We start from the raw sequence: 57,671 nt of genomic DNA, 5'->3' as shown, positions 1-57,671 counted from the left end.
GACAATACATTCCTGGCAAGAACAAAAGGATTCTGGGTTGAGGTTGTGAAGTAAATTTATGGCCCACGGATTTTACGGATGAAACGGATTGACACAGATGTTTTTTAAATTACGCTGCGAAAACCCGTTTCATCTGTAAAATCCGTGGGCAAAAAAGCTTTGCGAACTTTGCAGTAAAAGAAAGTTTCCCGCAGATTTAGCAGATCCAGCTGATAAAATAAAATCTGCGAATCTCCTAAATCTGCGAATCTCCTAAATCTGCGAGAAAAAAAATTTGCGAACTTTGCGATAACCTAGCGTCTTTGCGGTTAAATAAATTAGTCTTGAAAAATAAACTTATAGCGTTTTTCCAACGCATCATAAACTGGATTAAAAGAAATAAAATAAAATCAGCAATTGCATTTGTGCTTTTGCTGATTTACTATTTTTCCCTTCCCCGAACTTTATTCAAAGAACCGTATTCAACCGTTATTGAAAGTAAAGAAGGAGAATTACTTGGAGCTAAAATTGCCCGCGACGGACAATGGCGTTTTCCGGCGCAGGACAGCGTTCCTGATAAATTCAAAAAGTGTATTGTTTATTTTGAAGACGAGTATTTCTACAAACATCCGGGATTTAATCCGGGAGCAATGGTTAATGCTTTTAAACAAAACCGAAAAGCGGGTAAAGTAGTTAGAGGTGGAAGTACTTTAACACAGCAAGTTATCCGATTATCCCGAAAAGGAAAAAACAGAACCTATTTTGAAAAATTTGTTGAAATTATTCTCGCAACCCGATTAGAATTGGGATATTCTAAAAATGAAATCCTTGAAATGTATGCCGCTCATGCGCCATTTGGAGGAAATGTAGTAGGGCTAGAAATGGCTTCTTGGCGTTATTTTGGCGTACAATCCAATCAATTATCATGGGCAGAAAATGCGGTTTTAGCCGTTTTACCAAATGCGCCAAGTTTAATTTATCCGGGAAAAAACCAGATAAAATTACTAAACAAACGAAACCGACTTTTACTGAAACTGCATCAGGAAGGAATAATTGACAAGCAGACGTACGAACTTTCGATAGAAGAACCTTTGCCTCAAAAACCTTATGATCTGCCTCAAATTGCGCCGCATTTATTGCAAAGAGTGGCAAAAAGTGAAGAAGGAACACGAGTAAAAACTACGATCGATCATGCCTTGCAAAATCGTGTAAATCAAATTGCAAGATATTATTACAACCAGTATAAACAGAATGAAGTTCATAATCTGGCAATTTTAGTAATTGATGTTCAAAACAGAAATGTAATGAGTTATGTTGGAAATTCTCCAACGGATAAAGATCATCAAAAAGATGTTGATATAATCGATGCCCCAAGAAGTACGGGAAGTATTTTAAAACCGCTTTTATACGGCGCAATGCTTGACGACGGAGAATTATTGCCAAATACTTTAGTGGCTGATATTCCAACGCAGATTTCAGGTTATACACCGCAAAATTTCAATCTTACTTTTGACGGCGCTGTTCCGGCGCATCGTGCTTTGTCACGTTCGTTGAATATTCCGGCAGTTTTAATGCTTCAGGAATTTACAGTAAACAAGTTTTATGAAGAATTGCAAAAATTCAAACTAAAAGACATCAATAAAACTCCTGATCATTATGGTTTGTCGCTTATTTTAGGCGGTGCCGAAAGTAATTTGTGGGATTTATGCCGAACGTATGCAAATCTTTCTTCCACGGTTAATTATTACACTAAAAACAACGGAAAATACCGAACAAACGAATTCACAGAGCTAAATTATAAAAATGAATTTAAGCCCGATTTTGGTTCAGAAACGAATCAAAAGAATATTTTGGGTGCGGGATCAATTTGGTTAACGTATAACGCGATGGAAGAAGTGAACAGGCCGGAAGGAGATGAAGCCTGGAAGTTTTATGACAGCTCGTTAAAAATTGCCTGGAAAACAGGAACAAGTTTCGGAAATCGTGATGCGTGGGCTATTGGAACAAATTCAAGATATGTAGTGGGAATTTGGATTGGAAATGCAACCGGAGAAGGAAGGCCGACTTTAACCGGAGTTACAAGTGCTGCCCCAATTTTATTCGACGTTTTTAATTTACTGCCAAGACAAAGATGGTTTGATATTCCGTATAAAGATTTAGAAGAAGTTGAGGTTTGTCGTTTAAGCGGATATCTGGCAAAAGAAAACTGTCCGAAAATTAAACAATGGGTTTCTAAAAAAGGAAAATCTACAGCAGTTTGTCCGTATCATAAAACCATTCATTTAGATAAAACAGAACAATTTCAGGTAAACAGCAGCTGCGAAAGCATTGAAAATATTGTAACTAAAAACTGGTTTGTACTGCCTCCGGTAATGGCTTGGTATTACAAAAGTCAGCATATAGAATATTTACCTTTACCGCCATTTAAAGAAGGATGTGAGGGAACACAAACCAAAACAATGGATTTTATTTATCCAAAAGCAAACAGCAAAATTTACCTAACTAAAGACTTTAACAGTAAAGTACAGCCTGTAATTTTAAAAGTAGCTTATTCTGAAAGGGATAAGGAATTATTTTGGTATGTAGATGATGTTTATAAAGCCACCACAAAAACATTTCATGAACTGCCAATTATGCCAACAACAGGAATACATTATATTACGGTTGTAGATGCATCTGGAAATGAAATTAGAAGGAAAATCGAGATTGTGAGGGAATAAAATTTTAAAGGAAATTCAAATTTTTAAATTCCAAATTCCAAAATTTGCTTCTTTATAAAAGATGAAAGGCATTGTATGTCAGGCTGAGCGAAGTCGAAGCCCACGTGCCAATTGGAGCGCCCTTCGACTTCGCTCAGGGTGACACTTTTGTATTCAAAATAACTTTTTAAATATACTTTTTGAACCTAAATTTCCGCCACGAATTACACGAATTGACACAAATTAATTCGTGCAAATTCGTGTAATTCGTGGCAAAAAAAGACACAAAAAAACCGCCCCGATGCATCGGGGCGGTTTTGATTTTTATTCTGAAATAACATTTCCTTTTTTATCATAGAAATGGTATTCTAAGTACGTGTAAGCGTCACGAGGTATGATTTTCACCCATTTCTTATGTTCAAAAAACCATTTTGAACGTAATGATGGAAAACCTTTGCTGAGGTATGCAGCCACAAACGGATGTGTATTAAGCACAACTTTATTGTGGGTTTTTAAAAGTCTTTCTAAGTCAGAGGTGATCTTGTCAATTATTAATATTGGCGCTTCAATTTCACCATTAACTTTATTTGGATCTTCTTCTCTAGTTTTTATATTAACTTCTGGTCTTACTCGCTGTCTTGTAATTTGGACTAAACCAAATTTACTCGGCGGTAATATTTTATGCTTTGCTTTATCGTCGCTCATTTCTTCTCGCAAGAAGTCGAACAAAACTTTCCTGTTTTCTGGATTAGACATATCGATAAAATCAACTACGATAATTCCGCCCATATCTCTCAGACGAAGTTGTCTGGCGATTTCTGCTGCGGCAATCATATTTACTTCCATGGCGGTGTCTTCCTGGTTGGTTGCTTTATTCGAACGGTTTCCGCTGTTTACGTCTATAACGTGAAGAGCTTCAGTGTGTTCGATGATAAGGTAAGCCCCTTTACTCATAGAAACGGTTCTGCCAAAAGAAGTTTTGATTTGTCTCTCTATATTGTATTTCTCAAAAATTGGAGTGTCATTTGATTGATAAAACTTAACAATCGATTGTTTCGAAGGTGCAATTTCTTGCAGATATTCCTTCGTTTGGTGGAACAACTCTTCATCATCTATTTGAATACCGCTGAAGGTATCATTAAATACATCTCTTAATATTGAAGAAGCTCTGTTAAGCTCTCCTAATACTTTTGATGGATGATGAGCAGTTGGTAATTTTTTACACATTGCAGACCATCTGCCAAGCAGGTTCTGCAAATCTTTTTCTAATTCGGCTACGTTTTTGCCTTCGGCTACTGTACGAACAATAACACCAAATCCTTTTGGTTTGATCGATAGAACAAGTTTTTTTAGACGATCCTTTTCTTTTTTGTCTTCTATTTTTTGAGAAATAGAAACACGATCAGAAAAAGGAACTAGAACAATAAATCTTCCGGCAAGAGAAAGCTCAGCACTTATTCTTGGGCCTTTGGTCGATATAGGTTCTTTAACTACTTGAACTAAAACAGATTGATTGGCACTTAAAATATCAGTAATGATGCCATCTTTGTCAATCTCTTTTTCAAACTGAAAGGTTTTTAGGGAGAAATCTTTTATTTTACCTGCGCTTACAAGTTTTATGAATTTCAGCTGAGAAGCTAAGTTTGGACCTAAATCGTGATAATGTAAAAAGGCATCTTTTTCGAAGCCTACATTTACAAAAGCAGCATTAAGTCCGGCAACTGGTTTTCTGATTTTGGCAATAAAAATATCACCAACCTGAAAGTTGCTTTTCTCTTCTTCTTTGTGTAATTCAATTAGTTTTCCATCTTTTAATAAGGCAAAATCTACGGCTTCAGAACTAGATCTAATGATTAATTCTTTATTCACACTGTAAATTTTTATCTGTTTTTTCAGAAAATAGAGTATAGAGAGAAGAGCATAGATTTAAAAAAATCTAAAATCTAAAATCTAAGATCTAAAATCTTATCTACAGATGGATTAAACAATATTTTAACAGGTATTGAACCCGGGAGGGAAAGTTAAATTTCAATTTTTAAATTCCAAACTCCAATTAAATCAATATTGATTTCTTAATTTTTGGATTTTGGATTTTCTTTTTTGGAATTTTTGAAATTTCCCAAATTTCAATGAACGTTTAAAAAGAAAAAAGTAGTTTAAAACTACTTTTTCTTTTTGTGACGGTTAGCTCTCGCTCTTTTCTTACGTTTGTGAGTAGCTACCTTATGTCTCTTTCTTTTTTTACCACTTGGCATATCGTGTCAGATTTATGTTAATTAATATTATTTTGCTTCGTTGTTAGTTTTAACTCCTTCTACAAATACTTTTGCAGGTTTAAACGCAGGGATGTTGTGTGCTGGAATTTTGATTGTAGTGTTTTTTGAGATGTTTCTACCAGTTTTTTCAGCTCTGGTTTTTACAATAAAACTACCAAAACCTCTTAGGTAAACATTGTCTCCTGTTTCTAAAGAAGTTTTTACTTCTTCCATAAAAGTTTCTACTGTTGCTTGAACATCTCCTTTTTCAAGACCTAATTTCTCTGAAATTTTCGCTACGATATCTGCTTTCGTCATTTTCTTTCCTATTTTATTTATAAATGGTGTACTATTTTTTTGAGTTTGCAAATATAGGAATTAAAAAAATAATTAATCAAGCTAATTCGTTAAATTTTAATTACATAAACATTTACTTTTGTATTTTAAGGATTTAACGATGAATTTTCATAACACGCTGATAAAATGGTATTTACAAAACAAACGTGATCTTCCATGGCGAAAAACGGCCGATCCGTACCAAATTTGGCTCTCAGAAATTATGCTGCAGCAAACAAGAGTCGCGCAAGGAATGCCTTACTTTTTTGCATTTACAGCGGAATTTCCTACAGTTTTTGATCTCGCAAATGCATCCGAAGAACAAGTTTTAAAACTTTGGCAGGGACTTGGATATTATTCACGAGCAAGAAATCTTCATAAAACAGCAAAATACGTCGCAGAGGATCTAAACGGAAGTTTTCCTCCTTCATATAAAGAACTTTTAAATTTAAAAGGAGTAGGCGAATATACTGCCGCAGCTATTGCATCTTTCTCCTATAATGAAGCTGTTCCGGTTGTAGACGGAAATGTATTTCGTGTACTTTCCCGTTATTTTGATATTGAAACAGATATTGCACAGCCTGCAGCAAAAAAAGAATTTACAAAACTGGCTTATGAATTAATGCCAAAAGATAACCCGGCAATCTTCAATCAGGCGATAATGGAATTTGGTGCATTGCAATGTGTTCCGAAAAGTCCGAATTGTTCTGTTTGTGTTTTTAACGACAGCTGTTTAGCGCTGCAAAAAAAGAAAGTTGATTCTCTACCTGTAAAATCTAAAAAAGTAAAAGTGACAAACCGTTTCTTTAATTATCTTGTTTTAGAAGATATATTAGGAAACACTATCATTCAAAAAAGAACGGCAAAAGGAATCTGGCATAACTTATATGAGTTTCCTCTTTTTGAAACAAGTGAAATTGCAGGTTTTAATACTGTTTCAGAAATAGCACAAAATGACCTGTTTTCTTCCTATACTATATTAAGTATAGAAGAATGTGCTGAAGCGACCGTAATACATAAGCTTTCGCACCAGCATCTTCATATCCAATTTTGGAAAATAAAAATTAATGAAGTCCTCCAAAACGGAATTGATTTGAAAACTTTAAAAAGTTTTCCTTTTCCAATTGTTATATATAATTTTATAGAAAAGCAAGAAATAAATTGCTAAAAAAATGTATCTTTGGTAGAAATACCACTATTAATTATGAATGGAACATTAAATAAGGTTATGCTTATTGGTCATTTAGGCGATGATGTAAAAATGCATTATTTTGATGGAGGGAACTGTATTGGACGCTTTCAGCTTGCTACTAATGAAGTTTATATTAACAAAACGACCAATGAAAAAATAACATCTACAGAATGGCATAATTTGGTTGTTCGTAATAAAGCCGCCGAAATTTGCGAAAAATACCTATCTAAAGGGGATAAAATATATGTTGAAGGCCGTATCAAATCCAGACAGTGGCAGGCTGAAGATGGTACGACAAAATATACAACAGAAATTCAGGTTACAGAATTTACTTTTCTGACTACCAAAAAAGAAACGGGAAATCATAGGCCAAACCACGATCAGGAATCCGCAAAAAACACTAACTTTGATGCGCCAAACGAAGGCTTGCCCATTAATGATCTGCCTTTTTGATTGTTTAACTAATCTTATGTAATTTGGACCCGGAGCCCAGTTTATTATTTACTACAATTTTAGACACCAATTTAATAATTGGTTTTGTCGGAATATTTATTTTGCTGTTTCTTTCAGCAATTGTTTCAGGTGCCGAAGTTGCACTTTTTTCTTTGTCCCAAAAAGATATTGACGACACACTTCAGGAAAACCTATCAAAGGGAAAAATTATTTCTGATCTTTTAGATAAACCCAAAAAACTTTTAGCGACCTTATTAGTAGCCAATAACTTTTTAAATATTGGAGTCGTTATCCTGTTCTCTTTCATTGGCAGGAATATTTTTGCAGGTGTTGAATCACCTGTTTTAAAGTTTATTTTAGAAGTAGTTCTCGTTACTTTCCTTATCTTATTATTTGCAGAAGTTTTGCCCAAGGTTTACGCCAGCCGAAACAATATAAAATTTGCCAAACGTTTTGCTTATTCCATTTCAATTTTAGATAAATTACTATCGCCAATAAGCTTACCTATGCGCAGTGTTACTTTATATTTGCACAATAAATTAGGAAAACAAAAAAACAGCTTTTCAATAAATCAGCTTTCTCAGGCTTTAGAATTGACAGATTCTGAAGGAACATCAACAGAAGAGCAAAAAATATTAGAAGGAATTGTTTCTTTTGGGAATACAGATACAAAGCAGGTTATGAGTCCGAGGATTGATATATTTGCATTGGAAATTACAGAACCATTTTCGGCTATTTATCCTAAAATAATCGAGAAAGGATTTTCGAGAATTCCCATTTATCGAGATAATATTGACCAGATAGAAGGCGTTTTGTTTGTTAAGGATTTATTGCCGCATATTGACAAAAAAAGTTTTGACTGGGCATCCTTAATAAGAGAAGCATTTTTTGTTCCCGAAAATAAAAAACTGGATAATCTGTTAAAGGATTTTCAAAGCCTTAAAAGTCACTTGGCAATTGTGGTTGATGAATATGGCGGAACTTCCGGATTAGTTTCTTTAGAAGATATAATCGAAGAAATAGTAGGGGATATAAGCGATGAATTTGATGATGAAAATTTAAATTTCTCTCAAATCGATGAAAAGAATTTTCTTTTTGAAGGAAAAATAAATCTTAAAGATTTTTATAGAATTGTCGATGTCGACGAAGATCTATTTGAATCTCATAAAGGCGAAGCCGAAACGCTGGCCGGATTTATTTTAGAAATCCTGGGGAATTTCCCTAAAAAAGATCAAAAAATAGCTTTTGAAAACTGTGTTTTTACAATAGAAACCGTTGATAAAAAGCGTGTAAAACAAATAAAAGTAACAATAGAATAAATGTTTAAAAGAATAATTTCGGTCGCGGTAATTTTGCTCACATTAACAGTTGTAAGCTGTAAAGACGACGTTTTGCCAAAACCTGCAAGTTTCCTTAGATTAGATTATCCAGAAGCCAAATATGTCAATTTTGAAAATAATTGTCCGTTTGCTTTCCAGATGAATGAAGATGCGATTATTAAAGGTGAAAAAGACTGCGGATTTGCAATAACATATCCAAAAATGAAAGCGACGATTTATTTAACTTATAAACCTGTTCACGGCGATATTGAAAAGCTTTTAAAAGATGCCCAAAAATTGACTTACGAACACGTTATTAAAGCCGATGATATTTTAGAACAACCGTATTTAAACACAGAAAAGAAAGTTTACGGAATGTTTTATCAAGTGGATGGAAACGCGGCTACAAACTCCCAATTTTACGTTACAGACAGTACAAAACATTTTATAACAGGATCTGTATATTTTTATGCAAAACCAAATTTTGATTCTGTAATGCCGGCCGCGAGTTATATCAAAAATGATATGCAGCGATTGATGGAAACATTAAAATGGAAATAAAGAAATAATAAAAACGGCGTTCATTTGAACGCCGTTTTTGTATTTATAAACTTTAAACTTACGATTTAAAATTCGAAACTTTATATGTTTTTCCGTCTCCGGTTTCCTGAACAACTTTCGTCAGTGATTCAGAATTTTGAACCGTTTTATCGAAAGTAACAGTCGCTAATTTTTTATCAAAATCAACAGTTGCTTTTTCTACACCTTCTAAATTAGATAATTCCGTTTCGATAGTTTTGGCGCATCCAACCGCACAAGTCATTCCTTCAATATTAAAACTTGCTGTTTGTACGTTTCCGGCAGCAATTGGTTTATGTTCTTTTGGAGTAGATTTTTCAGCATTTATTACTGCTAAACTTTTATCTTCTTCTTTTTTACAGCTTACGAATACTAAACCAGCAATTGCTAATGAAGCTATGATTTTTGTGAATCTCATATTATAAGAATTTAATTTACTAATAATGTTCTTTGCAAAATTACTAAAAATGAAGAGGCTAATTCGTAAAAATAGTACAAATTTGCAGTAAAATACTTTTTATGGATGCAAAACAGTTAAAGTGGGCTTACTTGTTAGTATTGTCCTTAATTTGGGGAAGTTCTTTTATTTTAATCAAAAGAGGATTAGTTGGTTTAACCGCAATTCAGGTTGGATCTTTCCGAATTATTTTTGCAGCTCTTTTTTTATTGATTGTCGGTTTTAAAAGTTTAAAGAAGATATCGCGCTCTCAGTGGAAATTTGTTGCTTTAACTTCTTTTTTTGGCACTTTTACTCCAGCTTTTCTTTTTGCAATTGCAGAGACCGAAGTTGACAGCTCAATTGTAGCCATTTTAAATTCGCTTACGCCTTTAAATACTTTAGTTTTAGGAATACTTATTTTCGGAATTCAATTTCAAAAACGACAAGTTTTAGGAGTTTTTATTGGTTTAATTGGATGTTTGCTTTTGGTTTTAAGCGGAGCATCGGCACATCCTGGACAAAACTACTATTATGTGGGACTGGTTGTAATTGCAACTCTTTGTTATGCAATAAATGTTAATTTGATTAAAAGATATCTTCCTGATTTAAATTCGGTAAGCATTACAACAGGAAATTTTGCCGTTTTATTAATTCCGGCTTTGATTATTTTGAGCACAACAGATATTTCTCAAAAACTTACTTTTGAAGCAACACAGCATTCTATTTTCTTTGTAATGATTTTGGGTATTTTAGGAACCGGAATTGCCAATGTTTTGTTCTTTAAATTGATTCAGATTTCGTCTCCGGTTTTTGCAACTTCGGTTACTTATTTAATTCCTATTGTTGCTTTTTTCTGGGGATTATTAGATAATGAAATGCTTACTCCAATTCAGTTTTTCGGTGCTTTTATTATTTTGATTGGGGTTTATTTATCGGCTAAAAAGTAATTTTACTTTTTCATATTCGTAAAGTTTGTCATTTCGACCGAAGGGAGAAATCTTCGTAAGAAACTCGACAAAGATTATCGATTCAGTTTGCGGAGCTACTTGTGGAGATTTCTCCCTTCGGTCGAAATGACAAAGTTTGAGTAAATACATAATTTGTAGTAATTTTCTTTTATTTTTTAATATATTTGAAGTTCCTATAAATGTCAAATATATGAACTCAAAGAAATTTTTGCCCGTGTGGTATGGTGGCGGTATTGGAAACAACCGTAACGCTTTTGACGGCGTAGGACACCTTAGCTATGCGGGTTTTTACTTCCTAATCGTCAAAATTATGAACACAAACGCCCTTTCAAAAGAAACAGAATTGAGATTAAATCATTTTTTCAACAATTCAATCGATCCTAAACTTATGGCAAAAACCATTCGAAAAGTAAATTATATACTTGCCTTAAGTATAATGCGGGATTGCGAAACAATGGAAACCGAAAAAATGAATCTTCAGGATGGTTTTTATTGGCTGAATGAATTAGCCGAAATTCTGAACCCTTATCTGGATGTTGAATGATCAAAACAAGAAAGGCTGTCGTAATTGACGGCCTTTCTTGTTTTTAAAGTGCTGCACCTTGAGCGAAGTCAAAGGGTGTGCCAATTGGAACGGGGCTTCGACTTCGCTCAGCCTGACAAAGCTATGCCAATGTCTGGTAAATTATTTATATGTCACCCTGAGCGAAGTCGAAGGGCGAAAAGAACGTCGACTTCGATTGGCCTGACAAACTTTGTGGTTATTGCTAAAAAAAGCTTTGTCAAAGTTATAAACTTTGACAAAGCTCTCAAAAAACTTATTTTAAAGACTCAGAAAGAACCTTAGTCCCTCTGAATGCAACTTTGAACCTTCCTAAAGAAAATCTGCATCAGAAACTCCCTCATTAATCTTGATATCTGTCATTTTGATATCTAATTCAAAACCTACATTTTGAACCAAATTAAAAGGAACTTTTACACCTTTTACTTCTCTGTAATCGTTGAAGTTTGTGATTTGTGTAACCGATTTTCCGTCTTGTTCACGAATTTTCGATTTTGCTACTTTCAATCCCGATTTTACATCATAATAATGAGTCGTGTTGCCGTCTTTTATAGCATAAGCGTCGCTTCCGTTAATTGGTTCAATGCTGTCTACTTTAAGATCTGTTCTTTTTACTAATTGTAATTCTTCAAAAGGAGCGGCGTTTGCTTTCATTTCTTTAAGATCATCGCCTTCAAGGTTTTTACGTTTTCCTTGCTGCTCGATGTAAGCACCTTTATCATTTACAACCTGTTTCATCAAATTCATAGTTCCCATAGAAAGTGAAATCATCATTTTTCCTTTAGAATCCAGTTTTGAAGTAAAAGTCAGCGGAGCCGGAGCTTGCGGAACTTTTGTTGTTCCGTCCATATAAAGAGTTTTTACAGCAGATACGGCTTTTTCTCCGCCAATAGCTTTTATGTAATTTTCGAAAACTGTTTTTGCTGTAATTCCTGTTGGAGCTTCTTTTTTAACAGCTGGTTTTTCAATTGGATTTCCGTATTTATCAAAATAATAAATCGGAATTTGAAGTTTTTCTAAACCAGGAATCACATCAGAACCTTTCCCAACAACAACAATTCGCATGTTGTCAAGTAAAAAGTATTTGTTTGCTACACGATAAATATCATCAGCAGTTACGTTTGTAATCGTCTGAATGTATTTTTCGTAGAAATCAGCCGGAAGTTTTTCTGTTTCAATGTTTAAAGCATAACGCGCCACAGCCTGAGGTTTTTCTACCTGCATTACAAAGCGGCCAATATATCCTGCTTTTACATTTCTTAAAACTTCTGGATCAACTCTCTCAGTACGAACTCTTTTAATTTCTTTTATAAACTGAACCACAGCACTGTCTGTAACGGCATTACGAACCGCAGACGAAGCTTTGAATTTAGTTACATATTTTCCGCTTCCAATGCTTGAATTTGCGCCATAAGTCCACGCGTGTTGTTCACGTAAATTCATGTTTAAATAACTGTTGAAATCGCCTCCTAAAATTTGATTTGCAATTACAGCAGGGAAAAAATCAGGATCGCTCATTTTTAAATTTATAGTATTTACCAGCGAAATCTCTGACTGAACTGCATTTGGAACATCTACAAAATCAATTTGAAGTTTAGAGGCATTTTCAGGATTTGGATACGTATTTTTTGGAGCAGCTTGTTTTTTCCATCCGCCAAAAAGTTTTTCTACAGCAGTTTTAGTTTCTTTAAACTTAACATCTCCAATAATAACTAAATAAGCATTTTCAGGTACAAAATAAGTAGCGTAATTTTTTTGAACGTCTTCAAGCGTTACATTCTTTACAGTTTCTTCAGAAAGGTATTCACCGTTAGGATGATTTTTTCCAAAAGCTAAAACATCTACAACACGATTTGCAATTGCCGGAACGCTTTTTTCATCGGCTTTAAGCCCTTCCAGTAATTTTGCTTTTTCCTTGTCAAATTCAGTCTGTGTGAAATTTGGCTGTAAAGCACCTTCGGCTAAAAGTTCTAAAACACGTCCTGAATATTTAGATAATGAACTTGCAAAAGCACCTTGTGATGTAAAATTGATGTTTGCACCGTAGAAATCAATTTCTTCATTAAAAGCTTCTTTCGCAGTTTTTTTGGTTCCATTACCAATTAAACTGCTGGTTAATTCGTCAACACCTTTTTTATTTCCTTCAGTAAAAGGAGCGTTGTCCAGCGTAAGGTTAAAACTTACTCTTGGTAATTTATGGTTTTCGACAACCAGAACTTTCATACCGTTTGCCAAAACAAAGGTTTGAGGTTTTTTAATATTAACTACAGGCGGGTTTCCTGGTTTTGGTTGTGGACGATCTTGTGCTTGCATAATTCCAGTTAGGAATAAAATGATTAAAAATGTATGTAGATTTTTCATGATTCGATATTCTTAGTTCTGAGATTTTGGGGTAGGAATGTAATCTAAAATTAATCTCTGATTAGGGTTTAGATACTTCTTGGCTACTTCTCTAATTTCTTCTCTCGTAATAGAATGGTAAATATCAATTTCGGTATTAATTAAATTTACGTCTCCGTAAAGTAAATAATATGAAGCCAGATTTTCTGCAATTCCTTCTACGCTTGCATTTGCATTCACGAAATTGTTATCGAATTTGTTTTGTAATTTTTCGTAATCTTTCTCAGAAATCAAATCGGTTTGAAGTTTTACGATTTCTTCATCCATTTCTTTTAAAATATCGGCTGTAGTATTTGGCGCCATTGGCAATCCATACAATATATAGGTTCCGTAATCTTCCTGACTAAAACCAACAGCACCAATTTGAAGTGCCATTTTTTTATCGTCGACAATTTTTTTGTACAATTTAGAGCTTTTTCCGTCGCTTAAATACGATGAAATTAAATCTAAAACTCTGGCGTCTCTGGTTTTCATAGACGGCGTTCTGTACGAAGCCACAACCATCGGAATCTGAATATTCGGATCTTCGTAAGTTGCTTTAATGGTTTGCGTAATTGGTTCTTCAGTATAAGTTTGTTTTTTAACATCTTCACCTTTTGGGATTGGTCCAAAATATTTCTGAACCCATTCTTTGGCTTTTGTTTTATCAAAATCTCCTGCAATTACTAAAACCGCATTATTTGGCGTATAGAATTTTTTATTGAAGGCCTGAAATTCTTCCAAAGTTGCAGCATCCAAATCTTTCATAGAACCAATTGTAGTCCAGCGATACGGATGATTTTTGAACATATTCTTTTTAACCTCCGGAAGAATATTTCCGTAAGGCTGATTGTCGTAACGCATTCTTTTTTCTTCTTTTACAACCTCATTTTGCGTGTCAACTCCAATTTTATTGATAATTGGGTGCATCAATCTTTCAGATTCCATCCATAAACCTAATTCTAAATTGTTTGATGGAAAAACTTCATAATAATACGTCCTGTCGTCAGACGTGTTGGCGTTGTTGACTCCGCCATTTGCGGTAACGATTTTCATCCATTCGCCGCGTTTTATATTTTGAGTTCCTTCAAATAATAAATGTTCAAAGAAATGTGCAAAACCTGTACGATCCGGACGTTCGTCTTTTGAACCCACATGATACATTACAGAAGTAATAACTACAGGTGCCGAAGGATCGTTATGCAGAATAACATGCATGCCGTTATCTAAATTGTATTCTTCAAAAGCCACCTTTTGAGCATGAGCTACTCCGCCAAGCATTAGTGCTGCACTTAACATCATTATTGAATTTTTCATAAAGATTAATAAAATTTATATTACCTGTAAAATGGCAGGCAGCCAAGAATTGATCATAGTTGCATCAAAAATAACTTTTTTTAATTATCATTTACGGGTTTATCTTTGTTTTGATTGCAATTTAACAATCTTTTACCTCTAATTGAGAATTAAATTCTTTTAAAAAGCCTTGAAAAACAACGATTAAACGGCTTAAAATATTTTTAGTATAAGAGATTGCACAGTAAATTATTAGTTGTATATTTGCAACCTTAAAAATCAATAAATCAATTTGGTATGTATGCAATCGTAGAGATAGCAGGGCAACAATTTAAAGTAAGCAAAGACTTAAAGGTTTATGTTCACCGTTTAGCTAATGAAGAAGGTTCAAAAGTTTCTTTTGACAAAGTTCTTTTATTAGATGATAACGGAAATGTAACTTTAGGCGCCCCAGCTATAGAAGGTGCTTCAGTAGAAGCTAAAGTGTTACAACACTTAAAAGGTGATAAAGTTATCGTTTTCAAAAAGAAAAGAAGAAAAGGATACAAAAAAAGAAATGGTCACAGACAATATCTTACACAAATTGTAATTGAAGGTATTACTGCAGCAGGAGGAACTAAAAAAGCAGCAGCTAAAAAAGCGGTTGTAGCAGAAGAAGCAGCTACTGAAGAAGTAGAAGCTCCTAAAGTGAAAAAAGCAGCAGCTCCTAAAGCGAAAAAAGAAGCTACTAAAGAATAATAACAATATTTAAACTCATACGTCATGGCTCACAAGAAAGGTGTCGGTAGTTCGAAGAATGGTAGAGAATCAGAATCAAAACGTTTAGGCGTTAAGATTTATGGTGGACAAGCTGCTATTGCTGGGAACATCATCGTTAGACAAAGAGGTTCAAAACACAATCCAGGTGAAAATGTTTACATTAGTAAAGATCACACACTACACGCAAGAGTAGCTGGAGTTGTTAAGTTCCAAAAGAAAAGAGATAACAAATCTTATGTTTCTATTATTCCTTTCGAGGCATAATTAATAAAGATTTACTTTTTATAAAAAACCCGTTCTGAAAAGATCGGGTTTTTTATTTTTGTTATTTTTTAAGATAAAGTAACCACAATCTTGTCATTTCGACGTATGGAGAAATCGCACTAGTATTTCGACAAAGATTGGTCCTTGCGAGGAACGAAGCAATCTCACGTGCTAAATCAATTGTGGGGTCATTGTTAGTGCGGTTGCTTCGTTCCTTGCAATGACCAAAGATTGCGAGAACAAAATCGTAAAAAAAACCTTTGTCAAAGTTTTAAACTTTGACAAAGGTCTATAAGATTTATTCTAAGCAATAAGCCAGTAACAATTGGAATTTGGAATTTAAAAAATTGGAATTTATTTTATTCAGTATCCTTAGTTTCCTCCAAATCCTCAGTTTTACGTCCCACTTTTACTTTAGGATTATCCTGAGTTCCGGTAACAGTTAACGGAATTCCGAATATTCCCAATGGAGGTAATCCTAAACGCATTTTTAAATTCAGTTTTCCGTCTAAGCTTGTTGTTCCTTCAATTCTTGGTCTAAAGCCTGCAAACTTAAATTTAAAGCGTTCTACGGTCATGATATTATTCTTGATCGTACTTTTGATGTCTACTTTTGAAACATCTGGATTTTTCATCGATTCAGAACTGGTTTGTTTGCTTACGGCATTAAACATTTTCAATCCTCGTACTTTTACATCTTTTACAGAAAGTACTCCACCGCCAACAAGCGAAGGATAAACCGGTTCCATATTTCCGTTTAATCGTCCTTTTAATTGATAATCTAACGAAACAATTCCCTGCGCTTTTTCGGCAGCGCTTGCCATTTTTCTAAAAACCTCAATTTCGTTATATGCTCTTTTAATATCAAAATCTGATGCTTTTATGGCGTAATCAAAGTTTGCTTTTTGTGGCGTTACCGCTTGATAATTCGCATTCATGGCAACCTTACAGCCAATTAAATCAAATCCGGTATTCTGCATCGTCAATTTACCTTTGTTCATGGTTAAATGACCCGTTGCATTTTGAAGGTTTAATTTGTCGAAATTTACTTTTTGGGCATTGGCTAATAATTGTAAATTCAGGTTTGTTGGAATAATAATAACACCAGTTTGTGCAGCTTGGGTTTTTGTTTCCGGTTTTGGAGCTGAGTTTTTGGTTACAGAAGCATTTGCAGATGTATTCGACATAAATTCATCAACATTAATATATCGTGCCGAAACATTAAAAGAACCTTTTAAAACGCCTGTATTTGTTGTAGCATAATTAAATACATTCTGCAGATAACCGTTCATTTTAAAATCAGATTGTCCGTATGCTGCCGTGAAATTATTAAACGACATTTTATCCTGATTGATTTTGAAAATTCCTTCTTTTATAATGAACTTTTTAGGCAGATATTCAGATGCAATGCCAATGTTTCTCAACTCAAGCGTTCCTTTGTTGTATAATTTGCTGTAATTCCCTTTTTCGGCATCGCTTTGTTTTCCTTTCAAAACCAAATCGGCTTTTACGAAACCATCCAAATCCAGTCCTTTTTGAGAAAATACTTTATAGATTCTGTTTACATCCAGTTCTCCTTTTGCTTTAATATCGTAAGTCAAATCATTAAAATCAGTTAAGTCAGCTTCTACAAAAACAGGTTTTCCTTCAAAAGTAAATTGAGCCGGTTTTAGCTTTATTTTTAAATCGTCAAAAGTTCCTTTTTGATTGTCGATTTTAGATTTTATCGTAATATTAGTGATCGGGTTTGGATAATATTTTGTTTTCACATATCCATTTTCTAAATCAAAAACACCTTTTGTAACAGGGAAAAGTTTATTTTTTTGATCAAATTTTCCATTCGCCTGAATATCTCCTGCTAAAGAACCTTTTAATTCAACATCTGGAATTCCCAGTGCTTTTGTTAGTTTGCTAAGGTCGATTTTAGCTTTAAAATCGGCATTGATTTCTGGCGTGTTGGCACCTTTTACAAAGAATTTCGATTTTATATAATCCTTGTTAATGTTTAAGGATAAGTTTTTAGCATCAACAGTTAAAAGATCCGGATTTAAAGACGGAACTTTTGTTTTAACTTCAAGATTTAAATTAGAAACCGGAAATGCGCTTTTGTCATAATTCACAAATCCGTTGTCGATTTTAACATCAAGGTTTAAATCCGGAGCAATATTTTGCGAAGTAATATAATCACCTTTTAAAGTAAAAAGTAAAGTCGTATTTCCTTTTAATTCTGTTTTAGAAAGCCATGTAATGTACTTTGGCGGAAAAGCTGTAAATACATCGTACAAATCGCTATTGTCAGATTTAATTACAAAATCCATATTGTACCCATCTTTTAAAATGTCAAATTTCCCTTTAAAATCGACCAAAAGCTGATTGATTTTTAAGTTATTCTGCTGGAAGAAAAAAGATAAAGAGTTGATGTTTACTTTGGTAATTAAATCGGCATCAATTTTTTTATTCATTAAATATGGTTCATCTTCATAAATGATATTTAACTTTTCAATTTTTGCTTTTGAAGACAAATCGAAAACGGCTTTGTTTAAATCGCCTTTTCCTAAATAATTAAATCCTAAGGCATCAAAATGAACTTTTGTTGATTTGTCATCATAGATAATTTTACTGTTTAAAATCTCAATTCTTTCCAGTTTTAAGGCAGTATCTGTGCTGTCTTTTGTTTCTGTGGCTTTGGCTTGCGACTTATAAATGTTGTAATTCGCTTCTCCGTTTGGATTAACTTTTACATTGATAAACGAATCCTGTAAATATATCTGATCAATTTTTACCGATTTACTAAAAATCAAACTGGCTACATTTATTCCAAAAGAAACCTCTTTTGCTGTAATGAATTTTTCGTTTTTATATGGCGCTGAACCATTAAGACTTAAATTGTCTAAGGTTAAGGTCAGCGACGGAAAATGACGAAAAAACGAAACCGAAACATCAGAATAATTCAATTCTGCGCTTAGTCTTTCGTTAGCTGTTTTTTTGATCTGTTCTTTTATCTGATCCTCAAAAACGATTGGCGTTAAAAATAATAGTGCTAAAATAACAGCGAAAGTTATCCCTAAATACTTCGCAATTTTGAATACGATTGATCTGGATTTACTTTTTTGCATAGCAATTTGTGGTGTTTAAATAATAGAGTGAAAAAAGAGCGTAGTTTATCCGTGAACAGTTTCTGATTTACCATAATTGGTAATAATAGAACCTTCATATTCAATCCATTCTTTCCATCGTTTGTCGATGTCGATATTGTCTTGGTATTTTCTGGCAAATCCTAAAAAAGTAGTATAATGTCCGGCTTCAGAAATCATTAAATCGCGATAGAATTTAGCTAATTCTTCATCTTTTATATTTTCAGAAAGTACTTTAAAACGCTCACAGCTGCGGGCTTCGATCATGGCCGAAAATAATAAACGGTCGCAGAGCGCATCACGTCGGCTGCCGTCTTTTTTCATGAATTTAAAAAGCTCATTTACATAATGGTCTTTTCGTTCGCGTCCTAAAGTAAGACCGCGTTTTTTTATAACATCATGAACCATTTGTAAATGCTCCAGTTCTTCACGGGCAATTACAAGCATTTCGGTAACTAATTCTTCTAATTCAGAGTTGTAAGTCACAATACTGATTGCGTTTGAGGCTGCTTTTTGTTCGCACCATGCATGATCAGTTAAAATTTCTTCAATATTTGACTCAACGATATTGACCCAGCGAGGGTCTGTAGCTAATTTTAATCCCAACATAATTTCCCAGCATTTAATTCTTGCAAAATTAGTGATTTTTATTACTAAAAGTCACGAAATGTCGTGCGATTGCGCTCAAAAAAGCATTATTTTGTATGTTAAAATAAATAACGATGAATCAGATAAAAAAACTTCTCATAATTGGGTTTGTCTGGCCTGAGCCAAATTCTTCAGCAGCAGGCGGAAGGATGATGCAGTTAATTTCTATTTTCAAGGAAAATGGATTTGAAATTACATTTGTAAGTGCGGCTCTTGACAGCGATTTTATGGTTAATTTATCTGAATTTGGAGTTACAAAAAAAAGTATCGAACTCAATTCTGCCAGTTTTGATGATTTTATAATCGAATTAAATCCAAATGTCGTTTTGTTTGATCGTTTTATGATTGAGGAGCAATTTGGATGGCGTGTGACAGAAAACTGTCCAAATGCGATCAGAATTTTAGATACCGAAGATTTGCATTGTCTGCGAACTGCAAGGCAGAAAGCTTTTAAAGAAAATCGGAATTTTGAAATAGCAGATTTATTTTCTGAAGAAGTTGCAAAACGAGAAATCGCCAGTATTTTAAGATGCGATTTATCCCTGATTATTTCTGAATTTGAAATGAATATTCTGCAAGATGTTTTTAGAATAAATAAAGATTTACTTTTCTATCTTCCTTTTTTGGTTGATAAAATGTCTGAGAATGATCTTTCGAAATTACCTTTATTTGAAGATCGCAAGAATTTTGTTTTTATTGGAAATTTTCTTCACGAACCCAATTGGAACACAGTTCAGTATTTAAGAGGAGCGATTTGGCCTTCGATAAAAAAAGATTTTCCCGAAGCTGTTTTAGAAGTTTATGGCGCTTATCCGTCGCAAAAAGTATTGCAATTGCATCAGCCCAAAAATGGATTTTTTATTATGGGAAGGGCAGAAGATGCAAATGAAGTGGTAAAAAATGCCAGAGTTGTTTTGGCGCCAATTCGTTTTGGAGCGGGCTTAAAAGGAAAATTATTAGAAGCGATGCAATGCGGAACGCCAAGTTTAACTACATCAATTGGTTCAGAAGCCATGCATGCCAATTTATCCTGGAATGGATTTATTGAAGATGATGCCTCCGAATTTGCCAAAAAAGCAATTGAACTTTATCAGGATGAAAATCTTTGGAAAGAAGCTCAAAAAAACGGAATTATCATTATTAATGAATGCTATCAGAAGGATAAATATTCAGATGAATTAGTGTCTTTTGTAAATTCATTATTGGCGGATTCCAAAAGTCATCGTCTTCATAATTTTATGGGGAATTTATTGCAGCACCATGCTTATAAAAGCACGATGTATATGTCAAAATGGATTGAAGCGAAAAATAAGTAATCAGTAACAGTTTGCAGTAATCAGCAGACTGAGACTGAAAACTGCGACTCTGAACTAAGCTTCCATTTTTCCAAAACCTACCGTTTCACGATAAATTTGCGGCGAAACATCGGCGTTTGTTTTAAAGAATCGACTGAAATAATGTTCATCGTCATAACCCAATTCATAAGCGATTTCTTTTACCGTTTTATTGGTCATGTATAACTCTCTTTTGGCTTCAATAATGATTCTCTCAGCAATTAAATCGGTTAAGGTTTTGTTGAAATAATTCTTGGATAATTTTGCTAATGCTTTAGGCGAAATATTCAATAAATCGGCATAATTTCCCGCCGAATGTTTGGTTTTGAAATTGAGTTCAATAGCATCTTTTAAATTTTGAAGAATAACGGGTTCTTTTGAATCCGGAACTGATTTTATTTCTTCTAATTGTTCCGTTTTTAATCGGGAAGCTGTTATCAAAAAGATTTTTAAATACGAAATGAGTAATTCGTATTGTGCTAATTCTGCATTTTGAATTTCAGTTTTCATTTGGTCTAAAACCATTGCAAAAGTCTGCGCTGCTTGTTCTGAAATTTTCGTGTAAGGCGGCTGGTAAACATTGTTGAATAAAACGCCGTTGCAGGAAACTTCTTTTTGATGCATATGTATGCAGAAAAAATCAGGGTGAAAATGAATCGCAATTCCTTCAATTGGTTCGTTTACGCAAAGCATAAAAGGCTGATAAGGCGAAAAGGCGAGGAGTGAGTTTTCTTCAAATTGATGTTCGGCAAAATCGGCTTTTACTTTGCCTTTTCCTTTGGTAACCCAAATTAATGAGAAAAAATTATTTCGCTGTAAATGATCAAAATGGCTGTTGTCATCAAATGGCAGTAGTTTAAAAGCTAAATTTCCATTTTGCGGATTAATTAAAGTGAAAACATTCTGACTCATGATTTGCTGTGGTTTTTTGAAATATAAAGATAGTCATGAATTGAATTCACAACTATCTTTATAAATTGTTTTTTGTTTGAATTCTTTTGAAATTATAGGCTTGAAACTTCTGGGAAATCGATTTGTGTATTGGCAGTATTGTTGAAATAGTTTGTTAAAACGTTCAAAGCTACGTGTGCTACAGTTTCTGCAATTTCAGCATCAGAAACTCCTGCGGTTTTAGCTTTATTTACATCTTCATCACTTACTAATCCGTTTTTGCTGATTAAGGTTTTGGCCAATTGTAAAATAGCTTCTGTTTTAGCATCTGCTGAATTTCCTTTTCTTGCGTCTTGTAAAACTTGTGCGTCTGTTTTTAATAGTTTTCCACCAATAAAAGTGTGAGCTGCTACACAGTAATCACATGAATTGCTTTCTGAAACTGCTAAGGCGATTAATTCACCTGTTTTTGCACTTAATTTTCCGAGGCTTAATGCGCCGCTAAAATTTAAATATCCTTCCAAAACTGCCGGAGAATTTCCCATTGTTCTCATCATGTTTGGAACTACGCCTAATTTTGATTGTACTGCGTTGAATAAATCTTTAGTTTTTCCTGTTACTTCGTCTGGGTTTAATGCTATTAATCGTGTCATTTTATTTAATTTTTTATGTTATTTATTAGTTGTTGTTTTTTGACATTACAAAGGTGCGACGATTACAGATTTTAGAACATGGAGAATTTACGCTATGTGGTGGACAATTTTCCCTAGGTAGTTTTTTGAATAAAAAAATCCCCAATTACATCCGTAATTGGGGATTTAAATAATTATGATTTATCCCGAAGGGATTACATATCGGTAGAAAAAGAATATTATGCATTAGGGTCATTTGTCCCGTGAGGGACTAAACCAATCCGTTATAATGTGTAGTCCCTTACGGGACAATAGAAACGATGGCATTTTTTTCTACCGATATATAATCCCTACGGGATATTTTATTTCAAAATACCTTCAACAGCCTGAATAGTTGTTGCATGATAACTAGATTTTGCTTTTTCAAAAATTTGATTTGCCCAAACTTTTCCTTCTGGCGTTTTAACCATTTCTTTATAAAGCATCATTACAGAACCTGTTCTGCTGATTCCAATTAAAAATTGTTCAATTGCAGGATAAGCAGGTTTGTATTGGTGAATTAGTGCCTGAACAAACCATTGGCGTTTGATGATGAAATTTCCGCCTTTTGTAAAGTTGAATTCATTGTCAATTGCTTCCATTTCTTTAGCTGTAATATCAGCCGGAAGATGATCTATAAAATGCTGTTTTTCTGCTGTAGTTGTAATTTTTTTGCTTAAACCTGCAACACCAGTTTCTCTCCAGCTTTTTTGAATTTTATCAATAGCATCAAAATCCACAGAACTTACCGGAAGAATATTTGATGGAATTCCCGGTTTGTAAATCCAGTCGTCTAATTTGATTTTATCAGCTAATGCTTTGTCACCTTTGATAAGGTTTTCGTTTAAATATTTTACGAAATCTTCTGTAGTAATTGATTTGAAAGCATGTGAATCGAAATAATTCTTAATGAACGGATCGAATTTGTCGCGTCCAACAGCATTTTCGATAACTCTTAAAAATGCATATCCTTTTACATAGGGAATTTGGCTGATTCCGTCGTCAGGATTTCTTCCTGTCAGCGAAACTTTAAGTCTTGTGTCTGGACTTGTTTCTCCATATTCCGCTACATTATCAACTAATTCTTTGTTTGTGATAACATTTTGCATTTCAAATTCTTTCTTTCCGAAAATAGCTTCTCCAATGCGGTGCTCTACATAAGTTGTAAAACCTTCGTTTAACCAAATATCATCCCAGGTTGCGTTTGTAACTAAATTTCCGCTCCAGCTGTGACCTAATTCGTGTGCTAATAAACTAGTTAATGAACGATCTCCGGCGATAACGCCCGGAGTTAAGAAAGTTAGGTTTGGATTTTCCATTCCTCCGTAAGGGAAACTTGGAGGTAAAACCAAAACATCGTAACGTCCCCAACGGTATGGGCCGTAAAGTTTTTCGGCTGCGACAACCATTTTACCAAGTTCAGCAAATTCCCAAGCCGATTTTTTCAGCATTGATGGCTCTGCGTAAACTCCGGTTCTGTTGTCGATTGCCTGAAATTCAATATCTCCAACGGCAATTGCCATTAAATAAGATGGAATTGCTTTGTCTTGTTTAAAAGTATAGACTCCCGTATCATTTTTCTTCTGCGGATTTACAGCGCTCATTACGGCTAATAAATCTTTAGGAACCGTAACTTTTGCATTATAGGTAAAACGAATTCCCGGTGAATCCTGACATGGAATCCAGGTTCTTGACCAAACGCTTTCTCCCTGAGAGAAAAGGAAAGGTTTCTTTTTATCTGCAGTTTGTGCCGGTAAAAGCCATTGTAATGCAACAGCATCTTTAGTTGTGCTGTAATAGATGTTTACTTTGGTTGTATTTGGTTCAATCGTAATGTGAAGAGGTTTTCCGTGAAATTCGACATCTTTTCCAAGTTCAAATTTGGTTTCTTTTTCGTCGTCACCTAAAGTTACTTTGGTAATGTTTAGTGTGTTTTCGTCGAAAATAATCTCGTTTCCTTTGCTGATGTTGTCAATTGTCCACGAAGCCTTTCCTGAAATTGTCTGTGTATCAAAATCAACTTTGATGTCAAGATCAAGGTGTTTAACTACAGCAAGTTCTGGTTTAGAATAACTGTGTTCATCAACAACGCTGGTTGGTTTTTCTGTTTGATCTTTTTTCTGGCAGGCTATTGCTGTAAGAAACAAGATTAGAAAGGTTAGTTTTTTCATATTATGAAGTATTGAATTTTGAGGATGAAAATTAAACAAAAAATCCCGTTTTGAATAAACAAAACGGGATTTAATTATAAAATTAACAGCTAATTACGCCAGCATTGTAACTGGGCTTTCGATGTATTGTTTTAATGTTTGTAAGAACTGAGCGCCAGTTGCACCGTCAATTGTTCTATGGTCGCAAGCTAATGATAACATCATTGTGTTTCCAACTACGATTTGACCGTTTTTAACTACTGGTTTCTCAACAATTGCACCTACAGAAAGGATTGCAGAGTTTGGCTGGTTGATAATTGAATTGAATTCAGTAATACCAAACATTCCAAGGTTAGATACTGTAAAAGTACTTCCTTCCATTTCTTGTGGTCCAAGTTTTTTGTTTTTAGCTCTTCCTGCAAGATCCCTTACAGCAGCGCCAATTTGAGATAAACTCATAGCATCTGTAAATTTCAATACAGGAACTACTAATCCGTCTTCAACTGCTACAGCAACACCAATATTTACGTGGTGGTTGATGATGATTGCATCTTCTTTCCACTGAGAGTTGATTTTTGGATGTTTTTTCAATGCTAAAGCACAAGCTTTAATTACCATATCGTTGAAAGATACTTTTGTATCCGGAACAGTATTGATTGTTGCTCTTGCACCCATTGCTTCGTCCATGCTTACTTCGATCACTAAGTTGTAGTGAGGTGCAGTAAATAATGATTCAGCAAGACGTTTTGCGATGATTTTACGCATTTGAGAATTTTTGATCTCTTCTGTATAAACTTCTCCGGCAGGAACAAATATTTTCGCAGCAGCAGGAGCAGAAGCTTCTTCTTTAGCAGCTGGTGCTGAAGCAGTAGTTTGTGCTTGTGCAGATGGAGTAAAGTTCTCGATATCGCTTTTTACGATACGTCCGTTTTCTCCAGAACCTTTAACTTGGTTCAATTGAATTCCTTTATCAGAAGCAATTTTCTTGGCTAAAGGTGAAGCTAAAATTCTTCCTCCGTTAGAGTTGTCAGCCACAGCAGCTTCTTGTGCTTTTTCAGCAGCAGGAGCTGCTTTTGTTTCTTCTGCAGCAGGAGCACTTGCAGCGCCTCCGGCAGTATAGTTGTCAGCAATTCCAGAAATATCAGTTCCAGCTGGCCCAATGATAGCTAATAAGCTGTCAACTGGAGCAGTGTTTCCTTCTTGAATTCCGATGTATAATAATGTTCCAGCATTGAAAGACTCAAACTCCATTGTAGCTTTGTCTGTTTCAATTTCTGCTAAAATATCACCTTCAGCTACAGTATCACCCACTTTTTTCAACCAAGTTGCTACTGTACCTTCCGTCATAGTATCACTCAAACGTGGCATAGTTACTACTACAACACCTTTAGGTAATTCAGCTGCAGCTTTTGCAGGAGCAGCAGTTTCTGTTTTTGCTTCTGCAGCAGGAGCGTCCGCTTTTGGGGCTTCAGCAGCAGGAGCATCACCACCAGCTAAAAGAGCAGAAATATCTTCTCCTTCTTTACCAATGATTGCTAATAATGAATCAACCGGAGCAGTTTCTCCAGCTTGAATTCCAATATGTAAAAGAGTTCCTTCGTTAAAAGATTCGAACTCCATTGTTGCTTTGTCTGTTTCAATTTCAGCTAAGATATCTCCTTCGCTAATTTTGTCGCCTACTTTTTTTAACCAAGTCGCTACCGTTCCTTCCGTCATAGTATCGCTCAAACGAGGCATTGTTACTTTAATCGCCATGATGTTATAGTTTATGAGGTGTAAATGGATAGTCTTCTTGTGCGTATACTACATCGTATAATTGTTGTAAGTCTGGGTATGGAGATTCTTCAGCAAATTTCTGACATTCCTCAACTAAGTCTTTAACTCTTTGGTCAATTACTTCAATTTCTTCTTCTGTAGCATATTTTTGATCCAAAATTACATCAAGAACCTGCGTAATTGGGTCAATTTTTTTGTACTCTTCTACCTCTTCTTTAGAACGGTATAATTGTGCATCAGACATAGAGTGTCCTCTGTAACGGTACGTTTTCATTTCAAGAAAAGTTGGTCCGTCTCCGCGACGTGCTCTTTCGATAGCTTCGTGCATTGCTTCAGCAACTTTTACTGGGTTCATTCCGTCAACAGGTCCGCAAGGCATTTCATAACCTAAACCTAATTTCCAGATATCAGTGTGGTTTGCAGTTCTTTCTACAGAAGTTCCCATTGCATAACCGTTGTTTTCAACGATAAATACAACTGGTAATTTCCATAACATAGCCATGTTGAAAGCTTCGTGTAAAGAACCTTGTCTCGCAGCTCCGTCACCAAAGTAAGTCATAGTAACTCCGCCAGTATTGAAATACTTATCAGCGAAAGCTAAACCTGCACCAACAGGAATTTGACCACCAACGATTCCGTGACCTCCGTAAAAACGGTGTTCTTTAGAAAAGATGTGCATTGAACCTCCCATACCTTTAGAAGTTCCGGTAACTTTTCCTAAAAGTTCTGCCATTACGTTTCTAGGATCAACCCCCATACCAATAGGCTGAACGTGATTTCTGTATGCAGTAATCATTTTGTCTTTAGTCAGGTCCATAGCGTGCAGAGCGCCCGCTAATACAGCTTCCTGACCATTATATAGGTGTAAAAAACCTCTAACTTTTTGTTGAATGTATAATGCTGCAAGTTTGTCTTCAAACTTTCTCCAAAGCAGCATGTCTTCGTACCACTTTAAATATACCTCTTTTGTAACTTCTTTCATCTGAATTCTTTCTTTTGCTAAAGTTGTTTGTGTTATCAATTGTTGCCTGTAACGCAAAATAGTTTCCTCCCACAAATTTGCGCCCGAAAGGTCGGGATGCAAAAATAAGACATTCCGTTTAAGAACTAAAATTTAAAAGGTCTTTTTTGGCTTTTTTTTACAAGAACTTTTTATCAAACATAAAAGGGAGCAGATTTTTTAGGGATGCCGATTTGTAAACTTCGCCAATTTCGCCCATAAAATAAATTTCAATAGGGGTGTCCTGCTTGATTTCATATTCTGCAATCGACTGACGGCAAGAACCGCACGGTGGAATTGGAGCCTGAGTTTGATTTGTATCTGAAGCGGCAGTAATTGCCATTTTTAAAATTTTGGCTTCGGGATATGCGCTTCCGGCATAAAAAATTGCTGTTCTTTCTGCACATAATCCTGACGGATATGCGGCGTTTTCCTGATTAGATCCCAAAATTATTTTACCATTATCAAGAAGTAAGGCCGCTCCAACTCTAAATTGCGAGTAAGGAGCGTAGGCTTTTTTACGAATTTTGATGGCCTGATTCATTAAATCTTGTACATCTTGAGAAAGCTCATTGATGTTATCGTAAATAGTGAACGACGATGTAATGCTAATTTCTTTCATTGTTTTTATGGGAAAAAAAATCCAAATTCCTAAAAAGTTAGAAATTTGGATTGTAATTGTTTTTTATATCGTTTGTTTAATAAACTTCGTATTTGTCGCCAAAGTTAAAAGTTAAAGAGAAACGAAGTGTGTTTTCTAAAGGATTTTTAACTTTTGATGCCGAAAATAAGTACGAAACATCAACTTTTATAATATTGTATTTAAAACCTGCTCCTAAAGAGAAGAATTGTCTTGCACCTTTTTCAGGGCTTTCGTGATAATACCCTAATCGCATTGCAAACGAATCCTGATACATATATTCTGCTGCTGCGCTATATGTTATTTCTTTAACTTCTTCGCTAAAACCTCCCGGAGCATCTCCAAATGATTTGAAAATTCCTTCTACCCAGCCAGTATCTTTGTATTTGTTATAACTAATTGCGTTTGCTTCTGTTTGAGAAATATCATCCGGATCTGTAAAATCACCGTCTCCGTTTGCATCAAAAGGTGTTCCTGGTCCCGGAGGAGTTGGAACTAATAGTTTAGTAAATTCAGCACTAACACTAACTTTATTATAATCATCTAAAATAAAATCAAAACCTCCTCCTAATCTTAAATTAGCTGGTAAAAAGTTTGAACTTAAGTCATCATTATCATAACTGATTTTTGGACCTAAGTTTTGAACGTTGAAACCTGCTCTCCATCTTCCGTTAAAATCGCTGTATGCAATTTCTTCTGATTGATAAAAACCAGCTACATCTACAGCAAATGAACTTGCTGCCGAAGCGTCAACTTCACCGGAAGGGATTTTTAAATTTGATCTGATATATCTACCCGCAACTGCCATCGAGAAAGTCTCGCTCAATTTTAGAGAGTAGGATCCGTCTAATGCAAATTCATTAGGGCTTACTTCTCGGGTAGCTTCATTTGGGTCTCCGGTTTCTCTTAGTTCAATTCCTCCAAAACCAAAATAACGAAAACTTGCTCCAAAAGCACTTTTATCGTTGATTTTGTTGTAATAGGTTAATTGACCAAGCGAAATATCGTTGGCAAGATCTGTTAAATACGGGGTGTAACTAATTGAAAGTCCTTGTGCATCTTCTGCGAAAGCATATTTTGCAGGATTCCATTGTTGTGAAAAAACATCTGAAGAAGTGGCAACTCCCTGATCTGCTAAACCGGCCGCTCTTGCATCGGCTGCGACTAATAAAAAGGGAACTCCGGTTGTAATAGGTTCAATGTTTTGGGCTTTGGCGAAGGAAATTACTAATAAACAAATTAATAAAAGTGATATTTTTCTCATTTTTGGGAATAATGGTATTTATGTTACAAATATATATAATATTATAGAATGACAAGTTTTTCGTATTTTTCTGCTTTTTTATTTGTTAAGTTCGATTTTACAGTCAGTTTGTAAATGTAAACTCCTTTTCCAATTCGGTCGCCAAAATCATCTTTCCCATCCCATGTTATTTCCCTTGATAAAAAGCCTTCAGTCGTAATGATCTGGTTTTTTGTCCAAACCACTTTGCCTGTAATTGTCATAACCTGAACCTGAACATCTAAAGGTTCATATGGCCTGTTATGTGAAAACCAAAATTGTGTGTATGTTGAAAAAGGATTAGGATAATTGAGCACGTGTGTCAATTTTAATTCTTCGTCACCAACCACAACAAATTGTATTTCGCTTGTTACGGGATTGTTATAAACATCCCATGCCGTAAAACTAATGGTATGCAATCCGGCAGATAAATTTCGTAACGGAAAACGTAAATTTCCATTCGTGTAATCATCTAATTTTGTCTGATAATAATCATTCAAAATATACGGGTTGCTTACGTCTCCATCCAGAACTGCTATGATGTCATGACCAATTCCGCTAGCTGTATTTATACCATTTTCATCTTCTAAAAACGCTAAAAGAAAGGGCGATGCATTTGTAATTCCGCCAGATACAAAAGTTTCATCGTTCATATATAACTTAACTTTTGGACTTATATTGTCCTGAGGTGCATTTTCATTTATTCCTCCAATTTTTATGACATTATTATAGCCTGATTGATTCTCAAGTGCTTGGCTTTTTTTAGCATAAAAACTAATTCGGCCATTGTCTACAGGAATTCGAATATCTCTTGGTACAACAAAGCTAAATTCAAACTGGCCGTTGGTTATAGAGGCATTCCCTCTAAATATAGTTTCTCCAAGGGTTTTAAATGACATTGCAGGGCTATATCCATCATTATTTAAGGTCGAAGACGTAATCATTTTATCGAATATAGCTGTAGCAAGTTCTCCGTTATAATTGCTTAAAAGAACATTGTTTTCATCTGTAATTTCGCCTGTAATTTTGATTTTTGATAAGGATTTAAAGTCAGGAATTGGCTGAGAAATCACAATATCGTTTACTTTCGTTAAATTAATTCGCGGTTTTGGAATCGCTAACATCAAAGCCGGATCTCCTATATATACTACAACATTACTTGAAGAACTTGGGTTTTCATTTTTTGAAATTCGAAGCGACTCTGCAATACTATTATATTGATTTGAGCCGTATGAAAGCAGATTTTTGCTTAAACTGTCATTGAAATTTTCAGCATTAAACTGTCCGATAGTCCGAATTGTTGTCAGCATCGAAATTGCACCGCCCTTTGGATTCCAAAAAGTATATTCGCCGGCAGTTGGTCGGGTAGGATCGTCAAATCGTGAAAATTCGCAGGTAATGGTTATAAATAAAGGATATTTATATTGATTGTTCAGGTTTTGCCCGTCTGATTTTTCCCAGATTCTTTCCCCTGCTAATCCGTCTTCACCTCCATGGCCTAAATAATTAAAGACTAATGCACCTTTTTCAAAAGCATTAAAAATATCAGTTCTTGCTTTTGGATATCTTGATCCGCCGGCAGAAGCTTCTTGAGTATAAGCATCTAAAAATATTTTGTCGATATTTAAAAATGGTTTTTCAACAGCAATTAAATCAGCTAAGGTATTTTGACGTGATTGTAGTGAAGCGTCAGAACTTTGATCAGCATCATCACTGATTAAAACAAAATTATTTCTCCAGTTTCCGTATGATTTTGTATCGTAATATTCTAAAACTTTATTAACCATTTCCTGTGCTTGCGCATTGTCTGATACTAACATTCGGCCAACAGCAATGTCAATTCCTCCAAAAGGATAAGCAACAATTCCTTCATTAGAATCCATAAGTCCGAAAAAATCATCAGATGCAAAAGACGCTTCACCAGTTGTGTTACTGCTTAAGGATTGATATATAGGTACAATATTAGTGTTGTTAGAAATGCGGTCTTTATAATCATAAGAAGCATCACCAAATAAGTTTACATATTTTATTCTTTTATCTGTAGAAGATGCATTGTCATATATATAACGTATACAATTTCTAATGGCTGCAATGTCTTGTTTTCCCGATGAAAATTCCTGATAGATATCTTCTAATGAAATAACTTTTACAATTAGATTGGAATTAGTTCGATGAAAATTAGCCAGTCTCTCGGCTTGTGATGCTAAAGATCTTGGGGTTATAATGGCATAATCAATATCCTGAAAACTGTTTTGATTGTTTTTTAAGAGTGTTCCTTTTAAATTTTGATTGGCAATTTTTGACTGGCTTTCTTTTACAGGAGTGTAATAATCAGCAGGATCAATGGCGATGTAATTTCTAATTTCACCCAGATTGGCTTTAAAACTAAAAGAGGCTTGATTTGCATTTTCAACTTTTGATACATTATATAGGTCTGTAATGTCCCAAATTTGAGAAATTCCTGAAGCACTTCCAATCGTATAATTTACAATTCCTGCGGTTGAACCGGCTAAATTGTACTGAAATTTAAATTGTTTACCTGTTCCTAAAAGCTTTCTTTTTGCAATTAGATTAATGTAATCTAAATATCCCTTTGAGCCCGGTACACCATTATTATTATAGGTAAGTTTAATTTTTATGCTTTCTGCGCCAGTAAATGTTGTATTTGCAGGAGTTTTGTTGGTTACATATTTAATTTCTGAACTTGCTGTTAAACTTGCAAAATTTAGCGTTGCGATATTTTGTCTGTTTGCAGCAACAACAAATGAAGTTGGCGTAAAAGCGGCCGAAGCGGCATTTAATTCAATTTTTACTGGTACAGTCGCATCCAGATTAGGGAAATTAAAAGTAAATTCCTGTTCCTGATTAATATCGAATGATTCTCCCAGCCATTGACGTCCCAAATGGACAATATTGGTTTGGTCAACTTCGTGATATTGATAGTCATCAAACGTGTTCAGTTCCAGAGTGCTGTTTGCTGTTGGCTGAGTCAGATTTGCAATTCTTTTTCCATCATTTCCTGATGTGGTAACATAATAATAAGACCTATTACTGTATAAGTTTAAATTAGTCTGGCTTTCATCGTTCCATTTATCCACACCTTCGGCATAAAATAAGATATAATCTTCGTTGTTAAAAGTACCGTCGCCTTCGCCGATAATTTGAATGGCATTTTCGGTTAAATCTTCCGGATAATAAGAGTTGTTGGCTAATGGAACCATTCTTCCGCCATTTCCGTAAATTTTAATCCTTCTGGGATCAGTTTTTCCTGGATCAAAACCTAAACTTTGTAAAAATGCCCGTGTAATTTTATAAACGCCAGATTTTTCTACATAAAATCGATACCAGTCTCCAGAAGCTAAAACAGAATTTGAAATAATCGCAGTTTTTTGAAAGACCGATGAGTTGCTGCTTTTTGCAGAAGAATTATTTATATTGTAAGAAAATGATCTGATTCTTTTATAGCTATTTCCGTCTTTTATAATAGGATAGAGAGACAGAAATGCTTGTTTTGTGTCTCTCGAATTAGTGATTTTTATCGTTTCGGTTATCTTATTCGGAATGTTTTCTATAGCTAAATCTCCTAAATCAGTTCTCGAAATAGGTTCAAAATTTATATTTGTAATTTCTACAGAACTATTGTTTGCGACGTTTGCCTGATTGAGATTAAGCAATAATGTTATGCTTTTTTTTGTAATGTCGAAGCGAAAAGCGTTTCCGGAAAAGTAAGGAATAATAATTTTGCTGTCGCCGTAATTCATCTCTTTTTTACTCTGCCAATCGAGCGTTAAGCTCCCATTTATCTGGGAAAATGATAAGATAGGGAGTAGAAAAATGTATAGGATTATGGCTTGTTTCATTAGCTTAAAAACCGAAATTTAATTAAAATAAAATTAGTAAGTAAAAATATAGTATTTCATGTTACAGTAAATAATAAAAAGTATATTTTTGCGTTCGTAACTATAGGTTATTTTCTGGTAAAAAACAGCTAAATAAAATTATTAGAACAGATGTTGCTAATTAAATGTTAATTATTATATTGCAGCACCTAAATTTATCACCTAAGAATGAGTATGAAAGTAAACAAAATTGTAGTCTTGCAATTAATGATGTCAATGGTATTGATGTTGGGCACGGCTAGTTGTAGCAAAAAATCGAGTTCGAGTCACGCTTCTAGAGCAACAGGCTGGGATGTAGATAGTCAGAACGGAACAGCTGCTAGAAATGCTGGGAAAAAACAACAAGCTGGACCTGGTTTAGTTTTTGTTGAAGGAGGTACGTTTACAATGGGTAAAGTACAGGATGATGTTATGCACGATTGGAATAACACGCCAACTCAACAGCACGTTCAATCATTCTATATGGATGAAACTGAAGTTACGAATGGTATGTACTTAGAGTACCTTGAGTGGTTGAAAAAAGTTTTTCCTCCAACAGAAGAAAATTACAAAAATATTTACGAAGGAGCATCGCCAGATACTTTAGTTTGGAGAAATCGTTTAGGTTATAACGAAACGATGACTAATAACTATTTAAGACATCCTTCTTATGCTGACTATCCTGTAGTTGGTGTTAACTGGATTCAGGCTGTTGAATTTAGTAAATGGAGAACAGACCGTGTAAACGAGGCTGTTTTAGAAAAAAACGGATATCTTAAAAAAGGAGCTAAAACACAAGATGTTAGTGCAGAAAGCTTATTTAATACAGAAACTTACTTGGCTTCTCCAACTACTACTTATGGTGGAAACGAAGAGTTAGTTTTAAAGAAAAACCCAGCTGGAAAAAGACCAAAAGCAGGAAAAGATGGTGTTGTACCTGAAGAGCATAATGTTTATGCACAACGTTCTTCTGGTGTAATTTTACCAGAATACAGACTTCCTACCGAAGCAGAATGGGAATATGCTGCTGCTGCTGATGTTGGACAAAGAGAATATAACATCTACAAAGGACAAAAGAAATATCCTTGGTCTGGAGATTATACTCGTTCAGCAAAACGTAAAAACAAAGGTGATCAATTGGCTAACTTTAAACAAGGAAACGGTGATTACGGTGGAATTGCTGGTTGGTCTGATGATGGTGCTGATATTACAAATAAGGTAAAAAGCTATGCTGCAAATGATTTCGGATTATACGATATGGCAGGAAACGTAGCAGAATGGGTTGCCGATGTTTACAGACCTATTATTGATAATGAAGCAAATGATTTTAACTACTACAGAGGAAATCAATATGCTAAAAACAAAATTGGTAAAGATGGTAAAATTGAAATTGTTTCGACTGCTTCAATTAAATACGATACTTTAAGTAACGGTAAAGTGATTGCAAGAAACCTTCCTGGAGAAATTGCTCAGGTTCCGGTTGATGAACAAGAAACTTACTTAAGACAAAATTTCAGTACAAGCGATAACATCAACTATAGAGACGGAGATAAACAATCTTCAAGATTCTTTGACTTTGGAGAGTCTGAGTCTGGACCTAAACCTGATCAGGCAATGTACAATTCTCCTAAACATAACGTAACAGTTGATAGTTTAGGTAAAATGATTAGAAAATATGATAACTCTAGTAAACGTACTACTTTAATCGATGATAAAGTAAGAGTTTACAAAGGAGGATCTTGGAGAGATAGAGCTTACTGGTTAGATCCAGCTCAAAGAAGATATTTTCCTCAGGATATGGCAACTGATTACATTGGATTTAGATGTGCAATGTCTAGAGTAGGTGCTAAAACTGAAAGAAGAAAATCACCAAGAAACTAAAGTTTAAAAAACTCAATAAAAAAATTCCAAATTCCATACTGAAATATTCAGATTTTGGAATTTGGAATTTTTTTATTTTTATAATTTTAAAGTGTTATAAATGAATATTCAGGAAATTCATAACTTGTTTTTGAAATGCAGGTCTCTTTCAATTGATACTCGAAAAATTGAAAAAGATTCTATGTTTTTTGCTATAAAAGGCGAAAATTTTGATGCAAATACTTTTGCTAAACAAGCGCTTGATTTAGGTGCTTTATATGTTGTTATTGACAACGAATCTTATTTTATTGATGAGAGAACGATCTTGGTAAATAATAGCTTAGAAACGCTTCAGGAACTTGCAAAATTTCATCGTGCCTATTTAAAACTGCCTATTATTGCGCTTACAGGAAGTAATGGAAAAACGACGACAAAAGAATTGATAAATGCTGTTTTGTGTCAAAAATTTAAAACTAAAGCGACTATTGGGAATTTAAATAATCATATTGGAGTTCCTTTAACATTGCTTTCTTTTACAAAAGAAACAGAAATTGGAATTGTTGAAATGGGAGCAAATCACAAAAAAGAAATCGAATTTTTGTGTGAAATCGCCCAGCCTGATTTTGGTTATATAACTAATTTCGGGAAAGCCCATTTAGAAGGTTTTGGAGGTGTTCAAGGTGTTATTGAAGGGAAAAGCGAAATGTATCAATACTTAGCAAAAAACAATAAAATTGCTTTTGTTAATCTTGAAGATGCTATTCAAATTGAAAAATCAAATGGCATAAAATCCTTCACTTTCGGAATAAATAAAGAAAACGCAGATCTAAAAATTAAAGACATAAAGGCAAATCCTTTTGTGGTGATTGACTATAATGATTTTGTAGTAGAATCGCATTTAATTGGACTTTATAACGCAAATAATATTAATGCCGCTACAGCAATTGGAAGATACTTTAAAGTAGAAGATACTTCGATAAAATATGGAATAGAAAATTATATTCCTGAAAATAACAGATCTCAATTGCTGAATAAAGGTTCTAACCAAATTATTTTGGATGCTTACAATGCAAACCCAAGTAGTATGGCGGTTGCAATTGCGAATTTTCTTCAATTAGAGAATGAAAATAAAATTATGATTCTGGGGGATATGTTTGAGTTGGGAGAAGAAAGTCCTCAGGAACATAAACTGATTGTAGATTCTTTAGTGAATCAAAAAGAATCACTTTGTTATTTGATTGGAAAATCATTCTATGAAAATAAAATTTCAAGCGATACGATTCAATTTTTTGAAACTTTTGATGCTTTTGCAGATTATCTAAAAAGTATTCAATTTAAAGATAATACTATCTTGATAAAAGGATCGAGAGGAATGGCTCTCGAGAGAACTTTAGAATATATTTCTTAAACATAAAAAGGCCTTCTATTACAGAAGGCCTTTTATTTATATACTCATTAAAAAACCAATTAGGTTTTCCTTTTTATTTAATCCGAGTTTTTTTCTCAAACGATAACGGGCTAATTCTACTCCTCCGGTTGAAATATTCATAATTTCGGCAATTTCTTTGGTAGACATATTCATTAATAAATAAGTCGATAAATCGAGTTCACGAGGTGAAATTGTTGGATATTTTTCCTTTAAACGTTTTAAAAACTCAAAGTGAACATTCTTGATGTGTTTTTCTAGATCTTTCCAGCTTTTATCTGTATTTACCTCTTTTACAATGCTCTTGTTTAGTTTGCTGACTTGGAACTTAGTGGAGTCGTCCAATGCTTCGACATCAATTTCTTTCAATTTATGAATAATTCCGTTTAGAATTTTATTCTTTTTTACTACTTGTAATGAGTTGTTGACTAATTCCTTGTCTTTTGCTAAAATCTTAATTTGCAGTTTATCGTTTTTTAATTTTTCGATTTCTTTTTCAAGATCATATTGTTCCTGTCTAATTCTGGATTCTTTTTCAAGATAAAGTCTTCGCTGTTCAATAGTTTCGTAATATTTATTCTTTCTAATTTTCATTTTAATTCGACTGGAAATTACATAAATGGCAATTATTAATAGAATAAAATATAGCATAAAAGCCAGAAAGTGCCTGTACCAGGGCGGAGAAATAGTAAAAGATATTGTTGACGGTTCAGATTGAACTCCATAACTGTTTCGCACTTTTACATTCATCACATAATCGCCTTCACGAAGGTTTGTATACTCCTTAATTGAAATAGTTGACCAGTTGCTCCACTTTTCGTCAAAAGGCTCTAATTGATAAGAAAACTGCACGTTTTCAAGGTTCTCGTATGTTGGAGAAGAAAAAGTAAAACGAACATGATTAGACGAATAAGGAATTCGGATGTTTTCACTCTTGTTTTGATTGTTTCCAAGGATTATTGTATCACCCGGAAATGAAAAGCTGCGAACGAATGCTTTTGGCTTCGTTACAAAATTGTTTAAAAGCTCAGAATCGTAATGCGCTAAACCATCTGTTAATCCTATAAAAATATTTTTAGAGTCAATCGTATTTACCGAAAGATAATTAGTAACCAAATTACCGGTTAGGTTAGAAAATGGTGCAACAATGTTTTTATAATTATTGTTTTGCTTCATTAAAACCCCTAATGACTCATCATAGGCATACCAAAGATTGGATTGTGAATCTTCACTTAATGCATTTATAACCGGAATATTTTTAAAAAGACTGGTTAGTTTTTTGTCTTCATAAAATATTTCCTGTTCTGAAGAATATTTATAAAAATGATTATTGGTTTGGAAGTATATTTTACCGTCAATTTTTTGAATACTTCCTATGTTTTTAAACTGAGGTGTTAAGTGATCAATTTTTTTGATGCTTGAAAACCTTGCTAAATCCTCACTTAAAGTCATTTTATAGATAGATTCGTCTTTTTTAAGCCATAAATAAGATTGGTCCAGCTCAAAACTATTTGATGATTTATCAAATCCTGCGACTTGATTTTTAAATGAAAGTCCGTTTGCTGTTTTTTGAAAAATGGCAAATCCGTCATAATTGGAGCCAATATAAAACCCTGGATGACTTGGGATTTTCTTAAATCCAAAATATCCTTTTGAATCTATAATATTGGTAACTTTTCCCCCTTTAATTATTAATGCCCCTCTGTTATTGGCACAAATTAATTCATCGTCGATAACTTGTACATTCCATGATTGGGCTGTTGTTCCTTCAACAAGTTTAAAAACATCTTCTTTAAAACTATTATTCCAGGCATGATAAAAAACACCCTGATTGGTTGCAACATATAAATTGCCCTGATGAACAACTGATGCATAAACGGTGCTAATGTCATAACTAAACCCAAAATAGGTAAAAGGAGAACTTTCGTTAACATAAGTAATACCATTATCCAGTCCAAGCCAAAGATTGTTTTTGTTGTCGATAAACGAAGTTAAAACCGTGTTGTTTTGAAGGCCTTTTTTTCTATTAATATGCTGAATGATCTTACCGTCAAAATCGCAGATAGCAATTCCATCCAAAACCGAATTTAAAACAATGAATTTATTGTTTATGAGAACACCTCCAAGTGAATTGTTTCGTTTTACAAAATTATTAGCTTCAGTATTCCATGGTGTTAAGGTGTTATTTTCGTAAATAAATAAGCCTTTTTCTAATGTAATAATTAAAATTTTGTTTTTACCTATAGAATACATTGCCCAAACCTCAGTATTATTTAAGCTTGTAGTGTTTGGCAGTGCGTAAAGTTTTCCATTTTTATATTCCAGAATCCCTTTTTCTTCATCTTGAAAATAAAGCTTGTTATTTACTACAAACGAGAATTGAAAACGTTTTGGAGCTTTTAATATTGATAATTTTCCTTTTTTAAAGATATAAGCCCTGGCAAAAGATTGAAAAACAATTTGATTATCGATGGAATGAATTTTCCATATAAAATCAATGATTTTGATTTTATTCTTATCTACTTTTTTGGAAAGTGATGTGTATTTAAGTTTTCCTTTATTATCTGGCTTAAAATATCCAAATTCATTATAACCTCCCACAAATATTTTTCCTGAATTGTCAATTTTTAAACATCGTACAGAAGTTAAATTTGGCAACGGATATTTTCTCCATGAAGAACCGTCAAATTGTAAAAGACCATTATTGTTGGCGAAATATAAATTTCCATTCTTATCCTGATCAATATTCCAGTTTTGTGTTCCTCCTTTGTATTCATTACGCTTGTAATTTCTTACATCCGGTAATCCGATGTTTTTAACCTGCCCAAAAAAGGTGATTGTGAATAATGTAAAAAAAGTAATATAAAAATATGATATTGTTAATTTCATTAATTATTCGATTTAATTTGTTTTTTAGATTCTAAGTTGTTTGTTTTTAGGTATTTAAGAATGTTTTTTCTGTACTATCACGTTGTAGAAAAGCATTTCGTTCATAAAAATAAGCAATCTTATATAATTGTAGTGTTTATTTTTTCAATTAACATTTTCATAACATCTTATTTTTTGTTTTTAAATATCACTATATTAGATATTTATAAAAAAAATGATGTGTTTTTGTAATGTATAAAATTTTAGTTTGATGTGTTTTTGTAATGAAATTTAAATGTTGATAGTAAAAAAATAACATTATTATTGCATCAAATTACTAATTAATTAACCAAAATTTTTAGAAAAATGAAATTAACAAAATTACTTATTTTTTGTGTTTCGTCTTTATTATTCTCGGTTATAGCTGTGGCTCAGGATGTCACAGTAAATGGAATGATAAACGATGAAAGTGGAATGCCGGTTCCGGGCGCAACAGTTGTCCTAAAAGGTACAACAAAGTCGACCGCATCAGATTTTGATGGGAAATTCCAAATACAAGTACCTTCAAACGGAGTTTTGACAGTTACTTTTATAGGATACACTACAGTAACTGAAGCTGTAAACGGAAGAACAAAAATTACAATTCAATTAAAACCAGAATCACAAACATTAAATGAGGTTGTGGTAGTTGGTTACGGTACTCAAAAGAAAGCAGTAGTTACAGGTGCAATTTCAAGTGTAAAAGCTGCAGATTTAGAGAAAGTACCAAATGGTAGAGTTGAACAGGCTTTACAAGGTCGTGTTGCGGGTGTAACAATCGCTTCCAGTTCAGGTCAGCCGGGTTCAGGATCTACAATCCGTGTACGTGGTATTACAACGTTTGGTGACGGTGGAAATAACCCACTTTGGGTTGTTGACGGTAACGTTGTTGATGCTGGTGGAATTGGTTACCTAAATCAATCAGACATCGAGTCTATCGAGGTGCTTAAAGATGCTGCTTCTGCTGCAATCTATGGTACACGTGCTGCAACAGGGGTTATTTTAGTTACTACTAAAAAAGGCAAGGCAGGTAAAATTACAGTAAACTATAATGGTTTTGCTGGTGTATCTTCTCCAGCAAAAAAATTAGATTTATTGAATGCTACAGAGTATGCTACAATAATGAACGAAAAATCAGTTGCTGATGGCGGAGGGATTCTTTACTCTAATCCAGCTGCATTTGGAAAAGGAACAAACTGGCAAGATGCTATTTTTAATGACAGTGCTTTCAGATACACACACGAATTAAGTATTAGTGGTGGTGGAGAATTTTCTACTTTCTATGCTTCATTTGGTATTCAGGATCAAGAAGGTATTGTTGCTACAGAAATTTCTAATTATACTAAAAAGAATTTCCGTTTAAACTCTACTCACAAGATTTCTAAATATTTCACATTTGGACAAACTTTTGGTTATACAAGACAAAAGACTGTTGGAATTGGAAATACAAACAGTGAGTTTGGGGGGCCTTTAAGCTCTGCTATCAACTTAGATCCATTAACTCCACTTGTAGTTACTGATCCAACTGTTGCAAATTCAGCTCCATATTCTACAAACCCTGTAGTTCGTGATGCTAACGGAAATCCTTATGGAATTTCAAGTGTAGTTGGTCAGGAGATGACAAACCCACTTGGATACATCCAAACAAGATTAGGAAGATATGGATGGTCTGATGATTTCGTTGGAAATGCTTATTTAGAAGCTGCTATTACTCCACATTTAAAAATTAGATCTACACTTGGTGGTAAACTTTCTTATTGGGGAGACCAAGGATTTACTCCTGTATACTTCTTAAGTTCAAACGTGAATGTTCTTAAAAACAGTTATTATCAAAATAACAATAAATCATTCAACTGGAATATTGAAAACGTTCTTACTTACTCTAACAAATTTGGAGATCATAACTTAAGCGTTTTAGCTGGACAAGGATCTTATGTTGATAATATTGGTGGATACGTTGGAGCTACAATGTTTGGTTTACCTGTTACAAGCTATAAAGATGCATCTTTCAAATTTGATATCCCACAAGCTGACAGAAACAGTGCTACAGATGATTTTATTCAACACAAAGTAACCTCTTTATTTGGTCGTATAAACTACGATTATATGGAGAAATATCTTTTTACCGGAGTTATTCGTCGTGATGGATCTACTCGTTTTGGAGAAAATCATAAATTTGGAGTTTTCCCATCATTCTCTTTAGGATGGGTTGTTTCAAAAGAAGGTTTCTGGAAAGAAAATAATGCTGTAAATTCATTAAAACTTAGAGGAGGTTATGGAATTGTAGGTAATGACCAGGTTGCTGATTTTAGATATATTTCATTAGTATCTGGAGGTTATAACTATTCTTTTGGAAATGCTGGTTCAATCACAACAGGTTATGCTAACGTAACTCTTGATAACCCTGATTTGAAATGGGAAGAGACTTCTCAGGCAAGTATTGGTCTTGATGCAAGAGTATTTAATGATTTCACAGTAACATTAGATTTCTACAAAAAGAAAACAACAGGTATCTTAAGACCAGTTGTAATTCCTGGATATGTTGGAGTTGCTGAGCAGCCATGGGCTAACGTTGCTGATATGAACAACAGCGGTATTGAATTTGAATTAGGTTGGAAGAAAAAACTTGGTGATTTTAATTTAGGTGTTAACGGAAACGTGGCTTACTTGAAAAATGAAATTACTTACGTAGGAAAAGATAATGACTTTATTATTGGAGATGCTTCTTTCCAATCTATGGGACCTGTTACAAGAACTCAAGTTGGTCATTCATATAATGAATTCTATGGATACAAAACTGCAGGTATTTTCCAAAACCAAGCAGAGATTAACGCTTATAAAAATGGTGCGGGTGGTTTAATCCAGCCAAATGCAAAACCAGGGGATTTCCGTTGGGTTGATAACAATGGTGACGGATCTATTTCTGATGCAGATAAACAATTCTTAGGAACAAGTATTCCTAAATACACTTTCGGTTTAACATTAAACTTAGATTACAAAGGATTTGATTTTATGACATTCGTTCAAGGTGCTGCTGGAAGCAAAATCTTCCAAGGATTACGCAGATTAGATATCTTGAATGCTAACTATCAAACAGAAGCATTAGGTCGTTGGACAGGAGAAGGAACTTCAAATGATTACCCAAGACTTGCTAATAATGATGGTAATGGTAACTTCAGCAAAATGTCTGATTTTTATTTAGAAAGCGGTGATTATGCTCGTTTGAAAATAGTTCAGGTAGGATATACTCTTCCAGTTGATCTTTCTTCTAAAATTGGGGCAGACAGAATTCGTTTCTACTTAACTGGTGAGAACTTATACACTATTACAAAATATACAGGATATGATCCAGAAATTGGAGGTCAGGTATTTGGTGTAGATAGAGGTGTTTATCCACAAGCAAGAACTTTTATGCTTGGAGCGAACGTACAATTTTAATAATTAAAGAATGATGAAAAATAAATTTAAATATATATACGCTGTTGTAGCTTTGGCAGCTTTAGCAGGATCTTGTTCAGAAGATTTCGTGAGCGTTGACCCAAAGGGATCTTTCCTATCAACTAGTTACTACAAAGACGAACAGCAAGCTACTGCTGCTCTTGTTGGGGTTTACGATCCATTAAGAAAAAATACTGGAGGTTTTGAAAACTTGGTTGCTATGCTAAATGCCGGTTCAGATGATTTCTATGCTGGTGGTGGTGGAGCTTCAGATGGTCAGGGAATTCAAAATTTTTCAACTCACTCATTAACTTCATTAATTATTCCTGGAAGTTTCTGGAATGATCATTATCAAGGTGTTTACAGAGCAAACGTTTTGTTATCAAAAATGTCTGGAGTTAATATGTCAGATGCATTAAAAGTTAGATTCACAGGTGAAGCTAAAGCTTTAAGAGCATTATACTATTTCAACTTAGTTAGAATGTTTAAGAATATTCCATTAATCTTGGAACCGCTTACAACATCAACTATGTTAAATGTTGAGCAATCAGCTCCAACTGCTGTTTATGCTCAAATCGAAAAAGATTTAGTGGAAGCTATTCCAGCTTTACCTACTAGTGTAGATGCTGCTACAGGATCAGGTCGTTTAACAAGAGGAGCTGCTCAGGCATTACTTGGAAAAGTTTATTTATATGATGGGAAAAATGCAGAAGCTGCTGCAATTCTTGCTCAAGTAAATGGTACACCAGGACAAGCTAACCAATATGGAAATAAATTACTTGCTAAGTTTAGTGATTTATGGGTTGTAGCTAACAAATTTAATTCAGAATCACTTCTTGAAGTATCTCATACTAGCGCTGGAAACTCTGATTGGGGATTCTGGGGGTCTGGAAGAGACGAAGGAAACTCATTAAACGTAATGGTTGGACCTAGAGGTTATTCTAGACCAGCAAATTCTAATGCAGCAGACCTTCCTTCTGGATGGAGTTTTAGTGTTCCAACACAAAAACTATACGATGCAATGAAAACTGATCCTAGATTTGACGCAACTATTTTTGACTTAAAAGCGTTAAAAGCTGCAGGTAAAGCTGATTATATTCCAGGTTACCAAGACACAGGTTATTTCTTGAACAAATTTTTACCAAGAAAAACTGACGTTCGTACGGGTGGTGGAGCTGCTGAGTTGAACTACAAACAAAACTCTTATGTTATCAGATTAGCAGATACTTATTTATTAGAAGCTGAAGCATTAGGTGCTACAGGTGCTAGAGCACAAGCTTTACTTGATGCAGTAAGAGCGAGAGTTGGCCTTGCTTCAATTCCGGTAACATTAGCTGCTATCAAAAATGAAAGAAGAATGGAGCTTGCAGGTGAAGGACACAGATTCTTCGACTTAGTAAGATGGGGTGATGCTGCTACTGCTTTATCTGACAGAGGATTCAATGCTGGGACAGATGAAATTTTCCCAATTCCTTACGTAGAATTAACAGGGACTAAATTAAAACAAAACCCTAACTACGAATAACAAAAAAAACTATCTAACCAAAAACCAAAAAGAAAATGAACCTAAGTATAATTTTAAAAAGAAGTGCTTACCTAATGCTTGCGATAGCATTAGGTTCGCTTACAGGCTGTGATGATGATCCGGCTAATAACGGTTTAACAGCTACAAATGTTGATGCTGCTTTTACAATTGCTCCTGTTGCGGGAAAAGTAAATACTTATCTTTTAACTGCTCAGGAAAATGGAGTAATTTCATCAAAATGGGATATTGGATATGGACCTTATATGGGTAAAATGGAAGAAGAAGTTGTTTTACCAGATGCCGGTACTTATACTGTAACTCATACAGCTATTGCTGCTGGAGGTGCTACATCTAAAGTTTCTCATGATATTGTAGTTGCAGCTTCAGATCCTGCTAAACCTAATTTAGTTAGAGGAGGATTCTTTAATAACGCAGCTGATATAGCTCAATGGTCATCAGCAAAATTAAGCGCTACTGGTGCTGCATTTTGGTCATTTAATTCGGGAACTGCAACAATTCATTCTCCAGGAGGATGGGCACAAGAAGGAATTTATCAAGCAATTGATGTTGTAAAAGATAAAGAATATACAATTGATATGCTTGTTTCTTGTCCAAGTGGATCTGATGAAACGTGGTTTGAAGTATATGCTGGGAAATCTGTACCTAAAGATGGTGTCGAATATAAAGATAACAAAGTAATGGGTCTGAGCACTTGGGATGGCTGCGCAAAAGGAGCTTTTACAGGAAGGCTTTCTTCAGTTGGCTGTGTTAAAAATGACGGAACAGCTTCTGTTTCAAATGTTGTAAAATTTGATACTACAGGTAAAATCTATCTACTAATTCGTTCTGGTGGTAATACTTTCACAAAAGATGGAATTACTGTGAGCAGAATCGAAATGAGAGGAAAATAAAAGTTTAAGTTAAGTTTAAGTTTGGTTGTAAATAGCCCATAATCATTATGAGTATGGGCTATTTTTAAATCCTAAGCAATCAGAGAACGAGTTTCTGAAAACTTCTTTTAGAATTAAAAAATCAAAGAAAAGAATGAAAAAAAATACTTTAAAGTTTCTGTGCTTTTTGTTTACAGTCACCGCTCTTGCACAGCAGACAAAAGCAAAGAAAGAATTTACAACCAACGGGAAAAAGATAACGGTTTACACTACTGCCGAAAATTCAAAACTGAGATTAACATCAACAGATAATTTGACTTTTTCAGCATCAAAACAGCCTCTTGAAACGGAGATCTCTGTTTTTGTAGAACCGTCTAAAAAGTTTCAAACATTTATGGGAATTGGAGGTGCCATTACTGACGCAAGTGCCGAAATTTTTGCTAAACTTTCAAAAGAGAAACAAACAGAATTCTTAAATGCCTATTACGATAAACAAAAAGGAATTGGCTATTCTTTGCTAAGAACCACGATCCAAAGTTCTGATTTTAGCAGTGGAAGCTACTCTTATATCAAAGAAGGAGATAAAGATTTAAAAACGTTTACTATTGAACACGATAGACAATTTCGTATTCCGTTAATCAAACAGGCAATCCAGACTGCAGGAGGAAAATTATTGACTTATGTTGCCCCTTGGTCTCCAAACGCTTTCATGAAAAGCAACGGAAACGTATTAAAAGGAGGAACATTATTACCAGAATATTATCAAACCTGGGCAAACTTTTATGTCAAGTTTATAAAAGAATATGAAAAAGAAGGAATTCCAATTTGGGGAACTTCAACTCAAAATGAGCCAATGGCTGTTCAAACTTGGGAATCTTGTATTTACACAGCAGAAGCTGAAAGAGATTTCATTAAAAACTTCCTAGGGCCAACTTTGAAAAAAGAAAAACTTGGAGATAAAAAAATCATCGTTTGGGATCACAATCGTGACCTGATGAATTACAGAGCAAACGTAATTTACTCTGACCCTGAAGCCGCAAAATATGTTTGGGGAATGGGTTTTCACTGGTATGAAAACTGGTCAGGAGGAGACTCAATGTTTGACAATGTTGCAAAAGTAAATGAAGCATATCCAGACAAAAAACTATTGTTTACAGAAGGATGTGTAGAAAAATTCGATGCTGCAAAATATCAGTTTTGGGGTAATGGAGAACGTTACGGAATTTCTATGATTAACGATTTCAATAACGGAACCGTTGGATGGACAGACTGGAACATTCTTTTAGATCAAAACGGAGGACCTAATCATGTTGGAAATTTCTGTTTTGCACCAATTCATGCAGACACAACAACAGGTGAGTTAATTTACACACCCTCTTACTATTACATAGGGCATTTTTCAAAATTCATTCGACTAAATGCAAAAAGAGTTAGTTCTGCAGTAAGCAGAAGCGGTTTGTTAAGTACATCATTTTTAAATACAGATGGTACAATGGCAACAATTGTAATGAACAAAACAGATAAAGAAATTACATATAATTTGATAATAGCAGCAGAAAAATCAGTAGTTAAAATTCCTGCACACGCTATACAAACGCTTGTTTATTAATATTTTTTGAGTTAACAGAAGAGGGCTGATTTGAATCATCCAATTCAGCCCTCAATTTTTAACTTGAAATAAAATGTTTTTTGAAGTAACAATGAAAACCATCAATAGAATCTTATTAGTTTTAATAATAATTTTGCAAGTAAGTTGTTCAACATCAAAAACTGCAAACGGATCAGCTGTTTCTGCATCCAAAACAAATAAAAAAATTACGGTTTACACTACAGCCGAAAATACCAATTTGAGATTATCATTATCAGATAATCTAATTTCAAATTCTACTGCACAACAAACAAAATCAACGGTATCAATTTCTTTAGATGCCTATAAAACAGATCAGACTTTCCTAGGAATTGGTGGCGCAATTACAGACGCAAGTGCTGAAGTTTATGCAAAGCTATCTCCAAAAAAACAACAAGAATTCCTAACCGCTTATTACGATAAAAATAAAGGAATAGGATATACTTTAGCCAGAACAAATATTCATAGCTGCGATTTTAGCAGTGACAGTTATACATATGTTGCAGAGGGTGATAAAGATTTAAAAACCTTCAACATTGATCACGATCGAAAATATAGAATTCCATTAATAAAAAGTGCAATCGAAACTGCCGGCGGGAAATTAACGTTATTTGTTAGTCCATGGAGTCCCCCAGCTTTCATGAAAGACAATAATGATATTTTGCACGGCGGCGTTTTGTTGCCAGAGTTTGCACAATCATGGGCAAATTATTATGTTAAATTTATAAGAGCTTACGAAAAAGAAGGAATTCCTGTTTGGGGGTTAACCATTCAAAATGAGCCAATGGCAAAACAAAGATGGGAATCTTGTATCTATACTCCGGAAGCCGAAAGAGATTTCCTGAAAAACTTTCTGGGACCAACTTTAGAGAAAGAAGGATTAAATTCTAAGAACGTTATAATCTGGGATCACAATCGCGGAGATATGTTAACCAAAAGAGCCAATCTTGTTTTTTCAGATCCTGCAGTTTCAAAATATGCATGGGGAATTGGGTTTCATTGGTACGAAACATGGAACGGCGGTACACCTAAATTTGAATCAGTAGGTGAAGTACACGAAGCTTTTCCAAATAAAAATTTACTTTTTACAGAAGGTTGTATCGAAAAATTTGACGCTTCAAGATTTCAGTTTTGGGGAAATGCAGAACGATACGGACTTAATATGATCAACGATTTTAATAACGGAACCGTTGGATGGACAGACTGGAATATTCTTCTGGATCAAAACGGAGGCCCAAATCATGTTGGGAATTTCTGTTTTTCACCAATTCATGCTGATATTACAAAAGATGAATTAATCTATACGCCGATGTATTATTACATAGGGCATCTTTCAAAATTTATTCGCCCAAATGCGAAAAGAATAATACAGACAATAAGCGATAAAAAATTAATAAGCACATCTTTTAAAAATTCTGATAATAAAATAGTAACCATTGTCATGAATCAATCAGATAATGAGATTATTTACACCCTAATAAACCACAATTCACAAAATACTATAACTATCCCGGCACACGCAATACAAACTATTGTATACTAAGTGCTGCACTAAAAAACAATCAAAAATGAAACTAAATTTTAAAAACACTATAAAAATACTGTTCTTCTCAATGGCAGTATTTTCTCAGGTAAAATGTTCTACATCAAACGATGCAGTTGATCCTGTAGTAAATCCACCAGTTGTAAACCCGCCAGTTGTGGTAACAAACGATGTTGATTTCTGGTTAACAAAAGGAGACCAAAGCGTATTGTTAGCAAAACAAAATGGAACATTAGGATTTGGTACTGTACCAAATTCATATACAAATATTGAAGTTAACGCAGCGCAAAAATATCAAACTGTTGATGGCTTTGGTTATACATTAACTGGAGGAAGTGCTGATGTAATTAATCAGTTAACGGCAGCTAAAAAAAGCGCACTTTTACAAGAATTATTTGGTACCGGAGCTAATTCAATTGGAATTAGTTATTTAAGAATCAGTATTGGAGCATCAGATTTAAATGCTGCGCCATTTACATATGACGACCTTGCAGCGGGAGAAACTGATTTGACTTTGGCAAAATTTAGTTTAGAAAAAGACAAAGCGGGAGTAATTGCACTTTTAAAAGAAATTCTGGTAATTAATCCAAAGATTTTAATTTTAGCAACACCTTGGTCAGCTCCGCTTTGGATGAAAGACAAAGACAGTTTTATTGGAGGAAAACTGCAAACACAATATTATGATGTTTATGCAAAATACTTTGTAAAATACATTCAGCAAATGAAAGCGGAAGGAATTACAATTGATGCAATAACTCCGCAAAACGAACCTTTACATGACGGAAATAATCCGAGTATGTACATGTCAGCATTAGAACAAGGTAATTTCATAAAAAACAATTTAGGACCAGCTTTAAAAGCGGCAAACCTTAGTGTAAAAATTATTGCTTACGATCATAATTGTGATAATCCAAATTATCCAAAATCAATTTTGGCAGATGCAGATGCATTTCCTTTTGTAGACGGATCAGCATTCCATTTATATGCCGGAGATATTAGTGCATTAAGTAATGTTTACAATTCTTATCCAACAAAAAATGTGTATTTCACAGAACAATGGACATCTTCAGCAGGAGATTTTGCAGGAGATTTAAAATGGCATGTTCGAAACGTGGTTATTGGCTCGATGAGAAATTACAGTAAAAACGCATTAGAATGGAACTTAGCTAATGATGGATCTTTCCAGCCTCATACAAACGGCGGCTGTTCTATGTGTAAAGGTGCGTTGACAGTAACTTCATCAGAAAGTTTTCAACGCAACGTTGCCTATTATATTATTGCTCACGCATCAAAATTTGTTCCTGCAGGATCTATCAGAATTGCAAGTAACTCAAGCGGAAGTTTACAAAACGTTGCTTTTATAACACCATCTGGATCAAAAGTTTTAGTAGTAGTAAATGATTCGTCAGTAAGTGAAATTTTCAATGTTAAGTTCAATGATAAATGGATTACAACTTCTCTTGAGGCAGGAGCTGTTGGAACATACACTTGGAAGTAAATTAAAGGCGAAGTAAAATTGGTTTTCAAATGAAAAAAGCAATAATAACATTACAGCTTTTGTTTTCCATTACAGTTTTTGGACAAGGTTTTCTACACAGAGACGGACAAAAAATTGTTGACGGAAACGGAAAGAACATTATTCTAAGAGGCTTAGGCCTTGGTGGATGGATGGTTCAGGAAGGTTATATGTTACAAACACAGCCTTTTGCAAGTCCGCAATACCAAATCAAACAAAAAATTGAAGAAGTTATTGGAGAGCAGGGAACAAAGGAATTTTACGCAGCCTACAAAGCAAACGGAATCACAAAGCGTGATATCGATTCGCTGGCAGCTTGGGGTTTCAATTCGATTCGTCTTCCAATGCATTATAACTTATATACACCGCCCATTGAGCAGGAAAAAAATGGAGAAATCACCTGGATAGAAGAAGGCTTCACCATGACAGATAATTTATTGAAATGGTGCGAAGCAAACAAAATCTACTTGATTTTAGATTTACACGCTGCACCAGGCGGACAAGGAAATGATGCCGCAATTTCTGATTACGATACCACAAAACCATCATTATGGCAAAGTGAAGCCAATCAGAAAAAAATGATTGCTTTATGGAAAAAACTGGCCTCTCGCTACAGAGACAGTCAGTGGCTTGGAGCTTATGATATTATCAACGAACCAAACTGGAATTTTACCGGATCAAATAAAAATGGCTGCGACGAGAACTCAAACGGACCTTTAAGAGATTTAATGGTTGCCGTGACAAAAGCAATTCGCGAAGTCGACACAAACCACTTAGTAATTATCGAAGGAAATTGCTGGGGAAATAATTACAATGGAGTTTTCCCTTTATGGGATGAAAACATGGCGTTGAGTTTCCACAAATACTGGAACTACAACGACAAGGAATCGATCCAGAAAATGCTGGATTACAGAACCCAATATAATGTTCCTATCTGGTTAGGAGAAAGTGGCGAAAACTCAAATGTTTGGTTTAAAGACGCTTTGACATTGGTGGAAACCAATAATATTGGATGGGCTTTTTGGCCAATGAAAAAAATCGAAAACATTGCAGGAGTAACTTCGGTAACTAAAATTCCGGAATACGATGTTTTACTAAAATACTGGCGAGACGGTGGTCAAAAACCATCGGCAGAATTTTCGAAAAAAGCATTGATGAAAATGGCCGATAATTACAAAATGGAAAACGTAACCGTTAAACCAGATGTAATTGATGCCATGTTCAGACAAGTGCAGACCAATGATGCAAAACCTTACAAAAAACATGTAATTCCCGGAAAAATCATCGCAACGCAATATGATTTAGGAACAAATGGATTTGCTTATTCGGATAAAGATTTTATCAATTACAGAGTGGCAACAGGAAATTTTGATCAGTGGAATAAAGGAAACACAATGCGTAACGATGGCGTTGATATTTTGCCTTGTAAAGATATCGGATCAAACGGTTATCAGGTTTCATTTATTGAAGATGGAGAGTGGTTACAATTTACTGCACAGGTTAAAAAACAAAATAAATACAATATTGCCATTCGTTATTCAAGCGAAAACCTGGAAGGGCAGCTTCATTTAGAAACAGCAAATGGCACAAAATCAAAAACCATAACATTGCCTGTAACTGGTGGAAATGAAAAATGGAAAACCATTATTTTATCTGATGTAGAATTAAACGCAGGTGAAAATAAAATAAAAGTAGTTTTTGAAAAAGGAGGATTCAATTTGAATTATCTGGATTTTTTGGACGGTAAAAAAAGTGTTTCTAAAAAATAAAAGCAAATGAAAAAATTTAAAAATATAATGGACAAAGCAGGTTTTCTAACCGCTATTTTATTGCTGATATTTCAATCTTGCAGCAGCAGTAACGATAGCTCAGACGGAGGTTCAGATAATCCAGCCCCTTCAAACTTAACTATTCAGGTTGAAGTTGTGGGTAAAAATGCAGCAAATCCTGATGGGGACGGAAGCGGTAAAGTGAACTTGAAAATTAATGCAGCAAATGCAGTTTCATATAAAGTCTTAATAGACAATCAGCTTAAAGAAATTACAAATGGAGAACTTACCTACACATTTACAGGTTCAGGGACAAAAACATATTCTATAATTGTTTCGGCTTACAATGGTTCTGGGCAATTTATCAGTTCAACTTCTTCAGTAAATGTATATGTTGCCAGAAAAATACTTTGGGCAGATGAATTTGATGTAGATGGTGCGCCAAACACTTCGAAATGGGGTTACAACACAGGAACAGGAGACGGATGGGGAAATAACGAATTAGAATATTACACAACTCGTCCAGAAAACGTAATTATTTCAAATGGAACCCTAAAAATTAAAGCCATTAAAGAAGAGTATATGGGAAGCCATTATACATCGACAAGAATGCTTACAAAAGGTAAATTTTCATTTAAATACGGAAGGGCAGAAGTTCGTGCAAAATTACCAGTGGGCGGCGGAACATGGCCGGCATTCTGGATGTTAGGAGATAATATCGATACTGCGCCTTGGCCTGCTTGTGGTGAAGTTGATATTCTGGAATCAGTTGGAAATAATCCAAACGTGAACCACTCTTCATTGCATTCGCCTGGACGTTCAGGAAACACGCCTGATACTAAAACGACAACAGTTCCAAATTCAGCGACAGAATTTCATATTTACGCTGCAGAATGGAGTGCTGAAAGCATTAAGTTTTATGTAGATGATAATTTGTTTTATACCTATGCAAATTCTGCTTCAACACCATTTAACGCTAATTTCTTCCTGATTTTAAATTTAGCAATGGGAGGAAATTTTGGAGGAACGGTTGATCCAAATTTCACTAATGCAACTTTCGAAGTTGATTATGTGAGAGTATATAATTAACATAAGTTTTAAATAAGTTTTTTTCTTTAAGGATAGAGAAACACTAGCTTTACGGATTAAAATTTTAAAAATTATGAAAAAGACAAGTAAATTTATTTTAGCAGTATTTTTACTTTTTGTAAGTGTTTCATTTTATGGTCAAAATTTAAAAATTATGACTTATAATATTCGTTTAGATGTTGCATCAGACGGAGAAAATGCGTGGCCAAAACGAAAAGATTATTTTACTTCTCAAATACAATTTTATAGTCCGGAAATTTTTGGAGTTCAGGAAGCAACCCCAAATCAGGTAATAGATATCGCAGCAGCTTTTCCAAATTATAACAGATTTGGAATAGGAAGAGAAGAAAACGGAACGGGAGAAGCTTGTACTATTTATTACAAAAAAGATCGTTTTAAGGTGCAGAATTCCAACACGTTTTGGCTTTCAGAAACACCAAACGTAGTTTCAAGAGGCTGGGACGCAGCTTGTAACAGAGTTTGTACGTATGCACTTTTTACAGATTTAAAAACAAAAAAGACGTTCTGGGTTTTTAACCTGCATCTGGATCACATGGGCGAAGAAGCAAGAGTAAAAGGAGTTCAGCTTGTTTTGAAAAAAATAAGTGAGTTAAACACAAAGAAATACCCGGCATTTTTAATGGGAGATTTCAACTCAGAACCAAACACGCCGCAAATTGCAGAAATAAAAAAAGTAATGGATGATACGAAAGATGTTTCAATAGAAAAACCTTTTGGACCATCAGGAACGTTTAATGATTTCAAACATAACGAACCAGTTACATTATTGATAGACTATATTTTTATTTCAAAAAATAGCGGATTAAAAATTCAAAAACATGCAGTTTTAAGTGATTCTAAAGATTTAAAATATCCGTCAGATCATTTACCTGTTTTAATAGAAATAGATTAAAATGAAAAACATTAACAAAAAACTTCAAATCTTACTTTTACTGCCGCTTATTGCGATGCAGATAAAATGCGGATCTTCAAAAAGTGTAGTTGCCAATTCTGGAAAAGCAGAATCATGGATTACAACTACCGATGAATCTTCTAAACTTAAAAAACAGGATGATTTAGTTTTTAGTACAGCAACTAATTCAAACCAAACCATTGAAGTAAATCCTTCTGAAAAATTTCAAACTATCGAAGGTTTTGGATTTTCGTTAACCGGAGGAAGCGCTCAGACCATTTTAAAACTGGATAAAGCAAAAAGAGAAGCATTGCTTCAGGAATTGTTTTCCAGAAAAAATGATGCCATTGGTATAAGTTACCTGCGTATTAGTATTGGAGCTTCAGATTTGAATGAGAAAGTTTTTTCGTATGATGATATGCCAGAAGGACAAACAGATTTAAAACTGGAGCACTTTAATCTTGGTCCGGATTTAAATGATGTGGTACCAGTGCTAAAAGAAATTTTAGCCATAAATCCAAAAATAAAAATTATGGGTTCACCGTGGTCGCCGCCAGTTTGGATGAAAGACAACGGAAGCTCAAAAGGAGGAAGCCTTCAGCCAAAATATTATGAGGTTTATGCCCAGTATTTTGTAAAATACATTCAGGCAATGAAATCTCACGGAATTGTTATTGATGCCATTACACCGCAAAATGAGCCGTTGCATCCGGGAAATAATCCAAGTTTATTAATGCTTGCAGAACAACAGGCAGATTTTATTGGGAATCATTTAGGGCCAGCTTTCAAAGCAGCAGGAATTAAAACCAAAATTATAGTTTACGATCACAATTGTAATAAACCAGAATATCCTTTGACTATTTTAAAAGATACAAAAGCGAATCCTTTTGTTGCGGGTTCAGCATTTCACTTATATGAAGGAGATATTAGTGCTTTGACCACAGTTCATGATGCATTTCCAAACAAAGATTTATATTTTACAGAACAATATACAGGATCAAAAAGCAGTTTTGAAAATGATTTAAAATGGACTGTAAAAAATGTCGTAATTGGTTCAATGCGTAACTGGAGTAAAAATGCACTTTCGTGGGGATTAGCAAACGATGAATATTACAAACCATTTACACCAGGCGGATGTTCCACTTGTAAAGGAGCTTTAATGATTGATCAAAATCAAAACATTAAGCGTGAAGTCGGTTATTACATTATTGGACATGCTTCTAAATTTGTTCCGGAAGGTTCAGTAAGAATTGGAAGTAATATTGTTGGAAACTTATATAATGCAGCTTTCAAAACGCCATCTGGACAAACCGTTTTAATTGTAGAAAACGACGGAACTTCGACAGAAACATTCAATATCAAATACAATCAAAAACAAATTTCAACTACTTTAAACGCTGGTGCAGTTGCAACTTACGTTTGGTAACCAAAATTAAATTCATGAAAAAAATAACCACATTTGCCTTGTTGATGGTCTCGTTTTTTGCGGCGGCCCAGCAGCAGACAATAGATCAAAAAGTAAATGATCTGTTGAAGAAAATGACAATTGAAGAAAAAATTGGTCAGCTTAATCAATACACAGGAGACAATCAGGCAACAGGGCCAATTACAATAAACCCTAACAAACAAGCCGAAATCAAACAAGGTTTAATAGGTTCGATGCTAAACATCATCGGAACAAAATATACCAGACAATATCAGGAATTGGCCATGCAGTCAAGACTTAAAATTCCGTTGTTGTTTGGTCAGGACGTTATTCACGGATACAAAACAACATTCCCGCTTCCGTTGGCCGAAGCTGCGAGCTGGGATTTACAAGCCATTGAATTAGCGGCAAGAGTTGCTGCTGAAGAAGCTTCTGCAAATGGAATTCACTGGACATTTGCTCCAATGGTAGACATTAGCCGTGACCCGCGCTGGGGACGTGTAATGGAAGGTGCAGGAGAAGATACTTATCTAGGATCTAAAATTGCCTATGCAAGAGTAAAAGGTTTTCAGGGAAATAAATTAGGAGATTTAAACTCTGTTATGGCTTGCGTAAAACACTTTGCAGCATATGGAGCAGGAGTTGGAGGCAGGGATTATAACTCAGTTGATATGAGCGAAAGAATGCTTCTTGAAACTTATTTGCCACCTTTTAAAGCCGCTTTAGATGCCGGAGCAGCAACATTTATGAATTCATTTAATGACTTAAACGGAATTCCTGCAACTGGAAATGCGCATTTACAAAGAGATATCTTAAAAGGAAAATGGAACTTTCAGGGATTCGTAGTTTCAGACTGGGGTTCAATTGGAGAAATGGTAGCTCACGGTTATTCAAAAGACCTTAAAGAAGCTGCATATTCTGCCATTACAGCCGGAAGCGATATGGATATGGAAAGTAATGCATACCGTTACAATTTAGCGCAACTGGTAAAAGAAGGCAGAGTTTCTATTGATTTGGTTGATGATGCTGTAAAACGTATTCTTCGCAAAAAATTCGAATTAGGTTTATTTGATGATCCTTACAGATATTCTGACGATAAAAGAGCTGAAAAAGTTTTAGCAAATCCTGCAAACAGAAAAGCAGCACTTGAAGTAGCAGAAAAAAGTATCGTTTTATTGAAAAATGAAAACCAGACTTTACCAATTTCTAAAAGTGTAAAAACAATTGCATTTATTGGCCCAATGGTAAAAGAATACAAAGCTAATATGGGATTCTGGTCTGTTGAATTACCAGATGTAAACTACGATAAATGGGTAGTTTCGCAATGGGATGGTTTACAAAATAAAGTAGGTAAAAACACAAAATTACTTTACGCAAAAGGCTGTGACATTACAGGAGATAATAAAGATGGTTTTGCTGAAGCAGTTGAAACAGCAAAACAAGCAGATGTTGTAATTTTGAGTATTGGTGAAAGACACGATATGAGTGGTGAAGCAAAAAGCCGCAGTAATATCAATTTGCCGGGTGTTCAGGAAGATTTAGTAAAAGCAATTCAGGCAACAGGAAAACCAGTGGTAGTTTTAATTAATGCAGGAAGACCTCTTATTTTTAATTGGACAGCAGATAACGTTCCAGCAATTGTATACACTTGGTGGTTAGGAACAGAAGCTGGAAATGCAATTGCAGATGTTTTATTTGGAGACTACAATCCGTCAGGAAAACTGCCAATCACTTTTCCAAGAGAAGTTGGTCAGATTCCAATTTATTACAATCATTTCAGCACAGGAAGACCAGCTAAAAACGAAGATTCAAAAAACTATGTTTCAGCCTATATCGATTTAAAAAACTCGCCTAAATTCCCTTTCGGATATGGTTTGAGTTATACTAAATTTGATTATTCAGGATTGAAACTTTCTTCGACAAAAATCAAAAGCAGCGAAACAATTAAAGTTTCATTTCAATTATCAAATGTTGGAAAAGTTGCTGGAGAAGAAGTGGTTCAGCTATATTTAAAAGATAAATTTGGATCAGTAGTTCGTCCGGTTTTAGAACTAAGAGATTTCCAAAAAGTGAAATTAAATGCGGGAGAAACTAAAACAATCGAATTTACAATCGACAAAGAAAAACTTTCTTTCTACAATGATAAATTAGAATGGACGGCAGAGCCTGGAGATTTTGAAGTGCTGATTGGAGCTTCATCAGCAGATATTAAACTAAAATCAGATTTTGAATTAGTACAGTAATATAGAATGTCAATTAAAATTGGCGTTATGGATTTTATAAAGGTTTCGAATTATTTCAAAACGGTATTTATAAAATCCATAGCGCCAATTCCTTTATAAGATGCGTACAAAGCTTTATCAAAAGCTTCGCGTTTTGCTTTTTTATCTTTTGCTTCCGTTTTAACGATCATTTCGTTAAAAATTCTTTCCTGTTCTTCACTGTATTTTAGCGAAGCTTCTAAAAGATAAGTCTTAGAAACAAATCCGAAGGAAGTCCAGATTTTCGATCTAATTTTTTTGTTAATATTTTTTAGCGGATTGACACTCATAATCTCGTTTATTAAATTTCAATTCTCTATTTATCTACAGAATACAAAATTAAGAATTTGTAATCTTTTTCTTTCTTAATATTTTTGTTTTAACAATTTGTTGTTCAAATGTGTTATTATGACGCAATGTACTTATTTTTTCAATTCATTTCGTAATTTTAACTAAAATTGTGATTTGTACACTTTTGATTTTTTCAACACTTATTTATTTTATAAAGACGTGCTTTTTATAAAAATGTAACAGTTTTGAAAAATAAAAGTAAATTGCAAGTTTAATAAGAACTCAAATGCTGAAATTTATTATAGAA

Annotated in this window: 42 protein-coding genes (2 of these 42 running past the window's edge); 25 read left to right on the top strand and 17 right to left on the bottom strand. The window is 34.4% G+C overall.

Translation table 11 applies throughout. The annotated features are described in order from the left end of the window. Both ACODSB_RS00525 and pbpC read left to right on the top strand, forming a co-directional pair. Window positions 1-54, top strand: partial view of an alpha-2-macroglobulin family protein gene (locus tag ACODSB_RS00525; RefSeq protein ID WP_488935622.1) — the end only. Its footprint begins 5,622 nt before the window's first position; the window shows 54 of its 5,676 coding nt (coding positions 5,623-5,676); its start codon lies beyond the left edge, outside the window; the stop codon is at window positions 52-54. Window positions 55-323: 269 nt separating this feature from the next. Then, window positions 324-2,699 (top strand): penicillin-binding protein 1C, encoded by a 2,376-nt coding sequence (pbpC, locus tag ACODSB_RS00520; protein ID WP_488935621.1) that lies wholly within the window; start codon window positions 324-326, stop codon window positions 2,697-2,699. Between the two features lie 303 nt (window positions 2,700-3,002). Here pbpC and ACODSB_RS00515 read toward each other — a convergent pair whose 3' ends face one another. Both ACODSB_RS00515 and ACODSB_RS00510 read right to left on the bottom strand, forming a co-directional pair. Continuing rightward, window positions 3,003-4,547, bottom strand: coding sequence for an Rne/Rng family ribonuclease (locus tag ACODSB_RS00515; RefSeq protein WP_053470125.1), 1,545 nt, complete (start codon window positions 4,545-4,547; stop codon window positions 3,003-3,005). Window positions 4,548-4,960: 413 nt separating this feature from the next. Continuing rightward, window positions 4,961-5,251, bottom strand: coding sequence for an HU family DNA-binding protein (locus tag ACODSB_RS00510; RefSeq protein WP_007805026.1), 291 nt, complete (start codon window positions 5,249-5,251; stop codon window positions 4,961-4,963). 139 nt (window positions 5,252-5,390) lie between these two features. Between ACODSB_RS00510 and mutY the strand changes: the two genes are divergently transcribed. From mutY to gldD, 4 genes are read left to right on the top strand one after another with little or no spacing between them, the layout of a single operon-like run. Further along, a complete protein-coding gene (gene mutY / locus ACODSB_RS00505; protein WP_488935620.1) occupies window positions 5,391-6,437 on the top strand; it encodes an A/G-specific adenine glycosylase in 1,047 nt (348 codons plus the stop codon). A gap of 36 nt (window positions 6,438-6,473) precedes the next feature. After that, window positions 6,474-6,914 (top strand): single-stranded DNA-binding protein, encoded by a 441-nt coding sequence (locus tag ACODSB_RS00500; RefSeq protein ID WP_053470127.1) that lies wholly within the window; start codon window positions 6,474-6,476, stop codon window positions 6,912-6,914. A gap of 23 nt (window positions 6,915-6,937) precedes the next feature. After that, window positions 6,938-8,233 (top strand): gliding motility-associated protein GldE, encoded by a 1,296-nt coding sequence (locus ACODSB_RS00495; RefSeq protein ID WP_488935619.1) that lies wholly within the window; start codon window positions 6,938-6,940, stop codon window positions 8,231-8,233. Continuing rightward, the gene (gene gldD, locus ACODSB_RS00490; RefSeq protein ID WP_053470129.1) at window positions 8,234-8,794 is read left to right on the top strand and encodes a gliding motility lipoprotein GldD; all 561 of its coding nucleotides are present in this window, start codon (window positions 8,234-8,236) and stop codon (window positions 8,792-8,794) included. A gap of 58 nt (window positions 8,795-8,852) precedes the next feature. Here the strand turns inward: gldD and ACODSB_RS00485 are convergent, their stop codons facing one another. Then, on the bottom strand, window positions 8,853-9,230 hold the full coding sequence (locus ACODSB_RS00485; protein ID WP_488935618.1) for a heavy-metal-associated domain-containing protein: 378 nt from the start codon (window positions 9,228-9,230) through the stop codon (window positions 8,853-8,855). 101 nt (window positions 9,231-9,331) lie between these two features. Here ACODSB_RS00485 and ACODSB_RS00480 point away from each other — a divergent pair, with 101 nt between their 5' ends. Together ACODSB_RS00480 and ACODSB_RS00475 are read left to right on the top strand one after the other, a co-directional pair. Continuing rightward, on the top strand, window positions 9,332-10,198 hold the full coding sequence (locus ACODSB_RS00480) for a DMT family transporter (protein WP_488935617.1): 867 nt from the start codon (window positions 9,332-9,334) through the stop codon (window positions 10,196-10,198). A gap of 331 nt (window positions 10,199-10,529) precedes the next feature. Next, window positions 10,530-10,763, top strand: coding sequence for a hypothetical protein (locus ACODSB_RS00475; RefSeq protein WP_256637463.1), 234 nt, complete (start codon window positions 10,530-10,532; stop codon window positions 10,761-10,763). Between the two features lie 330 nt (window positions 10,764-11,093). Here the strand turns inward: ACODSB_RS00475 and ACODSB_RS00470 are convergent, their stop codons facing one another. Together ACODSB_RS00470 and ACODSB_RS00465 are read right to left on the bottom strand one after the other, a co-directional pair. Continuing rightward, on the bottom strand, window positions 11,094-13,142 hold the full coding sequence (locus ACODSB_RS00470; protein WP_488935616.1) for a M16 family metallopeptidase: 2,049 nt from the start codon (window positions 13,140-13,142) through the stop codon (window positions 11,094-11,096). A 12-nt stretch (window positions 13,143-13,154) separates the two neighbouring features. Continuing rightward, entirely contained in the window at window positions 13,155-14,477 is a 1,323-nt protein-coding gene (locus ACODSB_RS00465; protein ID WP_232676269.1) for a M16 family metallopeptidase, read from the bottom strand. A 276-nt stretch (window positions 14,478-14,753) separates the two neighbouring features. Between ACODSB_RS00465 and rplU the strand changes: the two genes are divergently transcribed. Together rplU and rpmA are read left to right on the top strand one after the other, a co-directional pair. Further along, the gene (gene rplU / locus ACODSB_RS00460) at window positions 14,754-15,194 is read left to right on the top strand and encodes a 50S ribosomal protein L21 (protein WP_053472561.1); all 441 of its coding nucleotides are present in this window, start codon (window positions 14,754-14,756) and stop codon (window positions 15,192-15,194) included. 24 nt (window positions 15,195-15,218) lie between these two features. Next, window positions 15,219-15,479 (top strand): 50S ribosomal protein L27, encoded by a 261-nt coding sequence (rpmA, locus tag ACODSB_RS00455; protein WP_012023622.1) that lies wholly within the window; start codon window positions 15,219-15,221, stop codon window positions 15,477-15,479. Between the two features lie 359 nt (window positions 15,480-15,838). Here the strand turns inward: rpmA and ACODSB_RS00450 are convergent, their stop codons facing one another. Further along, a complete protein-coding gene (locus tag ACODSB_RS00450) occupies window positions 15,839-18,595 on the bottom strand; it encodes an AsmA family protein (protein ID WP_488935615.1) in 2,757 nt (918 codons plus the stop codon). A gap of 45 nt (window positions 18,596-18,640) precedes the next feature. Then, window positions 18,641-19,222 carry a MiaE family protein gene (locus tag ACODSB_RS00445; RefSeq protein ID WP_053472563.1) on the bottom strand — a complete coding sequence of 194 codons (582 nt, stop codon included), beginning with the start codon at window positions 19,220-19,222 and terminating at the stop codon, window positions 18,641-18,643. A gap of 113 nt (window positions 19,223-19,335) precedes the next feature. Between ACODSB_RS00445 and ACODSB_RS00440 the strand changes: the two genes are divergently transcribed. Further along, window positions 19,336-20,577, top strand: a complete 1,242-nt coding sequence (locus tag ACODSB_RS00440; protein ID WP_488935614.1) for a glycosyltransferase family 4 protein — start codon at window positions 19,336-19,338, stop codon at window positions 20,575-20,577. Between the two features lie 54 nt (window positions 20,578-20,631). Here the strand turns inward: ACODSB_RS00440 and ACODSB_RS00435 are convergent, their stop codons facing one another. From ACODSB_RS00435 to porU, 8 genes are all read right to left on the bottom strand, one after another. Then, a complete protein-coding gene (locus tag ACODSB_RS00435) occupies window positions 20,632-21,507 on the bottom strand; it encodes a helix-turn-helix domain-containing protein (RefSeq protein ID WP_488935613.1) in 876 nt (291 codons plus the stop codon). A gap of 92 nt (window positions 21,508-21,599) precedes the next feature. After that, window positions 21,600-22,139 carry a carboxymuconolactone decarboxylase family protein gene (locus tag ACODSB_RS00430; RefSeq protein WP_488935612.1) on the bottom strand — a complete coding sequence of 180 codons (540 nt, stop codon included), beginning with the start codon at window positions 22,137-22,139 and terminating at the stop codon, window positions 21,600-21,602. A gap of 341 nt (window positions 22,140-22,480) precedes the next feature. Further along, window positions 22,481-24,328: a hydrolase/aminopeptidase gene (locus tag ACODSB_RS00425; RefSeq protein ID WP_488935611.1), complete on the bottom strand. Its 1,848-nt coding sequence runs from the start codon at window positions 24,326-24,328 to the stop codon at window positions 22,481-22,483. A gap of 93 nt (window positions 24,329-24,421) precedes the next feature. Next, window positions 24,422-26,062, bottom strand: a complete 1,641-nt coding sequence (locus ACODSB_RS00420) for a dihydrolipoamide acetyltransferase family protein (protein WP_488935610.1) — start codon at window positions 26,060-26,062, stop codon at window positions 24,422-24,424. 4 nt (window positions 26,063-26,066) lie between these two features. After that, window positions 26,067-27,065: a pyruvate dehydrogenase (acetyl-transferring) E1 component subunit alpha gene (gene pdhA, locus ACODSB_RS00415; protein WP_053472631.1), complete on the bottom strand. Its 999-nt coding sequence runs from the start codon at window positions 27,063-27,065 to the stop codon at window positions 26,067-26,069. Window positions 27,066-27,222: 157 nt separating this feature from the next. Next, entirely contained in the window at window positions 27,223-27,705 is a 483-nt protein-coding gene (gene cdd, locus ACODSB_RS00410) for a cytidine deaminase (protein ID WP_488935609.1), read from the bottom strand. Between the two features lie 76 nt (window positions 27,706-27,781). Then, the gene (porV, locus tag ACODSB_RS00405) at window positions 27,782-28,987 is read right to left on the bottom strand and encodes a type IX secretion system outer membrane channel protein PorV (protein ID WP_256636855.1); all 1,206 of its coding nucleotides are present in this window, start codon (window positions 28,985-28,987) and stop codon (window positions 27,782-27,784) included. A gap of 41 nt (window positions 28,988-29,028) precedes the next feature. Continuing rightward, window positions 29,029-32,865: a type IX secretion system sortase PorU gene (gene porU / locus ACODSB_RS00400; RefSeq protein WP_488935608.1), complete on the bottom strand. Its 3,837-nt coding sequence runs from the start codon at window positions 32,863-32,865 to the stop codon at window positions 29,029-29,031. A gap of 213 nt (window positions 32,866-33,078) precedes the next feature. Between porU and gldJ the strand changes: the two genes are divergently transcribed. Continuing rightward, window positions 33,079-34,764, top strand: coding sequence for a gliding motility lipoprotein GldJ (gene gldJ / locus ACODSB_RS00395; RefSeq protein WP_180856381.1), 1,686 nt, complete (start codon window positions 33,079-33,081; stop codon window positions 34,762-34,764). Between the two features lie 100 nt (window positions 34,765-34,864). Further along, the gene (locus ACODSB_RS00390) at window positions 34,865-36,151 is read left to right on the top strand and encodes a UDP-N-acetylmuramoyl-tripeptide--D-alanyl-D-alanine ligase (protein WP_488935607.1); all 1,287 of its coding nucleotides are present in this window, start codon (window positions 34,865-34,867) and stop codon (window positions 36,149-36,151) included. 36 nt (window positions 36,152-36,187) lie between these two features. Here the strand turns inward: ACODSB_RS00390 and ACODSB_RS00385 are convergent, their stop codons facing one another. Then, entirely contained in the window at window positions 36,188-39,058 is a 2,871-nt protein-coding gene (locus ACODSB_RS00385) for a triple tyrosine motif-containing protein (RefSeq protein WP_488935606.1), read from the bottom strand. A 345-nt stretch (window positions 39,059-39,403) separates the two neighbouring features. Between ACODSB_RS00385 and ACODSB_RS00380 the strand changes: the two genes are divergently transcribed. The 11 genes from ACODSB_RS00380 to ACODSB_RS00330 all read left to right on the top strand — a co-directional run bounded on the left by ACODSB_RS00380 (window position 39,404) and on the right by ACODSB_RS00330 (window position 57,055). After that, window positions 39,404-42,514 (top strand): SusC/RagA family TonB-linked outer membrane protein, encoded by a 3,111-nt coding sequence (locus ACODSB_RS00380; RefSeq protein WP_256636859.1) that lies wholly within the window; start codon window positions 39,404-39,406, stop codon window positions 42,512-42,514. 10 nt (window positions 42,515-42,524) lie between these two features. Then, window positions 42,525-44,039, top strand: a complete 1,515-nt coding sequence (locus ACODSB_RS00375; protein WP_056207999.1) for a RagB/SusD family nutrient uptake outer membrane protein — start codon at window positions 42,525-42,527, stop codon at window positions 44,037-44,039. A gap of 35 nt (window positions 44,040-44,074) precedes the next feature. Then, on the top strand, window positions 44,075-44,950 hold the full coding sequence (locus ACODSB_RS00370) for a hypothetical protein (RefSeq protein WP_180856323.1): 876 nt from the start codon (window positions 44,075-44,077) through the stop codon (window positions 44,948-44,950). Window positions 44,951-45,083: 133 nt separating this feature from the next. Further along, complete coding sequence (locus ACODSB_RS00365) at window positions 45,084-46,538, top strand: glycoside hydrolase family 30 protein (RefSeq protein WP_488935605.1); 1,455 nt, start codon at window positions 45,084-45,086, stop codon at window positions 46,536-46,538. A gap of 91 nt (window positions 46,539-46,629) precedes the next feature. Continuing rightward, entirely contained in the window at window positions 46,630-48,099 is a 1,470-nt protein-coding gene (locus ACODSB_RS00360) for a glycoside hydrolase family 30 protein (protein WP_488935729.1), read from the top strand. 25 nt (window positions 48,100-48,124) lie between these two features. Beyond that, on the top strand, window positions 48,125-49,597 hold the full coding sequence (locus tag ACODSB_RS00355) for a glycoside hydrolase family 30 protein (RefSeq protein WP_488935604.1): 1,473 nt from the start codon (window positions 48,125-48,127) through the stop codon (window positions 49,595-49,597). Window positions 49,598-49,626: 29 nt separating this feature from the next. Next, complete coding sequence (locus ACODSB_RS00350; RefSeq protein ID WP_488935603.1) at window positions 49,627-51,384, top strand: cellulase family glycosylhydrolase; 1,758 nt, start codon at window positions 49,627-49,629, stop codon at window positions 51,382-51,384. Between the two features lie 6 nt (window positions 51,385-51,390). Continuing rightward, window positions 51,391-52,473, top strand: coding sequence for a glycoside hydrolase family 16 protein (locus tag ACODSB_RS00345; protein WP_056208010.1), 1,083 nt, complete (start codon window positions 51,391-51,393; stop codon window positions 52,471-52,473). Window positions 52,474-52,546: 73 nt separating this feature from the next. Continuing rightward, window positions 52,547-53,386, top strand: coding sequence for an endonuclease/exonuclease/phosphatase family protein (locus ACODSB_RS00340; protein ID WP_488935602.1), 840 nt, complete (start codon window positions 52,547-52,549; stop codon window positions 53,384-53,386). A gap of 1 nt (window position 53,387) precedes the next feature. Continuing rightward, window positions 53,388-54,812, top strand: a complete 1,425-nt coding sequence (locus ACODSB_RS00335) for a glycoside hydrolase family 30 protein (protein ID WP_488935601.1) — start codon at window positions 53,388-53,390, stop codon at window positions 54,810-54,812. A gap of 14 nt (window positions 54,813-54,826) precedes the next feature. Further along, window positions 54,827-57,055 carry a glycoside hydrolase family 3 N-terminal domain-containing protein gene (locus ACODSB_RS00330; RefSeq protein ID WP_488935600.1) on the top strand — a complete coding sequence of 743 codons (2,229 nt, stop codon included), beginning with the start codon at window positions 54,827-54,829 and terminating at the stop codon, window positions 57,053-57,055. Between the two features lie 50 nt (window positions 57,056-57,105). On the opposite strand, the gene ACODSB_RS00325 is transcribed toward ACODSB_RS00330, so the two are convergent. Beyond that, window positions 57,106-57,363, bottom strand: coding sequence for a hypothetical protein (locus ACODSB_RS00325; RefSeq protein WP_053472583.1), 258 nt, complete (start codon window positions 57,361-57,363; stop codon window positions 57,106-57,108). A 287-nt stretch (window positions 57,364-57,650) separates the two neighbouring features. On the opposite strand from ACODSB_RS00325, the gene ACODSB_RS00320 reads away from it, so the two are divergent. Then, window positions 57,651-57,671, top strand: the 5' end (the start) of a protein-coding gene (locus ACODSB_RS00320; protein WP_488935599.1) for an NUDIX hydrolase. The gene runs 735 nt beyond the window's last position; only the first 21 of its 756 coding nucleotides appear in the window; its start codon is at window positions 57,651-57,653; the stop codon falls past the right edge of the window.

The sequence above is a fragment of the Flavobacterium sp. FG68 genome, from assembly GCF_057808895.1.
This window is presented reverse-complemented; position numbering and strand designations above follow the sequence as displayed.

Coding starts and splice junctions, on each gene's coding strand:
- ACODSB_RS00510 (WP_007805026.1), bottom strand. CDS start 5,251: ATGACGAAAGCAGATATCGTAGCGAAAATTTCAGAGAAATTAGGTCTT.
- mutY (WP_488935620.1), top strand. CDS start 5,391: ATGAATTTTCATAACACGCTGATAAAATGGTATTTACAAAACAAACGT.
- ACODSB_RS00500 (WP_053470127.1), top strand. CDS start 6,474: ATGAATGGAACATTAAATAAGGTTATGCTTATTGGTCATTTAGGCGAT.
- gldD (WP_053470129.1), top strand. CDS start 8,234: ATGTTTAAAAGAATAATTTCGGTCGCGGTAATTTTGCTCACATTAACA.
- ACODSB_RS00485 (WP_488935618.1), bottom strand. CDS start 9,230: ATGAGATTCACAAAAATCATAGCTTCATTAGCAATTGCTGGTTTAGTA.
- ACODSB_RS00480 (WP_488935617.1), top strand. CDS start 9,332: ATGGATGCAAAACAGTTAAAGTGGGCTTACTTGTTAGTATTGTCCTTA.
- ACODSB_RS00475 (WP_256637463.1), top strand. CDS start 10,530: ATGAACACAAACGCCCTTTCAAAAGAAACAGAATTGAGATTAAATCAT.
- ACODSB_RS00470 (WP_488935616.1), bottom strand. CDS start 13,142: ATGAAAAATCTACATACATTTTTAATCATTTTATTCCTAACTGGAATT.
- ACODSB_RS00465 (WP_232676269.1), bottom strand. CDS start 14,477: ATGAAAAATTCAATAATGATGTTAAGTGCAGCACTAATGCTTGGCGGA.
- rplU (WP_053472561.1), top strand. CDS start 14,754: ATGTATGCAATCGTAGAGATAGCAGGGCAACAATTTAAAGTAAGCAAA.
- rpmA (WP_012023622.1), top strand. CDS start 15,219: ATGGCTCACAAGAAAGGTGTCGGTAGTTCGAAGAATGGTAGAGAATCA.
- ACODSB_RS00450 (WP_488935615.1), bottom strand. CDS start 18,595: ATGCAAAAAAGTAAATCCAGATCAATCGTATTCAAAATTGCGAAGTAT.
- ACODSB_RS00445 (WP_053472563.1), bottom strand. CDS start 19,222: ATGTTGGGATTAAAATTAGCTACAGACCCTCGCTGGGTCAATATCGTT.
- ACODSB_RS00440 (WP_488935614.1), top strand. CDS start 19,336: ATGAATCAGATAAAAAAACTTCTCATAATTGGGTTTGTCTGGCCTGAG.
- ACODSB_RS00435 (WP_488935613.1), bottom strand. CDS start 21,507: ATGAGTCAGAATGTTTTCACTTTAATTAATCCGCAAAATGGAAATTTA.
- ACODSB_RS00430 (WP_488935612.1), bottom strand. CDS start 22,139: ATGACACGATTAATAGCATTAAACCCAGACGAAGTAACAGGAAAAACT.
- ACODSB_RS00425 (WP_488935611.1), bottom strand. CDS start 24,328: ATGAAAAAACTAACCTTTCTAATCTTGTTTCTTACAGCAATAGCCTGC.
- ACODSB_RS00420 (WP_488935610.1), bottom strand. CDS start 26,062: ATGGCGATTAAAGTAACAATGCCTCGTTTGAGCGATACTATGACGGAA.
- pdhA (WP_053472631.1), bottom strand. CDS start 27,065: ATGAAAGAAGTTACAAAAGAGGTATATTTAAAGTGGTACGAAGACATG.
- cdd (WP_488935609.1), bottom strand. CDS start 27,705: ATGAAAGAAATTAGCATTACATCGTCGTTCACTATTTACGATAACATC.
- porV (WP_256636855.1), bottom strand. CDS start 28,987: ATGAGAAAAATATCACTTTTATTAATTTGTTTATTAGTAATTTCCTTC.
- porU (WP_488935608.1), bottom strand. CDS start 32,865: ATGAAACAAGCCATAATCCTATACATTTTTCTACTCCCTATCTTATCA.
- gldJ (WP_180856381.1), top strand. CDS start 33,079: ATGAAAGTAAACAAAATTGTAGTCTTGCAATTAATGATGTCAATGGTA.
- ACODSB_RS00390 (WP_488935607.1), top strand. CDS start 34,865: ATGAATATTCAGGAAATTCATAACTTGTTTTTGAAATGCAGGTCTCTT.
- ACODSB_RS00385 (WP_488935606.1), bottom strand. CDS start 39,058: ATGAAATTAACAATATCATATTTTTATATTACTTTTTTTACATTATTC.
- ACODSB_RS00380 (WP_256636859.1), top strand. CDS start 39,404: ATGAAATTAACAAAATTACTTATTTTTTGTGTTTCGTCTTTATTATTC.
- ACODSB_RS00375 (WP_056207999.1), top strand. CDS start 42,525: ATGATGAAAAATAAATTTAAATATATATACGCTGTTGTAGCTTTGGCA.
- ACODSB_RS00370 (WP_180856323.1), top strand. CDS start 44,075: ATGAACCTAAGTATAATTTTAAAAAGAAGTGCTTACCTAATGCTTGCG.
- ACODSB_RS00365 (WP_488935605.1), top strand. CDS start 45,084: ATGAAAAAAAATACTTTAAAGTTTCTGTGCTTTTTGTTTACAGTCACC.
- ACODSB_RS00360 (WP_488935729.1), top strand. CDS start 46,630: ATGAAAACCATCAATAGAATCTTATTAGTTTTAATAATAATTTTGCAA.
- ACODSB_RS00355 (WP_488935604.1), top strand. CDS start 48,125: ATGAAACTAAATTTTAAAAACACTATAAAAATACTGTTCTTCTCAATG.
- ACODSB_RS00350 (WP_488935603.1), top strand. CDS start 49,627: ATGAAAAAAGCAATAATAACATTACAGCTTTTGTTTTCCATTACAGTT.
- ACODSB_RS00345 (WP_056208010.1), top strand. CDS start 51,391: ATGAAAAAATTTAAAAATATAATGGACAAAGCAGGTTTTCTAACCGCT.
- ACODSB_RS00340 (WP_488935602.1), top strand. CDS start 52,547: ATGAAAAAGACAAGTAAATTTATTTTAGCAGTATTTTTACTTTTTGTA.
- ACODSB_RS00335 (WP_488935601.1), top strand. CDS start 53,388: ATGAAAAACATTAACAAAAAACTTCAAATCTTACTTTTACTGCCGCTT.
- ACODSB_RS00330 (WP_488935600.1), top strand. CDS start 54,827: ATGAAAAAAATAACCACATTTGCCTTGTTGATGGTCTCGTTTTTTGCG.
- ACODSB_RS00325 (WP_053472583.1), bottom strand. CDS start 57,363: ATGAGTGTCAATCCGCTAAAAAATATTAACAAAAAAATTAGATCGAAA.